58 protein-coding genes (2 of these 58 cut by a window edge) are annotated in these 55,483 nt (G+C 68.4%); 31 read left to right on the top strand and 27 right to left on the bottom strand.

Annotated features, from left to right (window positions below; all coding sequences use genetic code 11):
- A protein-coding gene (locus tag B7R22_RS10975; protein ID WP_253259018.1) for an Rv0909 family putative TA system antitoxin crosses the window boundary here: on the top strand, positions 1–208 show its 3' portion. The gene continues 2 nt to the left of window position 1, outside the view; 208 of the gene's 210 nt are visible here — the last part of the coding sequence; the start codon is cut by the window's left edge — 1 of its three bases falls inside, at position 1; the stop codon is at positions 206–208.
- Positions 209–237: 29 nt separating this feature from the next.
- Here the strand turns inward: B7R22_RS10975 and B7R22_RS10970 are convergent, their stop codons facing one another.
- A complete protein-coding gene (locus B7R22_RS10970) occupies positions 238–717 on the bottom strand; it encodes an NUDIX domain-containing protein (RefSeq protein WP_116411768.1) in 480 nt (159 codons plus the stop codon).
- A complete protein-coding gene (locus B7R22_RS10965; protein WP_116411767.1) occupies positions 714–1,730 on the bottom strand; it encodes a hypothetical protein in 1,017 nt (338 codons plus the stop codon). Before B7R22_RS10965 ends, B7R22_RS10970 begins: the two co-directional genes overlap by 4 nt.
- A gap of 95 nt (positions 1,731–1,825) precedes the next feature.
- On the opposite strand from B7R22_RS10965, the gene B7R22_RS10960 reads away from it, so the two are divergent.
- Entirely contained in the window at positions 1,826–2,734 is a 909-nt protein-coding gene (locus B7R22_RS10960; protein WP_116411766.1) for a cation diffusion facilitator family transporter, read from the top strand.
- Positions 2,735–2,815: 81 nt separating this feature from the next.
- On the opposite strand, the gene B7R22_RS10955 is transcribed toward B7R22_RS10960, so the two are convergent.
- Positions 2,816–3,841 (bottom strand): FKBP-type peptidyl-prolyl cis-trans isomerase, encoded by a 1,026-nt coding sequence (locus B7R22_RS10955; protein ID WP_253259017.1) that lies wholly within the window; start codon positions 3,839–3,841, stop codon positions 2,816–2,818.
- A gap of 227 nt (positions 3,842–4,068) precedes the next feature.
- Here B7R22_RS10955 and B7R22_RS10950 point away from each other — a divergent pair, with 227 nt between their 5' ends.
- On the top strand, positions 4,069–4,362 hold the full coding sequence (locus B7R22_RS10950; protein WP_116411765.1) for a DUF7882 family protein: 294 nt from the start codon (positions 4,069–4,071) through the stop codon (positions 4,360–4,362).
- 42 nt (positions 4,363–4,404) lie between these two features.
- On the top strand, positions 4,405–4,767 hold the full coding sequence (locus B7R22_RS10945) for a hypothetical protein (protein WP_116411764.1): 363 nt from the start codon (positions 4,405–4,407) through the stop codon (positions 4,765–4,767).
- A gap of 51 nt (positions 4,768–4,818) precedes the next feature.
- Here the strand turns inward: B7R22_RS10945 and B7R22_RS10940 are convergent, their stop codons facing one another.
- The 5 genes from B7R22_RS10940 to B7R22_RS10920 form a co-directional block, all read right to left on the bottom strand.
- Positions 4,819–5,034, bottom strand: a complete 216-nt coding sequence (locus B7R22_RS10940; protein ID WP_116411763.1) for a hypothetical protein — start codon at positions 5,032–5,034, stop codon at positions 4,819–4,821.
- 184 nt (positions 5,035–5,218) lie between these two features.
- Entirely contained in the window at positions 5,219–6,475 is a 1,257-nt protein-coding gene (locus B7R22_RS10935; protein WP_116411762.1) for a sugar ABC transporter permease, read from the bottom strand.
- Positions 6,476–6,477: 2 nt separating this feature from the next.
- Positions 6,478–7,440: an ATP-binding cassette domain-containing protein gene (locus B7R22_RS10930; protein WP_116411761.1), complete on the bottom strand. Its 963-nt coding sequence runs from the start codon at positions 7,438–7,440 to the stop codon at positions 6,478–6,480.
- A gap of 138 nt (positions 7,441–7,578) precedes the next feature.
- A complete protein-coding gene (locus B7R22_RS10925) occupies positions 7,579–8,685 on the bottom strand; it encodes an ABC transporter substrate-binding protein (protein ID WP_116411760.1) in 1,107 nt (368 codons plus the stop codon).
- An 82-nt stretch (positions 8,686–8,767) separates the two neighbouring features.
- A complete protein-coding gene (locus B7R22_RS10920) occupies positions 8,768–9,970 on the bottom strand; it encodes an ROK family transcriptional regulator (protein WP_116411759.1) in 1,203 nt (400 codons plus the stop codon).
- 55 nt (positions 9,971–10,025) lie between these two features.
- On the opposite strand from B7R22_RS10920, the gene B7R22_RS10915 reads away from it, so the two are divergent.
- Together B7R22_RS10915 and B7R22_RS10910 are read left to right on the top strand one after the other, a co-directional pair.
- Positions 10,026–10,511 (top strand): hypothetical protein, encoded by a 486-nt coding sequence (locus B7R22_RS10915; protein ID WP_116411758.1) that lies wholly within the window; start codon positions 10,026–10,028, stop codon positions 10,509–10,511.
- 14 nt (positions 10,512–10,525) lie between these two features.
- Positions 10,526–11,329, top strand: a complete 804-nt coding sequence (locus tag B7R22_RS10910; RefSeq protein ID WP_116411757.1) for an esterase/lipase family protein — start codon at positions 10,526–10,528, stop codon at positions 11,327–11,329.
- A 99-nt stretch (positions 11,330–11,428) separates the two neighbouring features.
- Here the strand turns inward: B7R22_RS10910 and B7R22_RS10905 are convergent, their stop codons facing one another.
- A complete protein-coding gene (locus tag B7R22_RS10905) occupies positions 11,429–12,748 on the bottom strand; it encodes a glycoside hydrolase family 76 protein (RefSeq protein WP_116411756.1) in 1,320 nt (439 codons plus the stop codon).
- Positions 12,748–15,033 carry a hypothetical protein gene (locus B7R22_RS10900; RefSeq protein WP_147305357.1) on the bottom strand — a complete coding sequence of 762 codons (2,286 nt, stop codon included), beginning with the start codon at positions 15,031–15,033 and terminating at the stop codon, positions 12,748–12,750. The genes B7R22_RS10905 and B7R22_RS10900 overlap by 1 nt, the downstream gene beginning before the upstream one ends.
- A gap of 197 nt (positions 15,034–15,230) precedes the next feature.
- On the opposite strand from B7R22_RS10900, the gene B7R22_RS10895 reads away from it, so the two are divergent.
- The 6 genes from B7R22_RS10895 (at position 15,231) to B7R22_RS10870 (ending at position 22,402) form a co-directional block, all read left to right on the top strand.
- Positions 15,231–16,559, top strand: a complete 1,329-nt coding sequence (locus tag B7R22_RS10895) for an MFS transporter (protein WP_116411873.1) — start codon at positions 15,231–15,233, stop codon at positions 16,557–16,559.
- Positions 16,559–17,809 (top strand): alanine racemase, encoded by a 1,251-nt coding sequence (locus tag B7R22_RS10890; RefSeq protein ID WP_116411754.1) that lies wholly within the window; start codon positions 16,559–16,561, stop codon positions 17,807–17,809. The genes B7R22_RS10895 and B7R22_RS10890 overlap by 1 nt, the downstream gene beginning before the upstream one ends.
- Before the next feature lie 119 nt (positions 17,810–17,928).
- Positions 17,929–19,284 carry a D-arabinono-1,4-lactone oxidase gene (locus B7R22_RS10885; protein WP_116411872.1) on the top strand — a complete coding sequence of 452 codons (1,356 nt, stop codon included), beginning with the start codon at positions 17,929–17,931 and terminating at the stop codon, positions 19,282–19,284.
- Positions 19,281–20,837 carry a glycoside hydrolase family 1 protein gene (locus tag B7R22_RS10880; RefSeq protein ID WP_116411753.1) on the top strand — a complete coding sequence of 519 codons (1,557 nt, stop codon included), beginning with the start codon at positions 19,281–19,283 and terminating at the stop codon, positions 20,835–20,837. Before B7R22_RS10885 ends, B7R22_RS10880 begins: the two co-directional genes overlap by 4 nt.
- An 86-nt stretch (positions 20,838–20,923) precedes the next feature.
- Positions 20,924–21,490 carry a LemA family protein gene (locus tag B7R22_RS10875; protein ID WP_116283591.1) on the top strand — a complete coding sequence of 189 codons (567 nt, stop codon included), beginning with the start codon at positions 20,924–20,926 and terminating at the stop codon, positions 21,488–21,490.
- A 36-nt stretch (positions 21,491–21,526) separates the two neighbouring features.
- A complete protein-coding gene (locus tag B7R22_RS10870; protein ID WP_116411752.1) occupies positions 21,527–22,402 on the top strand; it encodes a M48 family metalloprotease in 876 nt (291 codons plus the stop codon).
- A 377-nt stretch (positions 22,403–22,779) separates the two neighbouring features.
- Here the strand turns inward: B7R22_RS10870 and B7R22_RS10865 are convergent, their stop codons facing one another.
- Positions 22,780–24,066 carry a winged helix-turn-helix domain-containing protein gene (locus B7R22_RS10865; RefSeq protein WP_116411751.1) on the bottom strand — a complete coding sequence of 429 codons (1,287 nt, stop codon included), beginning with the start codon at positions 24,064–24,066 and terminating at the stop codon, positions 22,780–22,782.
- A gap of 138 nt (positions 24,067–24,204) precedes the next feature.
- On the opposite strand from B7R22_RS10865, the gene B7R22_RS10860 reads away from it, so the two are divergent.
- On the top strand, positions 24,205–25,428 hold the full coding sequence (locus B7R22_RS10860; RefSeq protein ID WP_116411750.1) for an AI-2E family transporter: 1,224 nt from the start codon (positions 24,205–24,207) through the stop codon (positions 25,426–25,428).
- Complete coding sequence (ilvA, locus tag B7R22_RS10855) at positions 25,421–26,683, top strand: threonine ammonia-lyase (protein ID WP_116411749.1); 1,263 nt, start codon at positions 25,421–25,423, stop codon at positions 26,681–26,683. The genes B7R22_RS10860 and ilvA overlap by 8 nt, the downstream gene beginning before the upstream one ends.
- 159 nt (positions 26,684–26,842) lie before the next feature.
- Here ilvA and greA read toward each other — a convergent pair whose 3' ends face one another.
- Together greA and B7R22_RS10845 are read right to left on the bottom strand one after the other, a co-directional pair.
- Positions 26,843–27,331, bottom strand: a complete 489-nt coding sequence (gene greA / locus B7R22_RS10850) for a transcription elongation factor GreA (RefSeq protein WP_116411748.1) — start codon at positions 27,329–27,331, stop codon at positions 26,843–26,845.
- A 28-nt stretch (positions 27,332–27,359) separates the two neighbouring features.
- A complete protein-coding gene (locus tag B7R22_RS10845; protein WP_116411747.1) occupies positions 27,360–27,836 on the bottom strand; it encodes a DUF4307 domain-containing protein in 477 nt (158 codons plus the stop codon).
- A 155-nt stretch (positions 27,837–27,991) separates the two neighbouring features.
- Here B7R22_RS10845 and mca point away from each other — a divergent pair, with 155 nt between their 5' ends.
- Positions 27,992–28,870 (top strand): mycothiol conjugate amidase Mca, encoded by an 879-nt coding sequence (mca, locus tag B7R22_RS10840; protein WP_116411746.1) that lies wholly within the window; start codon positions 27,992–27,994, stop codon positions 28,868–28,870.
- Positions 28,867–29,187, top strand: coding sequence for a hypothetical protein (locus tag B7R22_RS10835; protein WP_253259016.1), 321 nt, complete (start codon positions 28,867–28,869; stop codon positions 29,185–29,187). The genes mca and B7R22_RS10835 overlap by 4 nt, the downstream gene beginning before the upstream one ends.
- 5 nt (positions 29,188–29,192) lie before the next feature.
- On the opposite strand, the gene trhA is transcribed toward B7R22_RS10835, so the two are convergent.
- Entirely contained in the window at positions 29,193–29,969 is a 777-nt protein-coding gene (gene trhA / locus B7R22_RS10830; protein WP_116411745.1) for a PAQR family membrane homeostasis protein TrhA, read from the bottom strand.
- A gap of 70 nt (positions 29,970–30,039) precedes the next feature.
- On the opposite strand from trhA, the gene B7R22_RS10825 reads away from it, so the two are divergent.
- The 4 genes from B7R22_RS10825 to B7R22_RS10810 all read left to right on the top strand — a co-directional run bounded on the left by B7R22_RS10825 (position 30,040) and on the right by B7R22_RS10810 (position 33,627).
- A complete protein-coding gene (locus tag B7R22_RS10825; protein WP_116411744.1) occupies positions 30,040–30,825 on the top strand; it encodes an isoprenyl transferase in 786 nt (261 codons plus the stop codon).
- 111 nt (positions 30,826–30,936) lie between these two features.
- Positions 30,937–31,254 carry a YtxH domain-containing protein gene (locus B7R22_RS10820; protein ID WP_116411743.1) on the top strand — a complete coding sequence of 106 codons (318 nt, stop codon included), beginning with the start codon at positions 30,937–30,939 and terminating at the stop codon, positions 31,252–31,254.
- A gap of 225 nt (positions 31,255–31,479) precedes the next feature.
- Positions 31,480–32,817 (top strand): PhoH family protein, encoded by a 1,338-nt coding sequence (locus B7R22_RS10815; protein WP_253259015.1) that lies wholly within the window; start codon positions 31,480–31,482, stop codon positions 32,815–32,817.
- A 186-nt stretch (positions 32,818–33,003) separates the two neighbouring features.
- The gene (locus B7R22_RS10810; RefSeq protein WP_116411742.1) at positions 33,004–33,627 is read left to right on the top strand and encodes a prepilin peptidase; all 624 of its coding nucleotides are present in this window, start codon (positions 33,004–33,006) and stop codon (positions 33,625–33,627) included.
- 103 nt (positions 33,628–33,730) lie between these two features.
- On the opposite strand, the gene B7R22_RS10805 is transcribed toward B7R22_RS10810, so the two are convergent.
- The 6 genes from B7R22_RS10805 to xseA form a co-directional block, all read right to left on the bottom strand.
- Positions 33,731–35,035, bottom strand: coding sequence for an FAD-binding protein (locus tag B7R22_RS10805; RefSeq protein WP_116411741.1), 1,305 nt, complete (start codon positions 35,033–35,035; stop codon positions 33,731–33,733).
- 84 nt (positions 35,036–35,119) lie between these two features.
- Positions 35,120–36,538 (bottom strand): class II fumarate hydratase, encoded by a 1,419-nt coding sequence (locus tag B7R22_RS10800; RefSeq protein ID WP_116411740.1) that lies wholly within the window; start codon positions 36,536–36,538, stop codon positions 35,120–35,122.
- A gap of 94 nt (positions 36,539–36,632) precedes the next feature.
- A complete protein-coding gene (locus B7R22_RS10795) occupies positions 36,633–37,286 on the bottom strand; it encodes a carbonic anhydrase (protein WP_116411739.1) in 654 nt (217 codons plus the stop codon).
- Positions 37,283–37,957 carry a DUF4245 domain-containing protein gene (locus B7R22_RS10790; RefSeq protein ID WP_116411738.1) on the bottom strand — a complete coding sequence of 225 codons (675 nt, stop codon included), beginning with the start codon at positions 37,955–37,957 and terminating at the stop codon, positions 37,283–37,285. The genes B7R22_RS10795 and B7R22_RS10790 overlap by 4 nt, the downstream gene beginning before the upstream one ends.
- Before the next feature lie 3 nt (positions 37,958–37,960).
- Positions 37,961–38,245: an exodeoxyribonuclease VII small subunit gene (locus tag B7R22_RS10785; protein WP_116411737.1), complete on the bottom strand. Its 285-nt coding sequence runs from the start codon at positions 38,243–38,245 to the stop codon at positions 37,961–37,963.
- A 10-nt stretch (positions 38,246–38,255) separates the two neighbouring features.
- Entirely contained in the window at positions 38,256–39,500 is a 1,245-nt protein-coding gene (gene xseA, locus B7R22_RS10780; protein WP_367379188.1) for an exodeoxyribonuclease VII large subunit, read from the bottom strand.
- 57 nt (positions 39,501–39,557) lie between these two features.
- Between xseA and B7R22_RS10775 the strand changes: the two genes are divergently transcribed.
- The 3 genes from B7R22_RS10775 to B7R22_RS10765 are packed head-to-tail and all read left to right on the top strand — an operon-like array spanning position 39,558 to position 42,971.
- Positions 39,558–40,589 carry a 4-hydroxy-3-methylbut-2-enyl diphosphate reductase gene (locus B7R22_RS10775; RefSeq protein WP_116411869.1) on the top strand — a complete coding sequence of 344 codons (1,032 nt, stop codon included), beginning with the start codon at positions 39,558–39,560 and terminating at the stop codon, positions 40,587–40,589.
- Between the two features lie 52 nt (positions 40,590–40,641).
- Positions 40,642–41,412 carry an ABC transporter ATP-binding protein gene (locus tag B7R22_RS10770; protein WP_116411735.1) on the top strand — a complete coding sequence of 257 codons (771 nt, stop codon included), beginning with the start codon at positions 40,642–40,644 and terminating at the stop codon, positions 41,410–41,412.
- Positions 41,394–42,971 (top strand): transporter, encoded by a 1,578-nt coding sequence (locus tag B7R22_RS10765; protein WP_116411734.1) that lies wholly within the window; start codon positions 41,394–41,396, stop codon positions 42,969–42,971. Before B7R22_RS10770 ends, B7R22_RS10765 begins: the two co-directional genes overlap by 19 nt.
- Positions 42,972–43,112: 141 nt before the next feature.
- Here B7R22_RS10765 and B7R22_RS10760 read toward each other — a convergent pair whose 3' ends face one another.
- A complete protein-coding gene (locus B7R22_RS10760) occupies positions 43,113–43,733 on the bottom strand; it encodes a DUF6264 family protein (protein WP_116411733.1) in 621 nt (206 codons plus the stop codon).
- Positions 43,734–43,836: 103 nt separating this feature from the next.
- Positions 43,837–44,889 carry a class II fructose-bisphosphate aldolase gene (gene fbaA, locus B7R22_RS10755; RefSeq protein WP_116411732.1) on the bottom strand — a complete coding sequence of 351 codons (1,053 nt, stop codon included), beginning with the start codon at positions 44,887–44,889 and terminating at the stop codon, positions 43,837–43,839.
- Positions 44,890–45,062: 173 nt separating this feature from the next.
- Between fbaA and glpX the strand changes: the two genes are divergently transcribed.
- Positions 45,063–46,049, top strand: coding sequence for a class II fructose-bisphosphatase (glpX, locus tag B7R22_RS10750; protein ID WP_116411731.1), 987 nt, complete (start codon positions 45,063–45,065; stop codon positions 46,047–46,049).
- A gap of 28 nt (positions 46,050–46,077) precedes the next feature.
- Here glpX and B7R22_RS10745 read toward each other — a convergent pair whose 3' ends face one another.
- Positions 46,078–47,412 (bottom strand): DNA recombination protein RmuC, encoded by a 1,335-nt coding sequence (locus tag B7R22_RS10745; RefSeq protein WP_116411730.1) that lies wholly within the window; start codon positions 47,410–47,412, stop codon positions 46,078–46,080.
- Between the two features lie 171 nt (positions 47,413–47,583).
- Here B7R22_RS10745 and B7R22_RS10740 point away from each other — a divergent pair, with 171 nt between their 5' ends.
- The 7 genes from B7R22_RS10740 to B7R22_RS10710 all read left to right on the top strand — a co-directional run bounded on the left by B7R22_RS10740 (position 47,584) and on the right by B7R22_RS10710 (position 53,261).
- Positions 47,584–49,092: a CoA-acylating methylmalonate-semialdehyde dehydrogenase gene (locus tag B7R22_RS10740; RefSeq protein WP_116411729.1), complete on the top strand. Its 1,509-nt coding sequence runs from the start codon at positions 47,584–47,586 to the stop codon at positions 49,090–49,092.
- 216 nt (positions 49,093–49,308) lie between these two features.
- Positions 49,309–50,385, top strand: a complete 1,077-nt coding sequence (gene ychF, locus B7R22_RS10735) for a redox-regulated ATPase YchF (RefSeq protein WP_116411728.1) — start codon at positions 49,309–49,311, stop codon at positions 50,383–50,385.
- Between the two features lie 336 nt (positions 50,386–50,721).
- Entirely contained in the window at positions 50,722–50,961 is a 240-nt protein-coding gene (locus B7R22_RS10730; RefSeq protein ID WP_116411727.1) for an AbrB/MazE/SpoVT family DNA-binding domain-containing protein, read from the top strand.
- A complete protein-coding gene (locus tag B7R22_RS10725) occupies positions 50,958–51,386 on the top strand; it encodes a PIN domain-containing protein (protein WP_116411726.1) in 429 nt (142 codons plus the stop codon). Before B7R22_RS10730 ends, B7R22_RS10725 begins: the two co-directional genes overlap by 4 nt.
- A gap of 57 nt (positions 51,387–51,443) precedes the next feature.
- Positions 51,444–52,118, top strand: a complete 675-nt coding sequence (locus tag B7R22_RS10720) for an SDR family NAD(P)-dependent oxidoreductase (protein WP_116411725.1) — start codon at positions 51,444–51,446, stop codon at positions 52,116–52,118.
- 137 nt (positions 52,119–52,255) lie between these two features.
- Positions 52,256–52,717: an aromatic ring-opening dioxygenase LigA gene (locus B7R22_RS10715; protein ID WP_116411724.1), complete on the top strand. Its 462-nt coding sequence runs from the start codon at positions 52,256–52,258 to the stop codon at positions 52,715–52,717.
- Positions 52,718–52,796: 79 nt separating this feature from the next.
- Entirely contained in the window at positions 52,797–53,261 is a 465-nt protein-coding gene (locus tag B7R22_RS10710) for a phage tail protein (RefSeq protein ID WP_116411723.1), read from the top strand.
- A gap of 9 nt (positions 53,262–53,270) precedes the next feature.
- Here the strand turns inward: B7R22_RS10710 and B7R22_RS10705 are convergent, their stop codons facing one another.
- The 4 genes from B7R22_RS10705 to B7R22_RS10690 form a co-directional block, all read right to left on the bottom strand.
- Complete coding sequence (locus B7R22_RS10705; protein WP_147305356.1) at positions 53,271–53,645, bottom strand: hypothetical protein; 375 nt, start codon at positions 53,643–53,645, stop codon at positions 53,271–53,273.
- A complete protein-coding gene (locus B7R22_RS10700) occupies positions 53,642–54,091 on the bottom strand; it encodes a MarR family winged helix-turn-helix transcriptional regulator (RefSeq protein WP_116411721.1) in 450 nt (149 codons plus the stop codon). Before B7R22_RS10700 ends, B7R22_RS10705 begins: the two co-directional genes overlap by 4 nt.
- 9 nt (positions 54,092–54,100) lie before the next feature.
- Positions 54,101–54,856, bottom strand: coding sequence for an SDR family NAD(P)-dependent oxidoreductase (locus tag B7R22_RS10695; protein WP_116411720.1), 756 nt, complete (start codon positions 54,854–54,856; stop codon positions 54,101–54,103).
- A gap of 156 nt (positions 54,857–55,012) precedes the next feature.
- Positions 55,013–55,483 carry the 3' portion of a hypothetical protein gene (locus tag B7R22_RS10690; protein ID WP_116411719.1) on the bottom strand. It continues 3 nt past the right edge of the window, so only the last 471 of its 474 coding nucleotides appear in the window; its start codon lies beyond the right edge, outside the window — the gene reads right to left on this strand; its stop codon occupies positions 55,013–55,015.

Below are 55,483 nucleotides of genomic sequence, written 5' to 3'. Positions count from 1 at the left end.
GGGATTCGAAGACATCACCGCAAAGGCACAGGCTTTCCTTGCAGACACCAAGGTTCAGGATGCGCTCAAGAGCGAGAAGGCCGAAGAGGTGAGCGACAACATCCTCGATTCGGTCACCGGAGCGGTGAAGAAGGCCACGAGCGGAAAGTTCGACGGCCAGATCGACGGCGCTCGCGACGCAGCGGACAAGGCCGTCGGTACAGAGTGACCGGCTGACCGCGGGAGGGCTCGCTCCGTTCAGCGCCCGAGCCGCAGGCCGAGCGAATCCAGCAGCGGCTCCTGGCCGGCCACGACGAGGCTCCGAGCCTCACCGAGCAGCACCCACCGGGCGTCGTCGATCTCGGGGTACTCCCGCAACACACCGGAACCGCGGGGCCACTCGAGCGTAAAGGTGTTGCTGCCGACGAAGTCGACGCCGAGTTCACCTGTGACTTCGGCGGTGTAGACGCAAACGATTTTGCCGGATCGCTGCCTCGCCTCTCCGAGGAAGTCAAAGGCCAGCGCGGGCGGGGGAGCTCCGATCTCCTCGTCGAATTCGCGGAGTGCCGCTTCGAGCGTGCTTTCTCCGGGCTCGACGAGCCCCTTCGGTATCGACCACGCCCGTTCGTGCTTGCGTGCCCAGAACGGTCCGCCCATGTGCGCGATCCAGACCTCGGGCCCTGTCGGCCGCAGCCGGTACAGCAGGATGCCCGCGCTCACCGTGCCTGCCGGCGTCATCGGCTCGCCGCCCGAGCGGTGTTGGATGCCCGGCGGGCCGCCTTCTCGCGCTGGCGGTCGAGTCGTCCGAACGCGCGGTCGGTCTCGTCGAGCCGTTCTTCGAGGTCTGCACGGTCTACCTCACGGTCATGGAGCTCCGACTCGACGTCGGCCAGTCGCGCCCGCAGGCGGTCGATCTCGTCATCGACAGCGTCGGACCGTTCGCGTGCCGCGCGCCGCAGCTCCTGCAGCTCGCCGAGCTGGCTGTCGAGGGCCTCGAGTGCCGCCGCGGCGTCGGCCGCCTCGACGGCGGCTTCGGTCTTCCGCTGCGTCGCAGCCGAGCTCTGGCCCCGGGGGCTGCCGGGCGTCCCGCCAGCCTGGTCGGGCTCGGCTGGCTCGGCGCGCGCGTCACCGGCGTCGCTGTCGTCGTCCCTGTCACTGCCGCCGTCGTCGTCGTCCGACTCGGGCGGCGTGAACGGCCCGCTCACCGCGCCGCCGAGGTCGACCGACTCCACACCGGTGGCCGCCAGGGCGCGTACGAGTCGGCCGGTGCGCCCGGCGGCCGCTGCGGCGGGGTCGGCCAGAACGGCCTGGAGCGTCTGTTCCACATCGGTGGCGACAGCGGGGGAGAGCTTCGAGGGCCGAGCGCCGTCGGCGCCGCCCGGCGCATCCAGAGCCTGCTCGGCGAGTTCCAGCGCTGCTGTCGTCGCGCTCCGGAGCGTACTGCGGCGCTCGGCGGTGAGGGCCATGAGTGCAGTGGGTTCACCGCTCTCCATCGCCGCCCGCACGTTCGTGCCCAGTGCCGCAACGCTCTCGAACACCCCGGGTCGTCGGGTCGCGAGCAGGTTGACCGCCCAGGCGGCCGCAGACGGCTTCGGCAGCCGCTTGATCGCCTCTGCGAGCTCCCGACCGGCCGCCTTCCCGGCGGCGGCCCCGGCCTCCTCGCGCCCGGCCTTCGCAAGTTCTGTGCGCCGGGCCACGAACTCCGCGGGCGGCAGCACGGAGAGCTCAGCGGCGACGCTCTCGAGATCCACTCCTCCAGTATCGTCGTTCACCACGCGGCGCGGTGGCCCAGTGCATACTGGGATGGCCGGGCCGTGAGGCGCCCGTTCGTCACTGTGGGGGCCGGATGATCGTCGTCATCGCATTCATTGCGAACATCCTCGTAGCCATCGCCAAGTCGGTCGCCGCAGTGCTGACCGGTTCGGCCTCGCTGGTCGCCGAGGCATCGCACTCCTGGGCGGATGCGGGCAACGAGATCTTCCTGCTGGTCGCCGAGCGTCGTTCGGCCAAGCGGAAGGACGCCGGGCATCCGCTCGGCTTCGGGCGTGAGGCCTACGTCTGGTCGCTGCTCGCCGCGGTGGGGGTGTTCACTGTGGGCGCTGTGGTGTCGGTCATGCACGGCATTCAGGAGATGTTCGATCCCGAACCCGCCTCCGACTATCTGATCGCCTATATCGTGCTCGGCATCTCGGCTCTGCTCGAGGGGGCGTCGCTGCTGCAGTCCGTGATCCAGGTGCGCCGCACGGCCTCGAAGTATCGCCGCGACGCGTTCGACTACGTGCTGAACGGATCGGATCCGACGCTCCGGGCCGTCGTGGCGGAAGATGCGGCGGCCCTCGTGGGGTTGGCGATCGCCTTTCTCGGCATCCTGCTCCACCAGCTCACCGGCAACCCGTTCTGGGACGCGCTCGGCTCGGTTCTCATCGGCCTGCTGCTGGCGGTGGTGGCCGTGGTGCTGATCAACCAGAACAGGCGCTACCTGGTGGGGTTCAACCCGCCGGAACGGTTCCGCACCGGGGCCGCGAAGCAGTTGCTCGACCAGCCCGAAATCGCGCGGGTGACCTACCTGCACCTCGAGTTCGTCGGGCCGTCCCGGCTCTTCCTCGTCGCGGCCGTCGACCTGGCGGGCGACGACCCCGAGGAGCACGTCGCCCGGGTGCTCCGGCGCATCGAGCAGACGATCGAGCAGAATGAACTCATCGAACGGGCTGTGCTGACGCTCTCGGTGTCAGACGAACCGTCACTCGAGTTCTGAGCCGCCGCGCGGCGCCCCGGGAATCCGGAGCCCGGAGGCGGCCCCGGGCATCCAGAACCCAGGACCGCCGCCCAGGTGGTGCTACTTCGCAGCCGACGCGGTGGCGAGGATGTCGACCACGAAGACGAGGTCGTCGGTGCCGCCGATCCCGGCTGATGCCTGGCCGGTGGCGCCGTAGCCCTGGTCCGGCGGGATCACCACGATCACCTGAGAGCCGACGGTTGCGCCGACGAGTGCGGCACCGAAGCCCTTGATGACCTTGTTGGTGGCGAAGCTGGTCGGGCCGCCCTTGGTCCAGCTCTCGTCGAAGACCGCACCGGTCGTCCAATTGACGCCCTGGTACTGCACGGTGACCGTGTCGCCGTCGCCGACGACCGCGCCGGTGCCGAGCTTGAGGGTGGCCATCTGCAGGGTGGTGGGTGCGGGGGTGCTCGGGATCGTCACGGTGGGCGTTCCGTCGTCGGCCAGGGTGACCGTCGGGAAACCTGCGGGCGCGGGCTGATCGGCGCCCGTGGCACGGGTGGGCATGTTGGGGTCGGTCGTCGGGGTCGGCGCCGTGGTGGCCGCGGGGGCCTCCGTCACGTCCTTCACATCGATCACGAACACGACGGTGTCGGTGGCTGCCACGCCGAGCGTGGAGTTACCGTTGGTACTCCAGGCATCGGCCGGTGGCACCACGGCCACGATGCGCGATCCCACCGTCGAGCACTGCACGGCCTTCACGATGCCGGGAAGGAACTGCGTCTGGTCGACCGTCACCTTCTGCGAGCCGATCTCGGCGTCTGTCGTGGTGAACAGCTGCTTGCCGGAGGTGCCGTTGTAGAGCGTGAAGTCGATGGTCGCGAGTGAGCCTTCTGTGACTTCGGCGCCGGTGCCCACGGTGGTGACGGTGCGCTCGGTCGCCGTCGCTGTGAGGGGCGCGGTGAAGGTCGTCGTGGGGAGGGTGTCGAGGTCGCCGGTTGCCGTCACGGCGTCCGAAGTCGTACCGGCCGCTGTCGGTGTGCAGGCGGCGGCCGAACTGGTGGCGGTGGGAGCCGCAGAGGACGCGCATCCCGCCAGCGTGAGTGCGACGGCGGCCGCGGCCGCGATCAAGGTGAATTTACGCATGGATCCTCAGACACTTCTCATTGGTGAACAAACCCGATCAGTCTCTCCCGTCGGCCTATGAACAAGCTGTTGATGGGCTGGGAGAGCAGGGCGCCGCTCGAAGAATACCTTCTGCGGGAAAACTTCGGGAACGGGCGTGACGAATGCTCCGCGACATCCGTCACAGTAGTGGCGCTCTTTCGCCCGTACCCGCCAGGAGGCATGAACTACATGGGAACCACAACATCATGGGAACACTGACCTACGGTTCAGCGGGTACCGTCCTGCACTTCGACGACAGAATGCTGGCGCACCTGCAGACGGTGATCATGGCGAAGCTGCGGCGCGACGAGAAATTCGGCCTCACCTGCGCCCACGGCCCCACCGGCCTGACGTCGGTGTGGCTCCATCCGTCCATCCCGCTCGTCTTCACCTTCGACTCGTCCGACAGGCCACAGCTCAACCGGGCGTGGGTCGAACTTCTCATGCAGTCGGCGAACAGTGGATCGGGTCTGAGCGTCGTTCCCGAGCCGGAGGGCTGAAGACGGGAGGTCACACCGGGGCCGGGCACTATCGTGGGGAGGATGATCTCACGACGTGAGGCGGCACTCCGCCTCGACATCCCCCTCGAGATGGCGTCCCGCCACGGCCTGCCCTCGCGGATGACCGAGGAGGAGGTTGTGGCGATCGACACCGATCCACCCGCCTGGTTGCTGCAGTCTCGAGCCAACCGCACCGGCAAGAAGCCGGTCTGGGTCCAGCTCACCTGCACGATCTGCGGGTTCACGGAGGCGGCCCGGCCGAAGAAGTGGTGGCCGACGTTCACGTACCTCAGCTGTGACTTTCACGCACCCGACGAGCTGCCGCCTGTGGCATCCGGAGATTCCCGGCGGGAGTTCGACGCCATCGGCAGCAGGTTCGTCGGAGTCATCGACGAACCTGCCTGACCGGCAGCCGACGGGGCCGGCTCCCGGTCAGGCAGGGTGAGCCGGGAAGACCTACTTCTTCTCTTCGAGCTTCAGGGCGACGCCGAGCGCGAAGAACGTGGGTGCCCAGTGGCCGATGAAGATGCCCCAACGGTCTGACTGGGCCTTGGAGTCGCCCTTCTTGGCGCGGCTGATGAAGTAGGCCACGAACGACAGCGCGATGGAAGCGAAACCGCCTGCGTAGGCGTATTCGCTCTTCAGGCCGAATTCGCTGAGTTTCTCGATCATGGGATGGATCCTCCTGATTGTCTTCTACGTTCTGTAGATGCCTACAGTCTGCGTGGTCGGAGCGAAGACGCGAAGGGCCTTGACACAGGCGCTCGCCCGGACAAAAGCGTCAGGCCTGGACAAAAGCGTCAGGCCTGGACAGAAGCGTCAGGCCTGGACAGAAGCGTCAGGCCCGGACAGAAGCTCAGGCCTGGCCGTGGCTGGCCCGCGAGCGGCGGGAGAGCGAGTCGATGATGACGGCGAGCAGCAGCACCGCGCCGGTGATCATGTAACGGATCGACGAGTCGAGGTTCAGCAGCGTCAGACCGTTCGAGATCGACTGGATGACCAGGATGCCCAGCAGCGCGGAGTAGGCGCTGCCCCGACCGCCGAAGAGGCTGGTTCCGCCGATGACCGCGGCCGCGATCGCATTCAGGTTCGTGTCGCCGCCACCCGAGGAGAGGCTCGCCGAGGTGAGCCGTGCAGATGCGAGCAGGCCGCCGAGAGCCGCAAAGGTCGACGTGAGGATGAACACCGAGATGTACACCCGGTTGACCCGGATGCCGGCCCGGCGCGCTGCCTCGACGGAGCCGCCCACGGCGAACACCGACCGGCCCCACTTGGTGCGGGTCAGGAAGAAGTTCATCACCACGACCAACACCACGAACAGCAGGAACATGGCGCCGAGGCCGCGGTCGGTCGCGAGGTACGCGACGACGATCACGAGGAGCACCAGGAGGGCGATCGACTTGATCAGCGTCACCGAGATCGCGCCGGTCGACAGGCCGGCCTTCCGGCGACGCGAAGCGCGGCGGATGTCGGTGTAGAACACCGCTGCCGCGGCGAGCACGGCCAGGCCGTAGGCCGCCCACGGCGGGAGGAACGTCGCCTGGGCGAACTGCACGATCCACGAGTCGTAGGGCAGATTGATCGAGCCGTTCGGGCCGAGCACCTTCAGTTGGAGGCCGAGGAAGGCGAGGAGCCCGGCCAGAGTGATCACGAAGCTCGGCACGCCGAACCGGGTGAAGAGCAGTCCGTAGAGGAAACCGATCGCAGCCCCGACGACGAGGGCGACCACGACGGCGAGCAGCACGGGCCAGCCGAGCTGGGTGAGGCCCACGCCGAGGATGGCCGCGGCGAGACCACTCACGGAACCGACCGAGAGGTCGATCTGGCCGAGGAGTAGCACCAGCACGATACCGATCGAGATCGTCCCGACGGCGGCGCACTGCAGGGTCAGGTTGACGAGGTTGTTCGACGAGAGGAAGTTCGGGTTCAGGATCTGGAAGATCACCCAGATGACGACGAGGCCGATGATGACGGGCAGAGAACCGAGGTCGCCTCCGCGCACACGCTGCTGAAAGGCGAGCACGGCGCCCCGCACACCCTCGGTGCGGATGAGACGTTCGTCTTGCAGGTCGGCGGCGCGGTCTGCCGGCGATCCGGTGGGAGAAGTGGTCATGGTCAGCGGATCTCCTTCGAACCGTCGTCGGGGGTGTCGGCGCCTGTGGCGTTGTCGGGCAGCGGTTCATCGACGGTGGCCGTGCCGAGTGTGGGGCCCACGGCATCCGGAGTCGCCCTGCCCACAGGCGGAGCGGCCGCGTCGTGCGCATCCGCTGCCGCTGCAACCGCGTGCGCGCTGGCCCGGCGGGTGACGACGTTGTCGGTGGCGCCAGTGATGGCGGAGATGATCTCCTCGTAGCTCACGTCTGCAACGTGGAAGTCGCCATTGTTCCGACCGAGGCGGAGCACCACCACGCGGTCGGCGACGGCCTGCACATCGGCCATGTTGTGGCTGATGATCAGCACGCCGAGGCCGCGCTCGCGGAGGCGCTCAATGAGGTTCAGCACTTCGGCGGTCTGCGCGACGCCCAGCGCGGCGGTCGGTTCGTCGAGGATCACGACGCTCGGCTCGCCGATGAGCGAACGGGCGATCGCGACGGTCTGGCGCTGCCCTCCGGAGAGGGAGGCAACGGCGATCCGCACTGAGGGGATCTTCGCGGAGAGCTGCCGGAGAAGGCTCCAGGCGCGCTGCTCCATCTCCTCTTCGTCGAGGGTGCCGTGGGTGATCTCGCGGCCGAGGAAGAGGTTCGAGACGACGTCGAGGTTGTCGCAGAGCGCGAGATCCTGGAAAACGGTCGCTATTCCGAGGGCGCGCGAGGCTGTCGGGGTGGGGATCGACACCACCTGGCCGTCGAAGGTGATGGTGCCGGAATCCTGCGGGTGCACCCCGGCCAGGATCTTCACGAGGGTCGACTTGCCCGCGCCGTTGTCGCCCACAATGGCGACGACTTCGCCGGCATGGATGTCGAGGTTGATGTCGGTGAGCGCGCGCACGGCGCCGAAGCCCTTCGACACGCCCTTCAGCGACAGCACGGGTTCGCGGACCGAGCCCGCGGTTGGAGCGACGGCGGATTCCGTCGTCACGGTTCCTCCTCAGGAAATGGATGGTGCCAGGAACGACCGGCGGGGGTTGAGCGGGCAGGGGTGGTCGGCAGCAGAGACGAGAGCGAACCTGGCCGGATCGCGTGTGGGCGCGACCCGGCCGGGTTCGATCCGTGGGTGTTACTTGATGCCCGCGGTGGCGCAGGCGGCTGCGTAGTCTGCGGTGCAGATGTCCGAGGCCTTGTAGAACCCGTCGGCGACGACGGTCGACTCGATGTTGTCGACCGTCACAGCGACCGGCGTCAGCAGGAACGAGGGGATGGAGGCCCCGCCCTTCGTGGTGGTGTTCGAGGTGGGCGAGACGCTCTCACCCTTCGCGAGCGACACGGCGAGGGTCGCAGCCTGCTCGGCTTCGGGCTTGAAGGCCTTGTAGACGGTCATGAACTGGTCTCCAGCGAGGATGCGCTGGATGCCGGCGAGCTCGGCGTCCTGGCCCGTGACGGGAGGCAGCGGGCTGACGTTCGCACCCTTGAGTGCGGCGATCGCGCCACCGGCGGTGCCGTCGTTGGCCGCGTACAGCCCGACGATCTGCGAGCCGAACTGGGTGATCTGTCCGGCGACCCAGGTCTGGGCCTGTGCCGGGTCCCATCCGGGTGTGTCGTACTCGGCGAGGATCTTGTAGCCCGACTTGTCGATGACGGAGTGCGCGCCCTTCTTGAACTGGCTCGCGTTGTTGTCGGTCGGCGACCCGTTGACCATGAGGATGCCCGCGTCCGCGGCTGCGCCGCTCGCCTTCAGCTTGTCGACCAGGGCCTGGCCCTGCAGTTCGCCGACCTTCTCGTTGTCGAACGAGATGTAGTACGACAGGTCGGCGCTGTTGATCAGGCGGTCGTAGGAGATCACCGGGATTTTCTTGGCCTTGGCTTCCCCGACGATGGATGCTGCGGCCTCACCGTCGAACGGGTCGAGCACGAGCACGTTGACCCCCTGGGTCAGCATCGACTCGGCCTGCTGCTGCTGCTTGGCCGCATCGCCGTCGGCGTTGGAGTAGAGCACGGTGCAGTCGGGGCAGAGCGACTTGATCTTCGCTTCGAACAGGGGCTTGTCGGCGCTCTCGTAGCGAGCGGTGACGGAGTCGGGCAGCAACAGGCCGATCTTCGCCGTGGAGGCGTTGGCGGTGTTTGCTGCGGTACCCGATGATGAGCCGTTCGAACATGCTGTGAGCGAGCCGGCTGCGAGCAGGAGTGCGGCCGTCGCAATGACCGCTCTCGTGGTGGCGATCTTCATTGAAAAACCTCCCGTTATTGCCGCCCTCATTGGCGACGTGAGCGAGCTTGGCATCTTTGCCGCTTGTCGTCAAGACTTGAAGTCAAGCAGGAGATAACAACTTGGCAGCAGTGTTGTCGTCGGCCGTGATGTGCACGCTGTCGACGGCGTAGACCGCGGCTCCGAGCGTCGCTGCACGTGCTCCCAGCTGGCCCTGCACGATCTCGGGCATGAGCTCCGGCCCGACGATGATCGAGCGCTCGACCGCGTGCCGGAGCGGACCGAGCAGCAGTTCGCCCGCCCGCGCGAGTTCGCCGGCGATCACGATGCGTTCGGGGTCGAGCAGGTTGCAGAGATTCGCCGCGGCGACGCCGATGTGCCGCCCGGCATCCGCGACGGTACGCATCGGCAGGGACTCGCCGGCCATGGCCCGCAACACGATGTCGCCGAGTTTCATTGTGCCGAGCTCGTGCCGCAGGCTCTCCAGCAGGGCGGGCCCGCCCGCGATCGCCTCAAGGCACCCCCGGTTGCCGCACCGGCAGAGCGGACCATTTTCCAGGATGGTCGTGTGGCCGAACTCACCGGCTACGCCGTTGTGGCCGCGGAAGATCGCTCCGTTCAGGATCAGCCCGGCCCCGATACCGTCGCCGACGTCGATCGTCACCGAGTTCGCTCTGCCCCGAGCGGCTCCGAGTCGGTACTCGGCGAGGGCGGCCAGGTTCGCGGCGTTGTCCACGAAGACCGGGCGCTTGAGTCTGCGCTCCATCACCTCCGCGACCTTCACGCCGTCCCACCCGCGCATGATCCCGTTCCGAGCGGTGGTGCCGGTCTCCCGGTCCATCGGCGCAGGCACGGCGATCCCGACCGCCATTACCTCCTGCATGGTGGCGTCGACCGACTCCAGCATGTCGGCGAGCAGCAACGTCGTCTTGTCGAGCTCGTTGTCTGCGCGGTGGTCCTTCGCGAGAGGCATGTGATGCTCGGCCACCACGCGGTGGCTCGCATCCGCCAGGGCGATGCGCATGTGGCGGGTCGAGAAGTGCACTCCGACGAACAGGCCGAGCGAGTGCGCAAGGGTCACGTGCTGGGCGCGCCGGCCACTCCGCGTGCTCGGTGCGACATGCAGCAGCCCCGAGGCCGAGAGCTCTTTGACGATGTTCGACACGGTGGCCGGGGAGAGCCCCGTGGCGCCGGCGAGTTCGACCTGCGTCAGACCACCGTGCTTCTTGACGGCGTCGACGATGCGCGCTCGGTTGGCTTCACGAAGTGAAGTCTGAGAGCCAGGAGTGCGCCGTTGGTCATCCACCAGAACAACATACAGCCCATGTCAATGCCCAGCCGGAGCGACGCATAATTGCTGGATGATCTCTCCTCAGCTCTCCCACGCCCTCCGACTGGCCGGCCTCCGTTGGCGCCCGGTCTCCGGCGATCTCTTCATGATCTCCCGGGAAGGGTTCGAGGGCGACGTCTTCACGGTCAGCGACATGACGATCGAAGCGCACGAATACGACACCGGAACGGTGCTGGGATTCAACGGCACGACCGAGTGGGCGCTTGACTCCGTGGCCCTCGACGACGCGCTCTGGATGCCTGCGGAACATCAGCTCCGCGCCCTGCTCGGGGCGACGTTCCGTTCGCTCCGGAATGCGGGCAGCGGCGGTTTCGGTGGTGTCTCCGGCGCCCTCGACGAAGACGGACTGCTGGTCGAGGAGTCGTACGAGGTCGAGATCGTACTCTCGGGCCAGGCCCGGGTCTTCGTAGCGGTCGATGCTGCCGATGCCTACGCGGCCGCCCTGCTCGAACTCATCGGCGCATCGGGTGGCGGCCTCGAAGCCGACCTCGGCTGAGGGGCGCGGGGCGCATGAACCGACTGGCGATGGCGGGTTACTGGATGCTCGACTACGGCTACACCATGAGGGCGGAGGCGGCGGGCATCCTGCGTCCGCGTGGTGGCGGCGGGGTGCTTGCGGACAGTGGTGGCGCACGGGCTGGAGGCGCGGGGGCTGGCGGCGCGCGGGGTGGTGGCGCGGGGGCTGGTGGCGCGGCCGAACCGCTGCAGGTGGTGTTGCTGCCCGGCGTGTTCGAGCGCGCGCACTTCATGCTGCCGATCGCCCGGCACCTCGCCCGGCGCGGTCATCAGGGGCACCTCGTGCCGGAACTCGGCCGGAACACCCTGCCGATTGCGGAGTCGGCACGGATCGTCGCCGACAGGCTCGCCAGGGACGACCTCCGGAACGTCACGCTCGTGACGCACAGCAAGGGCGGTCTGATCGGCAAGTACCTGATGTTGCGGCTCGACCCTGACCAGCGCGTGCAGCACCTGATCGCCGTGAACACGCCGTTCTCGGGATCGGACTGGGCGCGGTACCTCCGCGTCCCGAGCATCCGGATGTTCGCCGCCGACGATCTCACCGTGACCTTCCTCGGCGCAGCCTCGCCCGCGAACGCGCGCATCACCTCCGTCTACGGGACGTTCGACCAGAACGTGCGGGCGGGCAGCGTGCTTCCGGGGGCCCGCAACATCCAGCTGCCCGTGGCGGGCCACTCCCGCATCATCGGATCCCGCGCCCTCCGCGCGTTCCTCGACGCGGAGCTCGCCCCCACTCCCACTCCCGCCCGCTTCCCCCCGCCCCACCCGCACAATGAGCCATCGAGAGGACGCTAACTGCGCTTTCGCGGCCTCATTGCAGCAGTTTGCGTCCTCTCGATGTGGTAGATGCGGGTGCGGGGCGGTCGGGATGTCGGGTGGCGGGTGCGCGGGCGGTCAGCGGGCAGCGCGGTGGCGCTCGTAGCGGGCGCGCGCCTCGATCGCCATCACGGCGGCCAGCTGCGTGCTGAGGGCGGTGGTCGGGCCGGGGGCGGCAGCCCAGTCGTCGGCGACCGGGGGATAGGCTTCCGTGGCGGGCGGCTCCGGGGCGGGTGGGCTGGCCGGCGTGCGGGTGGCGAGGGGGTCTGGATGCTCTGAGCGAGTCTCGGCGGCGGCGCGGGCAGGGCAGCGGGGGTATGCGCCAGAGGCTGGGGCATCGGGGCCGGCGAGCAGGGCGGTGTTCGCGAGGAAGAACGGTTCGAGCATCCGGAGCCCGGGGCTGCCGGGTGCCAGACGCTCCAGGAGCAGCTCGAGGTATCTCACGAAGATGCCCTTGAAGAGGCCCGCGTCGCCGCCGCCCCTCTGCTCGAGCCGCGCGGGTTCGTCGAGGAAGCGGCCCGACGGGGCGAGCCGGGCGATCGTGGCAGCTGCGGTTCGTGTGGCCCGATCGAGCAGGTGCGGGGCGGCTGACCGGTGGAACGCCTCGACGAGGGCTCCGACGTAGAGGCCCTGGTTGTAGGTGAACAGCCAGCCCGAGTCGAGTGCGCCGTCGCCGAGGCGGTTGATGCCGTCCGCGACGAGATCCGCCGGACCGGCGGGGGTGCGAGCGGGGGAATCCGCGAGTGCAGTGCTCTGTGCCCCCACGAAGGTCTCGGTGAAGAACGCCAGAGTGGCGTCGGCCGCCACCTCGTACCGGGCAGCGCCCGTGCGCGCGGCGAGCCGGGAGGAGAGGATCGCGAAGGCGCCGTTCGTCGGCGCGTTCAGGTAGTCGAGCTGCGAGTCGCGCCAGGCGATCGCGCCGGCCCGGGTGCGGCTCCCACCGCGGCTCCGGATGTGCTCCCAGAGCGCTTCGGCATCTGCGAGGTACCGGGCCGACCCGGTGAGGTCGAACAGTCGCAGCGCTGCGAGCGCCAGCCAGCCCATGTCGTCGAAGTAGTGATTGAACAGGCCGCGGTTGCGGCACAGGATGCCCGCGTAGGTGCGCTCGGCGAGCTGCACCCGTGCGTGGCCGCCGCCGTGTGCGCCGATCCCGTCGCCACGGCGTTCTGCCCCGTCGACCCGCACCCCCACGGCGTGCGCCAGCCACCAGTAGTTGAACGTGACGAGGTGCGCGAGCCGGATCGGCGCGGAGGTGTGCAGCCACCGGGCACCGAACACCCTGCTCTGGAAGTGCTGGGTGAGGCCCTGTTGCGCCCGGTCGGCGAGGCGATTCCAGTCAGCCGCACCGCCCCCGGCCGCTCCGCCCCCAGCCGCGCCGCCCCCGGACCCGTCCGGCATCACTTCAGCGACGGCGCGACGAACCGCAGCCACGCCCACACCGACAGGCTCACCGCCGCGAACCCGACCCCGACGAGCAGCAGGGCGGCGAGCGCCGGCGCCGGCTCTGCGGCGATCCCGGCGCCGGGGGTCACGGCGGGAGCGACCACCGCGGCGAGCAGGGTGAACGCTCCGAGGGCCGTGGCCAGCCACGCGGCCCGAGACCACGCGAACAGTGCCCGCCCGCTCAAGCGGCCGAACGGAAGCACCAGAATGGCCGCAGCCCCGAAGGAACCGAGCGCGAGCGAGTTGAGCATCTCGGTCGCGAAGGCTCCGAACGGCGTACCGAGGGCGGGGAGCAGGCTGATCGTCGTCCAGGCGACGCCGCCGAGCACGAGCAGGGTGAGCAGGTGGAGCATCGCGAACTGCCCACGAATGCGGTGTGAGGCCCCGTCGGCGCACCCGATGGCGAGCACCAGTCCGAAGAGCAGGGCCGGTTCGATCGTGAACACGCGGGACACAATCGTGGCGACCACCGCGAAGGCGAGGTAGCGCGGCGCGAACGTCACGGTCGACCGGATCCCGAGTATCCGGAGCCCGAGGAGCCGCGGAATCAGCACGGAGGCGGCGTTCAGAACGCCGAAGGCGATACAGATCGCTGCAAGCAGACGGAGGTAGGCCGGCTGGTTCTCGACCGGTCCCGAGAGCATGCCGATGGCGGCGGCTGCCACGACGGTCACCGAGGCGAGCACCCACGGGTTCAGGGCCAGTTCGGGCGCGCGGTCGAATTCGTTGCGGGGGCGGTTGCGCCCGGTCAGCAGGGTTCCCGTTCGCCTGATCCGCGCCCGGAAGGAGACCGAGAGAGCCCCGGCCATCAGGCGTGCGGGTGCGGCGACGAGGAGGAGTGCGGCCACGGCGACCCCGAGCGCGAACAGCCAGTTCAGTCCCGATGCCTGGCCGAAGACAGGCGTGAGCGAGAGCGAGAAGCGGGTCGAGCCGGCCCACGATCCGTCGGCGCCGTGCGATTCGGAGTGCGGCGTGCTGCCGCCAGCGCCGCCAGGGGACCCTGGTTCGCCGCCGGAAGCGCCGCCGGATCCGGCTCCCGAGCCGCCGGACGCGCCGCCGTCGCCCTGGCCGGTCGTGCCGCCCGTGCCGCCCGTGCCGTCGGTTCCTCCGGCACCGCTGCCGTCGCCGGAACCCGCGCCACCTGTGCCGTCCGGCCCCGCGGCCCCGCCGGCGCCGCCCGCACCGGGCGTCTGCGCACCGCCGGAAACCGCGCCCGGCGTGGCGGGTGCGCTCGCCGACGGGCTCGGTGTCGGCGTGCCCGCCACGAACACCACGTCGAACGCTGTGCTCTCGTTGCTGACGTTTCCCGCTGCATCCTGTTGGATCGCCGAAACGGGTGCCCGGGTGGCGGCGAGGTCACCGGCCGTGCAGCTCCATGCCCCGTTCTGCACCGTTGCCGTGCAGGCTGCGAACGAGCCGGCGAAGACGGTCACGAGCGCCTGGGGCTCGCCGGTACCGGCGAAGACGGCTCCGGATGCCCGCACCGACGTTCCCCTGGCCGGGCTCGTCACGACGGGGGGTGCCGGCGTGTCCGAGTCGATACGCAGGGTGAACGCAGCGCTGGCCGGCGACTCGCCCCCGCTCCACGTGGTGGACTGCGTCGCCTGCACCCGGAGGCTGCCGCTCGGGATGCCCGCCCCGAGGTTGCACGCCCAGCCGCCAGACCCGTCGGCGACGGCGAGGCAGTCGAACGAGCCGGCGTCACCCACGGCGGTCGCGCGCACGGTGGCCCCGCCTGCCGCCGAGCCCCGCACCGTTCCGTAGCCGCTGCTGACCCCCGACGAAGAGCCCGACTGTGCCGTCGGTGCGTTGAGGACGTTGACCGTGACCGTGTCGCTGGAGTTGTCGTGCCCGGCGACGAGCTGCACGACCCGGAGCTGCACCCCCGGAGCGTTCGGCAGTGACCCCGTGCTGCAACTGAACGTGCCGTCGGCGCCCACCGTGCTCACGCAGAGCGGATCGGAGCGCGTGCTGGCCGAGATCTGCACCGAGCTGCCCGGCTCGGCGGTTCCTGTGATGGTGAAACCGCCGCCGAGGAGCTCACCCGAGCCGGGGGAGGTGATCACCGGGCTGGCGATCGGAGGCGGGTCTGACGGGGGATCCGTCGGCGGGGGTGTGGGCGCGGGAGTCGAGGTGGGCGCGGGAACACCCGGCACGATACTCGGCGCAGGTGTCGGCGTGGGGGAGGGAGTCACTGCGGCCGTAGCGCGCTCCGAACCCGTCGCGAGCGTGAGGGCCACGGGCAGCAGCAGACCCACCAGTGAGAGCGCTATCAGGACTCGGAATCGCGAACGTAGAGCAGCCGGCCCCGCCGGCGCGCCCCTGGTCTTTCCCCATTTCACGACTGACACCTTCTTCCATTTAGCAAGGAATCTTTCCCAAAGTCAAAGCCCCATGCGGTTGTATGTAAGAAAACAAGGGGATGGACGGTAACCGGATGTCGCGTGAGACCCCTTGGCCGCACGGCGCACGCACGGCCCCCGCGGCGCCTGCGGGTGCCCCCGAAGCATTCGCCGAGCCCCGCATCCGGGTCGGCGGCGGCTGGATCGCGCTGTTCGCCGCGGCCTGGCTCGGCATCTGGATGGCCCAGCTCACCCCGATCCAACTGCTGTTGCCCCTCCAGATCGAGAGCCTGCAGAGCGGTTCTGCCTCAGCCGCGGCCGCCTCCACCGACTGGATCGCCAGCGTGCTCGCGTTCGGCGTCATCTCCGGCCTCGCGGGTGTCGCAGCGCTCATCGCGTTCCCGCTCACCGGTGCCCTCTCCGACCGCACCACCTCGCGCTTCGGTCGTCGCCGCCCCTGGATGGTCGTCGGAACCCTCGTATTCGGGTTGTCGCTGGCACTGCTCGGGGCCCAGAGCACGCTCGTCGGGGTCGGCATCTTCTGGGTTCTCGCCATCACTGGTTTCTGTGTACTCACCGCCGCGCTCACGGCCACCATCTCCGACCAGGTGCCGACGTCCCAGCGCGGAGTGGTCTCGGGTTGGCTCGCCGCCCCGCAGGCGATCGGAACGATCCTCGGCCTCATCCTGGTGACGACGCTCTTCACGGCACAATCCGCCGGGTACCTGGCCGTGGCCGTGCTGTTGGTGCTGCTCGTGCTGCCGTTCTGCCTGTGGGCTCCGGATGCGGTGCTCGAGCGTTCCGCCCGTGCACCCTTCGGCGCGCGCGCCTTCTTCAATGGGTTCTGGATCAGCCCCACGCGTCACCCCGACTTCGGGTTCACGCTGCTCGGGCGAGTGCTGGTGAACACCGGCAACGCCCTCGGAACGGCGCTTCTGCTGTACTTCCTCACGTACGGTCTGCACGATGAGTCGGCGGAGACCGACCTGATCGTTCTGACGCTCATCTACATGGTGTTCGTCATCCTCGCCTCCCTCGGGGCCGGGGCGCTCTCCGACCGGCTGGGGCGACGGCGGGCCTTCGTCTTCACGGCCTCCCTGCTGCAGGCCCTCGCGGCCCTGCTGCTGGCGTTCGTGCCGAACCTCGGAGCGGCCATGGTCGCGGCGGGGCTCCTCGGCCTCGGCTACGGCTGCTTCCTCTCCGTCGACCAGGCCCTCGCCACCCAGGTGCTGCCGGATCCGGCCGCACGGGGCAAGGACCTCGGCATCATGAATATCGCGACGGCGGTTCCGCAGGCGATGGCGCCGCTGCTCGGAGCGCTCGTCGTCGCGATGACCGGGGGATTCATGGCGCTCTTCGTGCTGGCCGCCGTGTTCGCGGCAGCCGGCTCCGTGGCGGTCGCCCGAGTGAGAGGAGTCCGCTGATGGATGACCGGCCCCCGTTCAGCCTGGCCAGGCCCCCGGCGGGCGCGGCTTCCTGGCACGATCCCGCCGAGCACTGGCCGCGGCTGACCCGGGCCACCGCCCACCTCGACCCGCCGCTTGCCGCGCTCGACCTCGGTGCTCTCGCACACAACGCCTTCGCGATGATCGACCGGGCGGCGGGCAAGCCGATCCGCGTCGCCAGCAAGTCCGTGCGGGTGCGTGCGGTGCTCGATGCTGTGCTCGCGCTCCCGGGCTACGCGGGGGTGCTGGGGTACACCCTGGCCGAGGCGCTCTGGCTTGCCGAGTCCATCGACGACGTGGTGGTGGGGTACCCGACGGCCGACCGTTCTGCGATCCGGCAGCTCGCCGCCGACGAGCGGCTCGCCTCGCGCGTCACGATCATGGTGGACTCCGTGGAGCACCTCGACCTGATCGACGCGGTTGTTCCGCCCCAGGGGAGGGCGAGCCTCCGACTCTGTGTCGAACTCGACTCGTCGTTCGTCACCCGCGCCCTCGGGCACGTCGGGGTGTGGCGCTCGCCGGTCTTCACGGCCGGCCAGGCGCGGGTGCTCGCGCAGCACATCGTCTCGCGGCCCGGCTTCGAACTCGTCGGGCTGATGGGCTACGAGGCGCAGATCGCGGGCGTCGGCAACCGCCCGCGCGGCAATCCGGCCCGCGCAGGCGTGCTCGACTGGATGCAGCACCGCTCCATCGCCGAGATCGCCGACCGCCGCGGCGCGGTCGTCGAGGCCGTGCGCGAGGTGGCCGACCTCGAATTCGTGAACGGCGGCGGCACCGGTTCGCTCGAATCGACCTCGGCCGATGCGTCGGTGACCGAGGTGGCGGCGGGCAGTGGGCTGTTCGGCGGGCATCTCTTCGACACGTATTCGCGCTTCCGCCCGGCACCGGCGGCCGCGTTCGCGCTCTCGGTGGTGCGAAAGCCCACGCCGCAGATGGCGACGCTGCTGGGCGGTGGCTGGATCGCCTCCGGCCCCGCGCAGCCCGACCGCCTCCCCGAGATCGTCTGGCCGGAGGGGCTGTCGATGCAGCCGCGCGAGATGGCGGGCGAGGTGCAGACTCCGCTCTCGGGCCGGGCTGCGGCGGCGCTCGCGGCGGGGGACCGGGTGTGGCTCCGGCACACGAAGTCGGGAGAGCTGTCGGAGCACGTGAACGAGTTCCACGTGGTGTCGGGCGACGAGGTGGTGGCGGCCGTACCGACCTACCGCGGCGAAGGCCAGGCGTTCCTGTGAGCGAGACCGACCCGAACGTCCCCGCGGCCACCAGCGCCCCGCGGGCTGCCGGCCCACGCCGCGCCAAGCGGCCGCGGGTCGGGGTCGGCGTGGGTCTCGGAGCCGACGGCGGAGCGGCCATCACGGGTGCGGTCTGGCAGAACTGGGGCCGAACGGAGGCCGTGCGTCCGGCACGCGTCGAACGGCCCGCGACCGCGGAAGCCGTGCAACGGGCCGTCGTCGCGGCCGCTCGGGCGGGCATCCGGATCAAGGCCGTCGGCGCCGGCCACAGCTTCACGGGCATCGCCGTCGCGACGGGGGTGCAGCTCGACCTCTCCGCCCTCAGTGGCGTGCTGGCCGTCGACGAAGCGCGCGGCCGTGTCACCCTCGGCGCCGGCACGCGCCTCTACGACCTTCCCCGGATGCTCCGGCCCTACGGCCTCGCCCTGGCGAACATGGGCGACATCGACAGGCAGAGCATCAGTGGAGCGATCTCCACCGGCACCCACGGCACAGGGGCGCGCTTCGGCGGCATCGCGGCCCAGGTCGTCGGAGCCGAGCTCGTGACGGGCGCCGGTGAACTCCTGCGGGTCGGCGACACGGCGAACGGCACGGCGAACGGTGCCGAGCCCGGCACAGAGCACGGCACAGAGAACCCCGAGCTGCTGCCCGCCGTCGCGCTCGGGCTCGGCGCCCTCGGCATCCTCGTCTCCGTGACGCTGCAGTGCGTGCCGGCGTTCGTTCTTCACGCAGTGGAGCGCTCAGAACCGCTGCAGGAGGTGCTGGAGACGCTCGAGGCCCGGGTGGCGACATCCGACCACTTCGAGTTCTACTGGTTCCCGCACACGCAGACGGCCCTCACGAAGACGAACACCCGCCTGCCCGGTACGGCACCGCGTGCCCCGCTGACGCTTGGGCGCCGCCTCGTCGACGACTGGCTGGTCTCGAACCAGCTCTTCCGCCTCACCTGTTCGCTCGGGCGGATCGTGCCCCCGGTCATCCCGTACATCAACAGGGTTGCCGAAAGACTCACCGGCACCCGCGAGTTCGCGGACCACTCGCCGCGGGTGTTCGCTTCGAGGCGCACGGTGCGGTTCCGCGAGATGGAGTACGCGCTGCCGGCCGAGGCGGTGCCCGCGGTGCTCCGCGAGATCGACGCGCTGATCGAGCGCCGGGGCTGGCGCGTCTCGTTCCCGGTCGAAGTGCGTTTCGCCGCCGCCGACGACCTGTGGCTGTCGACCGCGAGCGGACGCGCGACGGGATACATTGCAGTGCACCGCTTCTTCCGTGAACGTCACGAGAAGTACTTCGAGGCGGTCGAGGAGATCATGACGGCACACGCCGGCCGGCCGCACTGGGGCAAACTGCACACTCGGGGTGCCGAGCACCTGCGGGAGCTGTATCCGCGTTTCGATGACTTCGTGGCGCTCCGTGACCGGCTCGACCCGGCGCGGCTGTTCACGAATGCCTACCTCGACCGCGTGCTCGGCGCATGAGGCGCGGCAGCGGGTCGGGTGGGGGAAGCGGCGCGATCGGTTCGAGCGGGCCCCGGTCATCCAGTGCCTCACCGGGTGCGACCGGCCGTCCTGCCGCGGCGGCCAGGCGGCGGGTGGATGCCCGGGACACCGCCCAGGGCGAGGCGGAGGCCTTCGCCACCAGGCTCCCGGCGGACTTCGTGCTGGGGATCACCTCCAGTGCGTTCCAGATTGAGGGCGGCGCTCACGACGGCGGCCGGGAGCCGTCCGTCTGGGACGACTTCAGCCACCAGCGCGGCCGCATCGAGGGCGGGGCCACGGCCGACATCGCTGCCGACCACTACCACCGGGTATCCGAAGACGTCGGCCTGCTGGCAGCGCTCGGGGCGGAGTCGTACTCGTTCTCGTTTGCGTGGCCGCGCCTGCAGCCGCGGGGTTCCGGCGCGCTGAACCGCGAAGGTGTCGCGTTCTACGACCGCCTGCTCGACGAACTGCTGGCCGCCGACATCAGCCCGACGGCGACGCTCTTCCACTGGGACACCCCCTCGGCCCTCAGCGGCGGCTGGCTGAAGCGCGACACCGCCCACCGTTTCGGCGACTACGCCTACGCGGTGGGGGAGCAGTTCGGCGATCGTGTGCATCGCTGGGTGACCCTGCACGAGCCGGCCACGGTGATGCTCGAGGGGTACGGCTTCGGGCGGCACGCACCGGGATCCACCCTGCTCTTCGACGCGTTGCCGGTCGGGCACAACCTGCTTCTCGGGCACGGTATCGCCGTCGAGGCCCTCCGCGCGGCGCCCGTCACGGGTGGGATCGGCATCGTGAACTCCTACTCACCGACGTCGCCGCAGACGGGCTCCGACGACGACGCGCAGTTCGCCGCGCTCTGGAACACGGTGCAGAATCGGATGTTCGGCGACGCGGTGCTGCTCGGAGCGTACCCGTCGGTTGCCGAAGAGTTCAGGCGGCTGCTGAGGCCCCTGGTCGAGGCATCCGAGACCGACCTGGCGGTCATCCGGCAGCCCCTCGACTTCTACGGCATCAGCTACAGCGCACCGACCCGTGTTGCCGCGGGCGGTCTCGGCGTGGCTGCGGCCGACGGGGAGGCTTCGGCGCTCTCGTCGCTTCCGTTCCGCTTCGCGCCGTGGCCGGAATTCGAGCGCACGCCTTCGGGCCTGCCGAACGCGCCGGAGTTCCTCGGGGTGGCGCTCGCCCAACTCGGTGCCGAGTACGGTGATGCGCTGCCACCTGTGCACGTCAGCGGGGGCGGGTTCGGGGCTGCCGACAGGGTGGTGCTGGATGCCGCCACCGGCGACGCCCGCATCCCCGACGCCCGGCGGATCGACCACCTCACCGCCCACGTCGTCGCCGCGCTCGACGCAGTGGCGGCATCCGGGGATGCCGCGGGGGTGACTCTCGCGGGGTTCCACATCCGCTCGCTGCTCGACGGGTTCGAGTGGACGGCCGGCTACAGCCTGCGGTACGGCCTCGTGCATGTCGACCCGAACACGCAGGACCGCACCCCGAAGGAGTCGTACGGGTGGCTGCAGCGGGTGCTCGAGGCGCGTTCGTGAGGCGCTCGAGGCGCTGATCGCCCGGTCGCTGGGAGCTTGCCTCGCGCTCGCTGTGTGAGAAGCCCTCAGTCGTTATAGTGGGGGTCATGGAATGGCTCATCCCCCTGATCATCGTTGTCGTGCTCGTCGTCATCGTCGGCATCTACCTGTGGGCGACCTACAACTCGCTCGTCACGCTGAACGTGCGCGTCGACGAGGCGTGGAGCGACATCACGGTGCAGCTGAAGAGGCGGGCCGACCTGCTGCCGAACCTCATCGAGTCGGTGAAGGGCTATGCGGCGCACGAGAAGGGCGTCTTCGAGGCCGTCACCCAGGCCCGCGCCGAGACTCTCAGCGCCCAGGGGCCGGCTGAGGCATCCGCTGCTGAGAACCACATGCAGACCGCGCTCAAGAGCATCTTCGCAGTGGCTGAGGCCTACCCGCAGCTCCAGGCCTCGCAGAACTTCCTGCAGTTGCAAGCCGAACTGGTCGACACCGAAGACAAGGTGCAGGCGTCCCGCCGTTTCTACAACGGTGGTGTGCGAGAGCTCAACACGAAGGTCAAGGTCTTCCCGAACAACGTTTTCGCCAAGCGCCTCGGTTTCGGCTCGCGCGACTTCTTCGAGGTGTCCGACCTCGCGGCGATCGCCGAGCCGCCGCGCGTGCAGTTCTAGCCCCGTATTCCTAGCCCCCCCATCACCCCGGCTTCTTTGTACAAGGCGATCGCGCAGAACAAGCGCAACACAGTCATCATCCTCGTTCTGTTCATCCTCATCATCGGCGGCCTCGGCTACCTGGCGGGTTTTCTCTACAACAATCTGTCGCTGACGATCGTCATCCTGGTCTTCGCTGTCGGGTTCGCGATCGTGCAGTACTTCTTCGCGGCCTCGCAGGCCGTCATCTCGAGCGGGGCGGTCGAGATCCAGAAGGCCGACAACCCCCGGCTCTGGCGCATCATCGAGAACCTGTCGATCACGACCGGCATGGCCATGCCCCGCGTCTACATCGTCAACGACTCCGCCCCCAACGCCTTCGCGACCGGCCGGGATCCCGCCCACGCGGTGGTCGCGGTGACCACCGGGCTGCTCGACATCATGACCGACGCCGAGCTCGAAGGGGTCATGGCGCACGAGCTCGGGCACGTGAAGAACTACGACATCCGGGTGTCGCTGATCGTCTACGGGCTGGTCGTGGCGGTGGGCATCATCGCAGACTTCTTCCTCCGCATGGCCTTCTTCGGCCGGGGCAACAGCAACAACTCGAACCCCGTACTGCTGATCCTCGGGCTCGTCGCCGCCGTGATCGCACCGCTCGTCGCGACCGTCGTGCAGCTCGCGGTCTCCCGCCAGCGCGAATACCTGGCCGACGCGACGAGCGCGATGACGACCCGCCATCCCGACGCCCTCGCCAGCGCCCTCGTCAAGCTCGAGAACTACGGCCGCCCCATGGCGCGGCAGTCCACCTCGATGGCGCACATGTGGATCGCGGACCCCCTGAAGCCCGGCCTCATGAACAAGCTCTTCGCGACCCACCCGCCGATCCCCGAGCGCGTTGCCCGCCTCGAGAAGATGGGCGGCAGCTTCTGAGTTTATGGTCCGCCCTCCGGGCGGCACCGTAGGAGCTCGGGGTGTGGCCACGCGTTCTCGCGGGCGGCACCGTAGGAGCTCGGGGTGTGGCCGCGCGTTCTTGCGGGCGGCACCGTAGGAGCTCGGGGTGTGGCCGCGCGTTCTCGCGGGCGGCACCGTAGGAGCTCGGGGTGTGGCCACGCGTTCTCGCGGGCGGCACCGTCCCTTGGCGTGACGTCCCCGCCCTCCAGACTCAATCGAGTGGGCAGTTTGGGCCCCAAAGGTTGCCTTTTTGGGGCCCAAGCCGCCCACACGATCAAGAAGTCGCTTTCCGCCCCCAACTTCCAGTTTTGGGGCGGAAAACCACTTCGGGCTGAGCACGCCGACGCACGAGCGGGTCAGGCGGGGAGGGCGAGCTCCGCCGCGAGGGGGGCCGCGAAGGTGCCGGCGGGCATGACCGCGATGGCGTCGAGGCCCTGCCACGCGGCGGTGGTGCGGAGCACGGCGGCGAGGCGCGCCGCGATGGTCGGGAACGCCGTCGGCGAGACCCACGGCTCGATCCACGCGGACTGCACACGGAGGACGCCGGCCTGCCGGTCACTCTTCAGGTCGACGCGGCCGACGACCCGGTCGTCGATCAGCACGGGCAGCACGTAGTAGCCGAAGATGCGTTTGGGTTGCGGCGTGTAGATCTCGATGCGGTAATGGAAGTCGAAGAGCCGCTCGGCCCGTTCGCGGCGCCAGACGACAGGATCGAACGGCGACAGGATGGCCGCAGCATCCATCCGGCGGGGCAGCCGCGCATCACGGTGCAGCCAGGCGGGACGGTGCCAACCGTCGACGGCGACGGGCAGCAGTTCGCCCGACTCCTCGAGAGCGCGGACGGCGGGCAGCGCATCCACCGTCTTCAGCCGGAAGTAGTCGGCGATGTCACCGAGTGTCGCCACCCCCAGCGCGCGGGCCGACTGGGACACGAGTCCACGAACTGCCTCCGCTCGAGGCAGCGGGGCCTCCTGCATCGCAGAGACCACTGCCGCCGGCAACGCCTGCGACGGCAGGGCGTAGAGGCGCTCGAATCGGGTGCGCCCCGCGGAGACCACGTCACCCCAGCGGAACAGCGTCTCGAGGCCGATCTTCACATCCGACCAGCCCCACCACGGGCCGTTCCGCCTGTTGCTCTCGTGCTCGAACGCGCTGGCCGTCATCGGCCCCTTCTCGGCGAGCTCGCCCTGCAGCCACTCGATCATCTGCGGATTGGCGGCCGTCCACGTGTCCGCACCGGCGCTCGCGCGTGAACGGTAGTCGTCCATACGCCACTGCAGGAGAGGAAGTGTCGTGACCGGGATGAACGAAGCCACGTGCGCCCAGTACTCGACCATCCGCGGGCCGTAGGTCAGACGGTCGAGTTCGGCCTTGTCGTAGGCGCCGGCCCTGGCGAAAACGGGCAGGTAGTGGCTGCGCTCGAACACATTCACGGAGTCGATCTGCAGCAGCGCGAGCTTCGCCACCAGTGGCGTGAGCTGCCGGAGGCCCGGTGTGGTGGCTGCGGCCGTGGCAGGTGCGGATGTCGCGGCAGCAGGTGTGGCGGGTGCGGATGTCGCGGAGCCGACCGCGCGCGCCGCACCGAACCCCTGGGCTGCGAGGGCGACCCGCCGGGCGAGCGCTGCAGACATCGAATCAACCACCCTCCGACCCTAGCGTAGACCTCCGACACCGGAGCGGAGGACCCCTCTTCTCGTCCCCAGGGAGCAACCCCGCGACATCCATCCACAACCTGTGCCCGTACGGATACCGCTCCCGCGCCGAACTCCTAGAATGGGGAAATGTCAGGCACAGCCCCTTCCCCAGGTCGCCCCGGGCGCCGCGTCGGCTTCATCGCGAGGCGGCGCGCCGCGCTCGACGCGCGGTACGAGGTCGCAGAGTCCTCAGCGAGCGGCACCGAGGCCACCGCGACCGCTGCTGCGGCTTCCGGATCCGTGCCCCCGGGCATGCAGATCGCCGGCGCGTGGGCGTGGCGGCTCCTGGTCATCGCGGGCGCGCTGGCGGCGCTGCTGTTCGTGCTGGCGCAGTTCTCGCTGGTGATCATCCCGCTTCTCATCGCCGTCGTGCTGAGCGCGCTGCTCGTTCCGTTCAAGAACTTCCTGATCCGCCACCACTGGCCGAAGTGGCTGGCGATCGTCGTGGCGATCCTCAGCGTCTTCATCGTCATCGGCGCGCTCGGTTTCCTCGTGACCACGCAGATCTCGTCGGGCTATGCCGATCTGAAGTCTCAGAGCACCAACTCGTACAACGAGCTGCGCGACTGGTTGAAGACCGGCCCGCTGCAGCTGAGTGACGACCAGATCAGCGGATACATCGGGCAGGCGTTCCAGGCCATCCAGAACGACAGTTCGGCTCTTGTCAGCGGGGCGTTGAGCGTCGGGTCGACCCTGACCCACGTGCTGACCGGGGTGCTGCTGGTGCTCTTCTCGACACTCTTCATCCTGATCGACGGAAAGGGCATCTGGAACTGGCTGGTCCGTGTCTTCCCGAAGCGTGCACGCGCGGGCGTCGACGGGGCCGGCAAGGCCGGCTGGCACACCCTGCAGAGCTTTGTGAAGGTGCAGATCCTGGTCGCGTTCGTCGATGCGGTCGGAATCGGGCTCGGGGCGTTCCTGCTCGGAGTCCCGCTCGCCGTGCCTGTGGCCGTGCTGGTCTTCCTGGGCTCGTTCATCCCCGTCGTCGGCGCCGTGCTCACGGGCGCTGTCGCCATCTTCATCGCGCTCGTCTACAACGGTTGGGTGATCGCTCTCGTGATGCTCGGCGTCGTTCTGCTCGTGCAGCAGATCGAAGGCCACGTGCTGCAACCGCTTGTCATGGGAACGGCGGTCAAGGTGCATCCGCTGGCAGTCGTGTTGGCTGTGGCGGGGGGAAGTATCATCGCAGGTATCCCGGGTGCCTTTTTCGCTGTGCCACTCATCGCCACCCTGAACGTGATGGTGAAGTACATAGCGAGTGGAATCTGGCAGGCGAAATCCGACCCGAAAGAATTAACACCCGATGCTTGAGACCCCCGCGCCCTCGCAGACCCGTTCCGCAGTCCCGCTGCTCGCCGACATCCAGGCCGCGCGGGCCGTCGTCTCGAAGGTCGCCCAGAGTACCCCCATGGAGACGTCGCGCTACCTCGCTGAGGTGCTGGGCTCCGAGGTGCTGTTGAAGCTCGAGAACCTCCAGCGCACCGGCTCGTACAAGATCCGTGGTGCCTACTACCGGATGTCGCGGCTGACGCCAGATGAGAAGGCGCGCGGTGTCGTGGCAGCCTCGGCCGGCAATCACGCGCAGGGGGTCGCCTTCGCGGCCCGCGAACTCGGCATCAAGGCGACGATCTTCATGCCGCTCGGCGTCGCCCTCCCGAAGCTCCAGGCGACAAGGGACTACGGCGCGGATGTGCTGCTGCGCGGCCACACCGTCGAGGAACCCCTGGCGGCAGCGGCGGAGTTCGCCGCGACGACCGGTGCCGTGCTGATACCTCCCTTCGATCATCCCGACGTCATCGTCGGCCAGGGCACGCTCGGGCTCGAGATCTTCGAGCAGGCTCCGGATGCGCGCACGGTCATCGTTCCGATCGGCGGCGGCGGCCTGATTTCGGGGGTGGCGAGCGCGCTCAAGCAGCGTGCCGCGGCCGAGGGGCGGAGCATTCGGATCATCGGAGTGCAGGCTGCGAACGCCGCGGCCTACCCACCGTCGCTCGCCATGGGGGAGCCGACGCTGATCCGCACGTCGGCGACGATCGCCGACGGTATCTCGGTGGCGAAGCCCGGTGCCCTGAACTTCGAGATCATCCGTGAGCTCGTCGATGAGATCGTGACGGTCAGCGAGGCCGACATCGCCCGGGCGATCCTCGTGCTGCTCGAACGGGCGAAACTCGTGGTCGAGCCGGCCGGCGCGGTCGGCGTGGCGGCGATCCTCTCCGACCAGGTGGGGGAGGATCCGGGAACGACCGTCGTCATCCTCTCGGGCGGCAACATCGACCCCCTGCTCATGCAGCGTGTGATCAGCCACGGGCTCGCCGCCAGTGACAGGTACCTGAAGCTCAAGATCATGCTGCCCGATCGACCGGGCCAACTCGCCCGAACCGCCGAGATCGTGGCGGAGGCGAATGCGAACGTGATCGAGGTGCTGCATACGCGGCACGGCCGGGGCCTGCAGCTCAGCGAGGTCGAGCTCGAGCTGAGCGTAGAGACCCGTGGTCCCGAGCACCGTGCAGAGGTGGTGGCGAAGCTTCGCGACGCCGGCTACGACGCCCGCCTCGTTCTGGACTGACCCGCCCGCCCCGCCTCACCTCACCCATTTCCCACAGAGGGACTGAGGGCAAAAACCCCCTAAAACGGTCTTTTGCGTGCTTTTCTGCCCGCAGTCCGAAGGGAGCGGCGGGCCGAGCGGCTCAGCGGGGACGGGCGCGGGCGTACGCCCCGCAGGCGGTCAGCCGGTGTAGTTCTCGACGGCCGTCACCTTCACCGTGATGGCGCGGCCGTTGGGAGCCTCGTAGGTGGTGGTGTCGCCGACGGCGAGGCCGAGGATCGCCGTGCCGAGCGGGCTCTTCTCCGAGTACACGTCGAGGTCGCTCTCGCCCGCGATCTCGCGGCTGCCGAGCAGGAAAACGCTCTCGTCACCCGCAATGATCGCCGTGATGACCGTTCCGGGAACCACGACGCCGTGGCTCTCGGGTGCCGCGCTGACCTGAGCCGTCTTCAGCAGGTTGGTGAGGAACCGGATGCGCGCCTCGATCTTGCCCTGCTCGTCTTTGGCAGCGTGATAGCCGCTGTTCTCCTTGAGATCGCCCTCTTCACGGGCCGACTGGATCTTGTCGGTGATCTCCTGGCGCCCGGTCGTGCTGGCGTATTCGAGTTCGTTCGCCAGACGGTCGTACGCCTCCTGGGTCAGCCAGCTGACTTCTGCGTGCTCCGCCATGCGAACTCCTTAGCTCAAAGCGATGATTTTACGTGAGCCAGCAGCTGTAGATCAAACCCGTGACCGCGGGCTCGGTCGTCAGCACCGTGGTCGTGACCTCCTGGTCGCGCTGCGTGGAGGCCGGGATGTCGACGACCTTCCAGCCGACGACGGCGTGCTGCTCGTTCTGGGCCTGCACGGCGCAGGCGGTCGCGATGCCGCGGTCGACAGATACGTCGAACGTCACGTCGACGCGGGTGTTGCTGACGACGACGTGGCCCTTGTCCTGAGCATTGACTGTGGATCGCGAGCTGTCGAGCCCCGCCCAGACGACCCACGAGCCGATCACGACGACGACAGCGGCCCCGAAGGCGAGCGCGATCAGGCGGCCGCGGCCCCGGGACTTCGCCGTGTTTCCGTAGCGTTCTCCGCGAACGGTGGATGCCGGTGGCCGCGTCGATGAGGGTGCCAGTGCTTCCGAGGCGGCCGCGAACGGTCCGTCTTCGCTCCGCTCGTCCTCGCTCACGTGCCAGCTCTCCTTGGTGGGTACTCGACCGGGGGCGAGAAGCCCCGGGCCGAACGATTAGTCTGGTCGAGTCGGAATTCTCCGGCAGAATCTTCGACCCTGACTACAGGGTAGTTCGCTTAGCTGAGGAGTTGAGACAGCTGGTACTTCGTCTCATGGCCGTGCACGCCCATCCCGATGACGAATCGAGCAAGGGTGCCGCCACCTACGCCTACTACGTGGACCGCGGAGACCACGTGATGGTTGTCAGTTGCACGGGCGGCGAGCGGGGCGACATCCTGAACGAGGGGCTTGAACTTCGTGCATGGGGCGACCGCGACATGCCGGGTCTCCGCCGGGTCGAGATGGCTGCCGCCCAGGCCGCGGTCGGGTTCGAGCACCGCTGGCTGGGATACGCCGATTCCGGGCTTCCCGAGAACGGCGAAGCGTTGCCGGCGAATGCGTTCGCCGCGATCGATACCTCGCTGAGCGTGCGGCCGCTGGTGCACCTCATCCGCGAGCAGAAGCCGCAGGTGCTGCTGACGTACGATGAGAAGGGTGGCTATCCGCACCCCGACCACATCCGCTGCCACGACATCTCCGTGCTCGCCTACGAGCTCGCCGCCGATGCCTCGTACGCACCGGAGCTCGGCCCGGCCTGGCAGGTCTCGAAGCTCTACTACGACCGCATCTTCAGCTCGCAGCGCATGCGGGCCATCCGCGACCTGCTCGTCGAGACCGACCCCGAGAACTCGTTGATCGCCTCGTTCACCGAGATGAGGCGGTGGATGGACGAGACGCCCTACCTCGCGACCACGCAGGTTCCCGCGGGAGCCTTCTTCGGTGCCCGCGACAACGCCCTTCGCGCCCATGCTTCCCAGGTCGCACCCGACAGCGCGTTCTTCTTCTGGCCGAACGAACTGCAGCAGCAGGCCTGGCCGTTCGAGGACTACCAGCTCATCGACTCGAAGGTGCCGCTGCCCGAAGCCGGCGAGGGAGAGTTCGAGAGTGACCTCTTCGCAGGCATCGACGACGACGGATGGTCGGTGAAGTGAGTCTCGTCCTGGCGGCTTCTGCGGGCATCCACACCGCCGTCGGAACCGCTCTCGGCTGGCTGGCCGAGGTCACGCCCGAACCGACGCCGACGACCGATCCGGCGTTCAACCCCGACACGGTGACCCCCGGAACGATCGGGTTCATCGTGACCCTGGGCGTGATGGTGCTGGCCGTGCTGCTGATCATCGACATGACGAGGCGGGTTCGCCGCGTGAACATGCGGGCCCAGGTGGCCGAGAAGCTGGATGCCGAAGAGGCCGCGCGCGCTGCCGCCGATCGCGGGCCGGGTGCCAAGGGGCTCGACGCGAAGAAGTAGCCGGCTCAGCCGTTGAACGGCGGGTTGATCGCGATCAGAAGGATGCCCGTCCAGTGGCACGCGAACGCGACCAGCGTCAGCGCGTGGAAGATCTCGTGGAACCCGAACACACCGGGCACGGGGTTCGGTCGCTTGAGCCCGTAGGCCAGCGCCCCGAGCACGTAGGCCAGGCCGCCGACCAGCACCAGCGTCATCGTTGCGGCGTTGGCGTTGAAGATGTCCACAATGAACAGCAGCGCGGCCCCGCCCATCAGCACGTAGAGCGGGGTGTACAACCACCGCGGGGCGTCGATCCAGAACACCCGGAAGCCGATGCCGAGAACGGCAGCCGCCCAGACGGCGATGAGCACGAACGTGCCCTTGCCCGGAGGCAGGGCGAGCACGGCAAGGGGAGTGTACGTGCCCGCGATCAGCAGGAAGATGTTCGCATGGTCGATGCGTTTGAGCAGCCGCTTGACCGTCGGCTTCCAGTTGAAACGGTGGTAGAGCGCTGAGTTGCCGAACAGAAGTAGTGAAGTGAACGCGAACACAGCGCTGGACGTCTTCGCAGCTGCGCCGTCGGCCAGCACGATCAGCACGATCCCGGCGGCGATCGCGATCGGGAAGGTTCCGGCGTGGATCCAGCCCCGCCAGGTGGGCTTCACCTCGGCGGGCGGTGCGGCAACAGAGGCGACCTGCTCGGCCTCAACACCGGCCTCTCGAGCCTCCGCCTCGTCGAGAAGCGGCAGGTGGGGCAGGGGAGTACCGTCGTCGGTCAACGACGAATCGGGCTGGGCGGGCATGAATCCACCCTAGTCGGGGCGCGCCCGGCGCCCGCTGGGAGTTTGGGCGCGTGGAGGGTAGCGTTACCTCGTGCGAAACAGGCAGGACACCCCGGGGAGAGGCCTGCTCTACGGGCTCTACCAGAAGAGGCTCCGCCGGGAGCTGGATGACGGCAACCTCCCACACCACGTCGCGATGATCATCGACGGCAATCGCCGCTGGGCCAAGCAGAACCTGCTCGAGACGGCCGCGCACGGCCACCGGGCGGGGGCCGTGAAAGTGCGCGAGTTCCTCGAGTGGTGCGACGACCTCGGCATCTCCATCGTCACCCTCTACCTCCTCTCGACCGACAACCTCTCGAGCCGGAGCGAAGCCGAACTCACCGAGTTGATCGAGATCATCGCCCAACTGGCAGAAGAACTCTCGAATTACCGTGACTGGCGTATCAAGCACGTCGGCAGTAACGAGGGCCTCCCGGACCGGCTGGTGGATGCCCTGACCGACGCCGAGCAGCGCACCGCCGGGCATCCGGGGCTGCACGTCAATCTCGCCGTCGGGTATGGCGGACGAAGCGAGATCGCGGATGCCGTGCAGAGCATCATCCGAGCGCACCAGGATGCCGGTCACTCGCTCGCCGACCTCGCCGCCAACCTCGACGAAGAGCTGATCAGTGCGCACCTGTACACCGGTGGGCAACCGGATCCGGATCTCGTGATCAGAACGTCCGGCGAACAGCGTCTCAGCGATTTCATGCTCTGGCAGAGCGCGCACAGTGAGTTCTACTTCATGGAGGCGCTTGGCCCTGATATCCGGCAGGTCGACTTTCTGCGGGCGCTCCGTGACTTCTCACGGCGCAATCGGCGTTTCGGCAGCTGACCGCGTCGACCGGATGACGCAGGGCGAGGTCAAGCCCTTGAAGCGTGGCCCGAACATCCGGAAGATCGATCGTGTACACATTCGGCACGACGAAAGAAACGGTGAAATCGGATGAAGGGCAAAATCTTGCTGGTGATCGGCTTCGGAGTCGGTTACGTCGCGGGTTCAGCGGCCGGCCGCAGGCGCTACGAGCAGATCAAGTCGAAGGCCGAGGCGGCCTGGAATCAGCCGCAGGTGCAGAAGGCCGTGCACAACGCCGAGCAGTTTGTTGCCGACAAGGCGCCGATCGTGCAGGAGAAACTCACTGACGCAGCCAAGGCGGCGCCCGGTGTGATCAAGGATGCAGCGGCCAAGGTGCGCGGCACGGCCGACGACGTGGCGGACAAGGCCGAAGACGCGGCCGACGACCTCGCGAAGAAGACCTCCTGACGTCGTTCGGTTCCTCTCCCGTAACACAACGTTAATGTCTGCAGGGGTGTGTCGATTCGTTTCGGTGCACCCCTTCGGCATAGGTTGATCGCATCAGGTATGGCACCTGATCGAGGCGGCCACATAAGTACGTTTCGATACCAGCCACGGTCTTGAAAGAGGCTTGGCGGCCGCTTCGCCGGAAAGAGATCCGGGTGAGCAACGCCGCCCGGGGTTGGAGTACTTGTGCCCGATCAGAAACTCAAGAAGTCCGAGACCACCAGCCAGAAGACGGCGGAACGCACCTATGTGCTCGACACGTCTGTACTGCTGAGCGACCCGAAGGCGATCTTCCGGTTCGCCGAGCACCCTGTTGTGCTTCCGGTTGTGGTCATCTCCGAGCTCGAATCCAAACGGAACGATCCGGAGATCGGTTACTTCGCCCGCCAGGCCCTTCGGAACCTCGATGAGCTGCGCGTGCTGCACGAACGGCTCGACTTCCCGATCGCGGTCGGGGATGCCGGCGGGAGTCTCCGCGTCGAACTGAACCACTCGAACATGTCGGTGCTGCCGTCGGGCCTGCAACTGCAGGACAATGACTCGCGCATCCTCGCCGTCGCGCTGAACCTGTCGAACGACGGGCTCGACGTGACGGTCGTGTCGAAAGACCTGCCGCTCAGGGTCAAGGCGGCGTCGATCGGGCTGGCCGCCGAGGAGTATCGCGCCGAGCTCGCGGTCGACTCCGGATGGACGGGGATCGACTCGATCACGCTGAGCGCCGCCGACATGTCGAAGCTCTGGGACCAGGACGGCATGGAGACTCCGCTGGTGTCGGACATGCCGATCAACACCGGCCTGGTCATCCATTCGGACCGTGGATCGGCGTTGGGGCGTGTGAACGGCAAACGCTCGTTCCAGCTGGTGCGCGGTGACCGCGACGTGTTCGGGCTGCACGGGCGGTCGGCCGAGCAGCGCGTGGCGATCGACATGCTCCTCGACCCTGAGGTCGGAATCATCTCGCTGGGGGGTCGAGCCGGTACAGGGAAGTCTGCTCTGGCCCTCTGCGCGGGGCTCGAAGCCGTGCTCGAGAAGCAACAGCACAAGAAGATCATGGTCTTCCGGCCGCTCTACGCGGTGGGCGGCCAGGAGCTCGGCTTCCTGCCGGGCGACGCCAGCGAGAAGATGAACCCGTGGGCGCAGGCGGTCTTCGACACGCTGGGTTCGCTCGTGTCGCAGAACGTTCTCGACGAGGTGGTGGAGCGTGGCATCCTCGAGGTGCTGCCGCTCACGCACATCCGTGGCCGGTCGCTCCACGATGCGTTCGTGATCGTGGATGAGGCACAGTCGCTCGAACGCAACGTTCTGTTGACCGTGCTCTCCCGAATCGGCCAGAACTCGCGCGTCGTGCTGACGCACGATGTCGCGCAGCGCGACAACCTGCGCGTCGGCCGGCACGACGGTGTGGCTTCGGTGATCGAGACGCTGAAGGGCCACCCGCTGTTCGGGCACATCACGCTGACGCGCTCGGAGCGCTCTGCGATCGCGGCGCTGGTGACGGAGATGCTGGAGTCGAACGAGCTGTAGTGGCGGGTGGCGGGTGGCGTGTGATGGCTGGCGGCTGCCGGCCGGCGGCTTGCGGTTGGCAGCTGGCTTGCGGGCCGCGGGCTGCGGGCTGTGCGTGGCCGTCTGGATGAGGTGAGCGTGTAGTCGGGCCGGGTGGCCTGTGGATAACTTCTGCGGGCATCCGGCCCTATCGTCTACGGTCTGCGGATGCCCGTCGATCTCCTCCACGCCCCGTCACTCACCCTGCACGCTCTTCTGTCGCCCGCGCTGGCATGGCCTGCGCTCCTTACGCTCCTGCCCGTGCTGTATGTGGCCTGCGCCACTCCGTTCCTGGTGGTGATCGACGTGCGTCACCGCCGCCTGCCGAACGTCATCGTGCTGCCCGGCCTCGCGGTGGCTGCTGCCACTGCGGCCGCGGCGGCACTCTGGGCGGGTCTCGATCCGGGGGGCACCGCCCTGGTCGCGTGCGTAACCCTGACCGTCTTCGTGGTGTTCCGCGCGGCGGGCGCCATCGCGTCGGGCGATGTGAAGCTCGCAGTACTCCTCGCGGCGGCACTCGCCCCCGCCGCGGGAGCCAGCTTCGCTCTCTACGCCCTCGCTGGCAGCACCACCGCCCTGACGGCCGGCCTGGCTTCGCTGCTGCTGCTTGCCCGCACGCGGCGCCGTGCCCGCGCCAGCGCCAGCTCCCGCCCCTGCGGGCTGCCTTCCCGAGATGTCGTGGCCGCATCGCCTACGGCCGAAGGGCGGGCGCACGACATCCCGCTCGGACCGTTCCTCCTGCTCGGCTTCTGGGTGGCGGTCACGGCGGCCCTTGTGCTTCCGCTGTCGTGAGCCGACCGAGCGGGCACCTCGTCGACGAACGGACGGCCCTCCGTCGATGCGACGGCGTATTGTCGACGGATTGGACGAGGGCCGTCCGTTCGGCGATGGGGGGTCAGGCGCCGAAGACCTTTGCGCGCAGAAAGTCGTTGTGGAACTTCTCGCCGGGGTCGACCTGCTGGGCGAGCCGGATGAAGGCGGGCATCCGGTCGTACAGCGGCGCGATCTCGGCGACGCCTGCCGCGAAGACCTTGCCCCAGTGCGGGCGCGCGCCGAACGGTGCGAGGGCGGCTTCGAGGCCGGGCAGCAGGGCTTCGACCTCTGCCCCGACCGGCTTCCACGTGAAGTGCAGCGCGACCGAGTCGCGGCCCGAGGCCGTGCTGAGCCAGAAGGTGTCGGCGGCCACGGTGCGGATCTCGCTGATGAAGAGCAGCGGGGTGATCCGGTGCGCGAGCCCCCGGAGCGCTTCGAACGCGGCGACCGCGTGCTCGCGCGGGATCAGGTACTCCGACTGCAGCTCGTCGCCCTTCGAGGGGGTGAAGTCGAGCCGGAAGTGCGGCAGGCGGTCGATCCACGCGCCCGGAAGACCGAGCTGCTCGGTGCAGGCCTCCGCCGCGACATCCGGCAGCGGATGGTGGCGCTCTGTGGCCGAACGGGTTCCGAAGAACCGCTCGCCGAGCCCGGCCGCACCACCGTCTCCACCGCCGCCACCGTCACCGGCGGCACCGCGGTGCAACGCGTGCCGCCCCCGGCGCTGCTTCAGCCACACCTGATCGACCGTGTCATTGGCCCAGTTCGTGAAGAGGCTCACGCTGTACGCGGCCGACGTGATCTCGTCGAAGTGCCGAGCGAGATCGTTCCAGGCCAGGTTCTCGAACACGGAGACGGCCACGTCGAAGGTCGGTTCGATGTCGAGGGTCAGCTCGCTGATCACACCGAGGGCGCCGAGGCCGACCGCGTACCCGTCGAAATCGTCGTCGCCCCGGGTGACATCGACCAGCGAACCGTTCGCCTGCACCAGCTGCAGCGAGGCGATGGATGTCGCGAGGTTGCCGTTCCGGTCGCCGGAACCGTGCGTCGCCGTCGCCGTCGCCCCGCTGACGGAGATGTGCGGCAGCGACGCCAGGTTGGCGAGTGCAAAACCGCGCTGCTGCAGGTACTGCCCGAGAACGCCGTAGGTCACTCCCGCCGTCACGCGCACAGTCATCGACTCTGTGTCGATCTCCATCACCGGGGTGAACCGGTCGATGGAGACCAGGATGCCCGGGGTGGCGGCGATCGTGTTGAAGGAGTGCCGGGAGCCGAGCGGGCGCACCACAGCGGCGTCCGCGACGTGCTCCTGCAGCTCGCCGAGCGTGCGGGGTCGGCGGAGCTTCTTCTCCCCGTAGGAGATGTTGCCCGCCCAGTTCTTCTCGCTCACAGGCTGACAGTCCGATGGATCTTCCGGCTCGCGGGCACTTCGCCCGACGTCTTCTCGCTCACAGGCAGCTCGCCTGTTCCCGTTTCAGGCCTTGACCTGGGGCGGGCGCGTCATCGACAGCACGTCGAGCGCCGTGTCGAGCTGCTCCAGGGTGACCTCGCCGCGTTCGACGAAGCCGAGGTCGATGACGGCCTCGCGCACGGTGAGGCCCTTCGCCACGGAGTGCTTGGCGATCTTTGCGGCCGCTTCGTACCCGATGATGCGGTTCAGCGGGGTGACGATCGATGGCGATGACTCGGCCAGCGCGCGGGCGCGCTCGAGGTTCGCCTCGAGCCCCGCGACGGTCTTGTCGGCCAGAAGCACCGACGACGTCGACAGCAGGCGGATCGACTCCAGCAGGGCCGTGCCCATCACCGGGATCGCGACGTTCAGCTCGAACGAGCCCGACGCGCCCGACCAGGCGATCGACGCATCGTTGCCGATGACCCGCGAGCACACCTGCAGTACGGCCTCCGGGATGACCGGGTTGACCTTTCCGGGCATGATCGACGATCCGGGCTGGAGGTCGGGGATGTGCAGCTCTCCGAGCCCGGTGTTGGGGCCGGAGCCCATCCAGCGCAGGTCGTTGCAGATCTTGGTGAGGCTGACGGCCAGCACCCGCAGGGCGCCGGATGCCTCGACCAGCGAGTCGCGGGCGCCCTGCGCCTCGAAGTGGTCGCGGGCCTCGGTGATCGGCAGGCCGGTCTCCGAAGCGAGTAGTTGGATGACCAGCTGCGGGAACCCGGCAGGGGTGTTGATGCCCGTGCCGACCGCCGTGCCGCCGAGCGGAACTTCTGCGACGTGCCTCAGGGTGCCCTCGACGCGCTCGATTCCGAGGCGTACCTGCGAGGCGTAGCCGCCGAACTCCTGGCCGAGGGTGACCGGCGTCGCGTCCATCAGGTGGGTGCGGCCCGACTTGACGGCGGTCGCCCACAGCACCGACTTCTCTTCGAGGGCTTCGGCGAGATGAGCGAGCGACGGAACGAGATCGTTGATCAGCGCGGCGGTGACAGCAACGTGAACGGAGGTCGGGAAGACGTCGTTCGACGACTGCGAGGCGTTGACGTGGTCGTTCGGGTGCACCTTCGATCCGAGGCGTTCCGAGGCGAGGTTCGCCAGCACCTCGTTCATGTTCATGTTCGTGGAGGTGCCGCTGCCGGTCTGGTAGATGTCGATCGGGAACTGGTCGCCGTGCTCGCCCGCGACGACCTCGTCGGCGGCTGATGCGATGGCGTCGGCGATGCCGCGGTCCAGCACCCCGAGCTCGGCGTTGGCCAGGGCGGCGGCCTTCTTGATGAGGGCGAGGGCAGCGATCTGGGCCGGCTCGAGCACGTCACCGGAGACCGGGAAGTTCTCGACCGCCCGCTGCGTCTGGGCGCCGTACAGGGCGTTGGCCGGAACCCGCACCTCTCCCATCGTGTCGTGCTCGATGCGATACTCGGTGCCGGCTGCGTTCTCCACCACTTCGTGGTTCCTTTCGGTAGGTGCGCGGCCCTATCGGGACGCGCGGGTTTTCGTTATGGAAGCTTTCGGGTCACTCACCGTAGCGGGCGAAAGGTCAGATCTCGCCGATGACCACATCGGGCTCGGCGCGCCCCTCCGAGAGGCGGTAGTTCGCGCCGACAATGGCGAGCCGCCCGTCGGCGATCGCCTCGGAGATCATCTCGGAACTCTCGAGCAGCTCGGCGATGGTGTCTTCGAGGTGGTACTTGCCCACGGCGTGCGCGTCGACCGGGGCGCCTTCGGGCGCACCGGAGACGGCAGCCTCGCCGACGACCCGCCTGACCGCCGGGATGATCGGGCTGATCAGGTTCGCAATGTGGATCGGCAGGGGAACGGCATCCGGAGCCAGCGAGTCGATCGCGGCCTTCACCGCGCCGCACTCGTCATGCCCGAGCACCACGATGAGCTGCACGCCCAGCACACCGACCGCGTATTCGAGGCTGCCGACGACCGACTCGGAGATGACCTGACCGGCGTTGCGCACGACGAAGAGGTCGCCGAGGCCCTGGTCGAAGATGATCTCCGCGGCGAGCCTCGAGTCGCTGCAGCCGAAGAGCGCCGCGCGCGGGGCCTGCTGGGCGGCGAGGCTGTTGCGGCGGTCGACGTCCTGCCGCGGGTGCTGCGGCGTGCCCGTGATGAAACGCTCGTTGCCGGCGAGCATCTCCGCCCAGGTCTCGGCGGGAGTGGTGGCGTCTTCGATCGTGCTCATGACCCGGCTCCTGTGGTCGACGCGGCTCCAGCGGTCGGCTGGGCGGCGAGGTTGGATGCGAGCGCGGCGGCGACGAGCTCGAAATCGGCGTCGTCCGCCGTTCCGTAGAGCACGTAGGTGCTCCGCCCGGCGGTGGCCGTGAGGGCGTACTCGGCGTTCCCCACGTTCTGTGAGGTCGTGCGGTTGTCGTAGACGGTCCACTGGATGCCGTCGACCGTGATCGTCGACGAAGCAGCCGTATCGTGCACCTGGTCGGAGAGCCAGCTGTCGTTCGCATCGACGCCCTGCGCGAGTGCCACGAAGGTGTTGGATGGCGTCAGCAGCCCGACGTACCAGTAGGCGACGCCGTCGTTGCCCCGGCGGATCTCCGCGGCGTTCGACGACCAGCCCGCGGGCAGCTCCGGGGCGGCGACCGGCACCGGCAGTGCGGCCTGCGCGCTCGTGGCCACCGAGCGGTAGTCGATCGTCTGCCGCTGGGAGGTGTCGTCGCGCGGCACGAGCAGCACGATCACGATGACCACGGCGACGCAGACGATGAGCGAGAGCCACAGGTTGTTGATCGTCTTGTTGGCGCGGTACTTGCGCGACTGCTCGGCCTTTCGGGCGGTCGTCTCCTCGAATGTCTCGGGCCTGCCGAGTTCGGCGACGACGCGCGGAGGTTTCTGGGCCACGGGCTACTCGGCCTTCGTCGAAGCGGAGGCGCGAGCCGCGTCGAGCCGGGTCTTCGCCCCGATCAGCCATTCCTCGCACCGGGCCGCGAGGGCCTCGCCCCGTTCCCAGAGCGCCAGCGACTGCTCGAGAGTGGATGCTCCACGCTCGAGTTCGTTCACGACCCGGACCAGTTCGTCGCGCGCCTCTTCATAGCTGAGCGCACTCGTGCCGGCAGCGGCGCCAGCTCCAGCGCCGGGCTCGACCGCGCGTGAATCAACATCGCGTGAATCAATGGAGGGTGTCGGCATGGCTCCAATCCTATCCGCGACCGGCGGCCGGGGCCTCGCCCTCGGAGCGGGCTGTGAGAGTTCCGTCGGCAAGGGTGATTGTGAGCGAGGAGTCGGTGGGGGCATCCGAAGGCCGCCGCACGACGCCGCCGCTGGGGCCCTGCACGATCGCATAACCGCGGTCGAGGGTGCTCTGCGGTGAGAGCGCCCGGAGTCGCGCGCCCAGTTCGCCGGTGCTGTTGCCGGCTCGTTCGAGCACCCGGTTCAGCAGTTCCACCCCGCGCGCCACGTAGCGGGTGAGGTCTTCGGCCCGCGAATCCACGATCCAGGATGATTCGGCCAGCGCCGGCCGCGATCGCAGCTGCTCGACGCGGTCGATCTCGTGCCGCACGAACGCGCTCACCCGGAGCGAGAGTCGGGCGCGGGCCTGGTCGACACGGTCGAGCTCCTCCGAGACATCCGGAACCACCCGCTTCGCGGCGTCGGTCGGCGTGGATGCCCGGAGGTCTGCCACCTCGTCGAGCAGCGGCCGGTCGGCCTCGTGTCCGATCGCACTGACCACCGGGGTCGCGCACGCCGCCACGGCCCGCAGCACGCCCTCGTCGCTGAAGCCGAGAAGGTTCTGGAAGTCGCCGCCGCCGCGCGCGACGATGATCACGTCGACCTCCGGATCGGCGTCGAGCGTGCGGAGAGCCGCCACGACCTCACGTGGCACGCGGTCGCCCTGCACCGCCGCGTGCACGACCCGGAACGACACAGAGGGCCAGCGCAGCTGCGCGTTCCGCAGCACATCCTTCTCGGCGTCGCTGTCTTTGCCTGTGATGAGCCCGATCGTGCGGGGCAGGAACGGCAGCGCCTTCTTGCGCGACGCATCGAAGAGACCCTCGGAGGCGAGCTGGCGGCGGAGGCGCTCCAGACGCTCCAACATGTCGCCGAGGCCGACGTGTCGCATCTCGAAGACCTGCATCGAGAGCGTTCCGGCTTTCAACCAGTAGTTCGGTTTGAACAAGGCGATGACGCGGTCGCCCTGTTTGAGGTCATCCGGGAGCTTCGCCTTCACTGACGACCAGATCGTGAAGCCGATCGTGACATCTTCGGTGAGATCTCTCAGCTTGCCGTAGACATTGCCACCGCTGACGCCCCACTGGGTGATCTCGCCCTCCACCCACGCCGTGCCCAGACGGTCGAGGTAGGACTTGATCTTGCCCGAGAACACCGAGACCGGCCACGGGCTCTCAAGCGTCGGGGCACCGCTCGGATCGAACGCAACGGCCAAGCCCACACCTCCTGCACGTAGAATCATCAGGTGAGCAACGCAACCGTCAGTCTGCCGATGCCGAGAATTCCCGGCGTACGCAACAGGCTAAAGGATACCCCCGTCATCGGCGCCAAGAGGGTGCTGCTCGCTGCTCCCCGGGGCTACTGCGCCGGGGTCGATCGGGCCGTCGTCGCCGTCGAGAAGGCTCTCGAGCGCTACGGCGCACCGGTTTACGTGCGCAAGCAGATCGTGCACAACGTGCATGTCGTCTCGACCCTCGAGAAGCAGGGCGCGATCTTCGTCGAAGAAGTGGATGAGGTACCCACCGGCTCGCATGTCGTCTTCAGCGCCCATGGCGTGTCGCCTGCCGTGGTGCAGGGTGCGGCCGACCGGGGCCTCCAGGCCATCGACGCCACCTGCCCGCTTGTCACGAAAGTCCACCGCGAGGCCGTGCGTTTCGCCCGCGATGACTTCGAGATCCTGCTGATCGGCCACGAGGGCCACGAAGAGGTCGAAGGCACCGCGGGGGAGGCGCCCGAGCACACCACGCTCGTCGGCAGCCCCGACGAGGCAGACACCATCGCCGTTCGCGACCCCGACCGCGTCGTCTGGCTCTCGCAGACCACCCTCAGCGTCGACGAGACCATGGAGACCGTGCGGCGCCTGCGGGCCCGGTTCCCGAACCTGCAGGATCCGCCGAGCGACGACATCTGCTACGCCACCCAGAACCGACAGGTCGCCATCAAGAAGGTCGCCGCGGGCAGTGACCTCGTGATCGTCGTGGGTTCAGCGAACTCGTCGAACTCGGTGCGCCTCGTCGAGGTCGCGCTCGAATACGGCGCCAAGGCGGCCTACCGCGTCGACTACGCGCACGAGGTCAAGCAGGAGTGGCTCGACGGCGTCAACACGGTCGGTGTCACTTCCGGCGCATCCGTTCCCGAAGTTCTCGTGCAGGAACTGCTCGACGACCTGGCAGGTGCGGGGTACGGCGACATCGAGACGGTGCAGACGGCTGAGGAAGACCTGATCTTCTCGCTGCCGAAGGAGCTCCGCCAGAGCTCGTCGGGTGCACAGGATGCTCGGGCACTCGGCGGCCGTCGCAGCTGATGCGTGAGGCGGCCGACTCGTAAGGTTGAGGTCAACGAGAAGGGGAATCTCCATGACGTCAGTCCTCCCAGTCCCAGCGCTGGAACTCCGCGGTCTCAGCAAACGGTTCGGCGACAAGGTCGCCGTCGAGAACCTGAGCCTCACCGTTCCTACCGGATCGTTCTACGGCCTCGTCGGCCCGAACGGCGCAGGCAAGACGACGACGCTCTCGATGGCCACGGGCCTGCTGCAACCGGATGCCGGGCAGTCGATCATCCACGGTGTCGACATGTGGCAGCACCCGCTCGAGGCCAAGCAGCTCGTGGGCAACCTCTCCGACGGCGTCAAACTGTTCGACAGGCTCACCGGTGAGCAGCTCGTCACCTACAACGGCCTCCTGTTCGGGATGAGCCGCGACACGGTCGCCGAGCGGGTCGCCGACCTGCTGAAGCTGCTCGACCTCGAGAGCGCCGCGGGAACGCTCGTCGTCGACTACTCGGCCGGCATGACCAAGAAGATCGCCCTCGCCTGCGCCCTGGTGCATGCGCCGAAACTCCTCGTGCTCGACGAGCCGTTCGAGTCGGTGGATCCGGTCTCGGCCGCGAACATCCGCGACATGCTGACCGACTACGTGCGTGGCGGGGGAACGGTCATCGTTTCGAGCCACGTGATGGACCTGGTGCAGCGCATGTGCGACCACGTCGCGGTCGTCTCGGCGGGCCGCGTGCTGGCCGCCGGCACCGTCGACGAGGTGCGCGGTGAGGCGTCGCTGGAAGACCGTTTCGTGGAGCTCGTCGGTGGGCGACACCACACGGAAGGGCCTTCATGGTTGCGACACTCCTGAGGCTGCGCTTCCTCGTTCTCCGCAATTCGCTTCGCAGAAGCACTTGGCAGTTGATCGCTGTCATCATCGGCGCGGTCTACGGTCTGGGGGTGCTGGGTGTGGCCGTGCTCGGCCTCGTCGCGCTGTCGTTCGCTCCCCAGGAACTCGCCGCGACGGTCATCGTGCTCGCAGGCTCTGCTGTCGTGCTCGGGTGGATCGTCGTTCCCCTCATCGCGGCAGGGATCGACCAGACGCTCGACCCGGCGCGGCTCGCGCAGTTCCCGCTACCGATGCCGAAGCTCCTGGTCGGGCTGACGCTCGCCGGCGTCCTCGGAGTGCCCGGCGTCATCACGACGATCGCCTCGCTCGCAACCGTGGCGTCGTGGATCCGCTACCCGGCTGCCGCGGCTGCTGCGGTCGTCTGCGCAGCCCTCGCCGTGCTCACCTGCGTTGTCGGATCCCGCATGGTGGCCGCCCTCAGCGTGAGCCTGCAGTCGCAGCGGAGGTTCCGGGAGATCAGCAGCATCCTGATCTTCATCCCGCTGATCCTGCTCGGCCCGATCATCATCGGCGTCAGCCAGAGCGTGCGGAACTCGGCCGACGCCCTGCCGCAGGTGGCGCGGGCGCTCGGCTGGACTCCGCTCGGCGCCGCCTGGAGCGTGCCCGCCGACCTCGCTGCCGGAGATGTGGGCGCGGCCGCGCTCAAGTTCGTCATCGCGTTGGCGACGCTGGCGCTGCTGGTCCTCCTCTGGCGCCGCAGTCTCGCTGCAGCGCTCGTCTCACCGCACGCGGCGGCATCCAAACGGGTCGCCCGGGGCAAGATCGGCCTGTTCGGGGTCTTTCCGGCCACTCCGGCCGGCGCCGTCGCCGCGCGCTGCCTCACCTACTGGCGGCGTGACCCCCGGTATGCGCGCCAGCTCATCGTGGTTCCGCTCATCCCGGTGCTGCTCGCGTTCTACTCGAACAACATGCACTCGCTCACCCTGCTGACGCTCGCGGGGCCCCTCGTCGCGTTCCTCCTGTCGCTGGCGACGCTCGCCGACATCTCCTACGACGGCACCGCGTTCGCCGCCCACCTCGCCGACGGCGTGCGGGGGAGGGATGACCGGCTCGGCCGCGTCGTCGCTCTGGCGGTGATCGCGGTTCCTATCGTGCTGGCGCTCACCCTCATCACCGTGGCGATCGCGGGCGCGTGGCACGAGCTTCCGCTCCTTCTCGGGCTGGCGTTCGGCGCGCTGCTGTCGGGCTTTGGCCTCACCAGCGTCTCGTCGGCGCGCATCATCATCCCCGTGCCCGCCGCGGGTGACAACCCGTTCAAGTCGGCGCCCGGCGCCGGGTTCACCACGGCGCTCAGTTCGTTCGCGACCTGGGGCATCCTGATCCTGCTGGTGCTGCCCGAGATCGTGCTCACGGTGGTCGGCTTCGTCACCGGCTCCGCGCTGATCGGGTGGATCGGGTTGGCCGTGGGACTGGTCCTCGGAACGGGGATCGCGATCGCGGGCATCCGCATCGGCGGGCATCAGCTCGACTGCTCGGGCCCGCAGCTGCTCAGCCGCCTGAAGACGCTCCGCGGCGCGTAGCGGGTCGGGCCCCCGCCCCACGCCCGCCCCTCCTCACCCCGCGGCGCCATCGACGGGGGAGTTTCGGTCCCTTTGGCCGTCTCAGAGCGACCGAAACTCCCCAGCCGATTGCGCGGGAGGCGGCGACGTGACGGGCGGGCGCTACGGGGCCGTCGTGCCCGTGACCGCGGTGATCTGGTTCAGGAACGAGGGGTCGCTGAAGAACGCGAATGTGATGGCGCCGATCCAGACAGCGAAGGTGACCGCGCCGAAGATGAGCGGGATGAAGAACGCGATCCGGCGCCTCTGCACGCGCCTCACCGACAGGATGATCGAGGCGAGGTTCAGGATGACCGTGACCACGCCGGCCGCAGTCCCCACCGTCTGGGCGGCCGACGATGCGGTGAACGAACCGTAGCCCTGCATGGCCGCGGCCTGCCCGAGGACGGTGTTGAAGTCGAACAGGGCGGGCACCATGCTGGCCGACAGCAGGATGCCGAAGAACAGCAGCACTCCGGTGGCGACGACATCGGCGGTGTTCAGCCGCCGGGGCGAACCGGAAGCCGCCGCGCCGTACTTCGGGGCCGCATCCTGCCCGTTCAGCGGGCTGTAGGGGCGTGGCTGGCCCGCGGGCGGCAGTGACGAGCCACCATACGGGGAGGGGGCGGCGCTCCCGGCGGCCGGCACCGGCACGTCAGCGCTGGCGGGAGGTGCGGGCGGCTTCCACTCCCAGCCCTCAGGGGCGAGTTCGCCGTATTTGGGCTTCGGCCTGTCGTCTACCATGCCTCGACCCTATCGAGTTTCCCCGAGGCGCAGCTGAACGAAGGATCTGCTGCGCAACGGGGAAACTCGACGTGCGGTGAGCGTGCAAGGGTCGAGGAGGGGACTACTTGCCGGAGTGGCCGGCGGAGCCGAGCTGCTGCGTGGCCTCGACCACGCGGGCGGCCATCGCGGTCTCCGCGGTCTTGCCCCAGGCGCGCGGGTCGTAGACCTTCTTGTTGCCGACCTCGCCGTCGACCTTCAGCACGCTGTCGTAGTTGCTGAACATCGTGCCGGCGATGGAACGCGTGAACGCGTACTGAGTGTCGGTGTCGATGTTCATCTTGATGACACCGTTCGCCACAGCCTCGGTGATCTCGGCATCGCTCGAGCCCGACCCGCCGTGGAAGACGAGGTCGAACGGCTTGTGGTTGTCGCCGAGCGTCGCCGCGTACTGGGCGTACACGCCGTCCTGGATCTCCTTCAGCAGTTCCGGGCGGAGCTTCACGTTTCCGGGCTTGTACACGCCGTGCACGTTGCCGAAGGTGAGCGCCGCCATGTATCGCCCGTTCTCACCGAGGCCCAGCGCCTCGACGGTGGCCAGGGCATCCGAGACCGTCGTGTACAGGTGCTCGTTGATGTCGTGGCTGACGCCGTCTTCTTCGCCGCCGACGACGCCGATCTCGACCTCGAGGATGGCGTTGATCGCGCGCGTGCGCTTCAGGATGTCCTGGGCGATCTCGAGGTTCTTGTCGAGGGTGATCGCCGAGCCATCCCACATGTGCGACTGGAAGATGGGGTTCCGACCGGCCTTCACCTCGGCCTCGCTGGCCTCGATGAGCGGCAGCACGAAAGTGGGGAGGGCGTTCTCGGGGCAGTGGTCGGTGTGGAGGGCCACGGTGATGGGGTAGTTCTTCGCGACTTCGTGCGCGAACGCGGCGAAGGCGAGGGCGCCGGTTGCGCGGGCGCTGCCCGAGGCGGCCTGCGCCTTCTGGCCGGCGAAGTAGTCCGCGCCGCCGGTGGTGACCTGGATGATGCCGTCGGATCCTGCTTCGGAGAGGCCCTGCAGAACGGCGTTGAGCGTCTGCGAACTCGAGACGTTGACCGCTGGATAGGCGAACCCGGAGGTCTTCGCTTTGTCGAGCATCTCGGCATACTGATCGGGCGTTGCGATGGGCATGACTCTCCTTTGATGATGTGCGGTTCCAGCATAGCGAGAGAGCGTTCGCCCGGGCGGAGGGCCCTGCCAGCGCTACTCTGATAGCACGTGGGCGTGCCGCCGCCACCACGTGCGGCGGATCACCCGCGGCCGCCAGGCCCAGCACCCGTCACGAGCCCCGAAAAGGAACCGCCTTGACCATCACCGATTCTCCCGCGTCCCTGCAGCACCCCGACCGGAACCTCGCCCTCGAACTCGTTCGGGCGACCGAAGCCGCCGCCATCCGGGCCTGGCCGTGGATCGGCAAGGGTGACAAGCTCGCCGCCGACGGTGCGGCCGTGGATGCGATGCGGGCCCTGCTCGGAACGGTCGACTTCGACGGTGTCGTCGTCATCGGCGAGGGCGAGAAGGACAAGGCGCCGATGCTGTTCAACGGTGAGCACGTCGGCAACGGCAACGGTCCGGCCTGCGACATCGCGGTCGACCCGATCGACGGCACGTCACTGACGGCAGCCGGCCGCCCCAACGCGATCTCGGTCATGGCCGTCTCCGACCGCGGCACCATGCTCGACGCCTCGTCCGTGTTCTACATGGACAAGCTCGTCACAGGTCCCGAGGGCATTGGTGTCGTCGACATCCGGAAGCCCATCGGTGAGAACATCCGCGCGCTCGCCAAGGCGAAGGGCAAGGATGTCTCGGAGATGAAGATCGCGGTGCTCGACCGCCCGCGGCACGCGCAACTGATCGAGGAGATCCGCGCGGCGGGAGCCGGCACCCGTCTCATGCTCGACGGCGACGTGGCCGGTGGCATCAACGCGGCCCGCTACGAGACCCGCACCGACATGTGCGTGGGGATTGGCGGCAGCCCGGAGGGCATCGTCACGGCGTGCGCGATCAAGGCGCTCGGCGGCTTCATCCAGGGCATCCTCCGCCCTGGTAACGACGAGGAGCGCCAGCGCGGCATCGATGCGGGTCTCCTGATGGACCACGTGTACGAGGCCAACGACCTAGTCGCCTCCGACAACACGTTCTTCGTCGCGACGGGCGTGACGGATGGTGGGCTGGTCAACGGCGTGCGCCGCAAGGGCCCGGTCATCCGTACAGAGAGCGTCGTGCTGCGCTCCCATTCCGGCACCATCCGCCGCATCGTGGCGGACCATCTGGCTGAGAAATGGCTCTAGCCCGCTCGACCATGCAAGGTCTCCGTCCCTAAATCAGTGTGTTGGGGTCGTCGATGCTCGCCAGATCGCGGGCCAGATCGAGCTCGGCGACCAGTTCGAATGCCGTGACCTGGCGGGCGTTCTCCTCAACCGGCTCCAGCGTCTTCAGCACCACCGACTCGTCGAGCGCGTTCAGCTTTCGCGCTGTCGGGAACACCTGGCGCTCGAACGACCCCACGAACGCGTTGTAGTCCTTCACGCTCCGTTCGATCGTGCGGCCCAGCTTGTCGATGTGGGTCGACGTCGTCGCGAGGCGTGAGTACAGCTCCTTGCCGAGGTCGAACAGCGTCTTGGCCTCGTGCGTCAGCACATCCTGCTGCCAGCTGAACGCCACCGTTTTCAGCAGCGACCACAGCGTGACGGGTGACACCAGGGCGACCTTCTTCGAGAAGGCGAAGTCCATGATGCCGGGGTCGGCCTCCATCGCTGTGGAGATGAGGGACTCGCTCGGGATGAACGCCACCACCAGTTCGGGCGACGCCTCCAGCCCCGCCCAGTAGCCCTTCGACCCCAGCGTCGTGATGTGGTCGCGCACCGCCTTCACGTGCGCCCGCAGCAGCTCTTCGCGCCGGGCGCCCTCCGCGCCGGTGGCCGTCACGGCGATCGTCGACGCTTCGAGATAGGCCGTGAACGGCACCTTGGCGTCGACCGCGATGTTCTTGCCGCCCGGCAGGTGCACCACCATGTCGGGTCGCCCGGCGCCGCGGTCGCTCCGGATACTCGACTGCACCTCGAAGTCGACCCTGTCGAGCAGGCCAGCGGCCTCCACCACGTTGCGGAGCTGCGTCTCGCCCCACACCCCGCGGGTACTGTTCGACCGCAGCGCCGACGCCAGGGACTCCGCGGTCGTGCGGAGCCGCTCCTCGGACTCCGTCGCCGACCGCAACTGCTCGCTCAGCTCGCCGTGCTGCTGGCGGCGCTGCTCCTCTAGCTCGGTGACCTTCGCCTGCACGAGCCGCAGGCTCTCCTGTACCGGGCTCAGCGCGACGAGCACCCGCCCATCGGTCGCGGCCCGTGACGCGTCGGCCCGCTGCGTGTCGGCGAGCCGTTCCTGGAATTCGGCCAGTCGCCCCTCCTGCTGCGCGATCTGCTCCCGGTACTGGGCGTCCTGCGCGCGGAGCTGCTGGCGGAGCGCGGCGGCCGTCGCCTCCGCGCCGGCGCTCCGGCTCTGCAGCTCGAGCAGGGGAGCGAGCTCGCGGGAGCGCGCGGCAGCGTCGGCCGAGTGACTCGCGGCCAAGTGGTGGCCCCGCAGCATCCACCCGCCGAGCGCGCCGACCGCCAGCGCGAGGGCCAGGCAGACCAGAAAGACTCCGAGGGATTCCATGCCAGAAGTGTTGCACCGGCCACCGACACCGGCGGGATGCCACCCCGCGTCGCCCCGGCGCGCCCCGCAACCGGCTGTGGACCACCCGCCCGGGGCCGCCCGCGCCGCGCCGGGTGGCCCCTGAACCGGTCATGCTCTAACCTCAGAACACGCAACCGAAAGTGACCCGAAATGACTGACGTTCTCACCGACACCGCTGTCGTCACCCACTACATCAACGGAGCGCTGGTCGAGAGCACCAGCGGTCGCACGGCTCCCGTGTACGACCCGGCCCTCGGTGTGCAGACCAAGCAGGTCGCCCTGGCCGACGAGGCCGAGATCGCTGCGGCCATCGCCGCTGCCAAGGCCGCCTTCCCGGCCTGGCGCGATACCTCGCTCACCCGCCGGCAGCAGGTCATGTTCGCCTTCCGTGAGCTGCTGGCCGCCCGTCGCGGCGAACTCGCCGAGATCCTCACCGCCGAGCACGGCAAGGTGCTCTCCGACGCGGCCGGCGAGATCACCCGCGGCCTGGAGGTCGTGGAGTTCGTCTGCGGCTTCCCGCACCTCATCAAGGGCGACTACTCCGAGAACGTCTCGACCGGCATCGACGTGTACTCCACGCGTGGCCCGCTCGGCGTGGTCGGCATGATCAGCCCCTTCAACTTCCCGGCCATGGTGCCGCTGTGGTTCTTCCCCGTCGCCATCGCGGCCGGCAACACCGTCGTGCTGAAGCCCAGCGAAAAGGACCCGTCGGCCGCGAACTGGCTCGCCGCGCTCTTCACCGAGGCGGGCCTGCCCGACGGCGTGTTGAACGTTCTGCACGGTGACAAGGTGGCGGTGGATGGTCTCCTCAACAGCCCCGACGTCAAGGCGATCTCGTTCGTCGGTTCCACCCCCATCGCCCGCTACGTCTACGAGACCGCCACCCGGAACGGCAAGCGCGTGCAAGCCCTCGGAGGTGCCAAGAACCACATGCTGGTGCTTCCGGATGCCGACCTCGACCTCGTCGCCGACGCCGCCGTCAACGCGGGCTTCGGTTCGGCCGGCGAACGCTGCATGGCCATCTCGGTGGTCGTCGCGGTCGAGCCCGTCGCCGACGAGTTGATCGCGAAGATCCAGTCGCGCGTTGCCGGGCTGGTCGTCGGAGATGGCCGCCGCGCCTGCGACATGGGACCCCTCGTCACCGAGGTGCACCGTGACAAGGTCGCCTCCTACATCGACATCGCTGTCGCAGATGGCGCTTCCGTCGTCATCGACGGGCGCGACGTGGTCGTCGACGGTGCCCCCGACGGGTTCTGGCTCGGCCCGACCCTGATCGACAAGGTCTCGACCTCGTCGAAGGTCTACACCGACGAGATCTTCGGCCCGGTGCTGTCGATCGTGCGCGTCGCCTCCTACGAGGAGGGCGTCGACCTCATCAACGCCTCGCCGTACGGCAACGGCACGGCGATCTTCACCAACGACGGGGGCGCGGCCCGCCGCTTCCAGAGCGAGGTCGAGGTCGGAATGATCGGCATCAACGTTCCGATCCCCGTGCCCGTCTCCTACTACTCCTTCGGCGGGTTCAAGGACTCGATCTTCGGCGACTCGAAGGCCTACGGCATCGACGGCTTCCAGTTCTACACGCGCCAGAAGGCGATCACCTCCCGCTGGCTCGATCCCTCCCACGGCGGCATCAACCTCGGTTTCCCGCAGAACTAGCGCCGCCTCGCCCGACCTCCGCTAGCCGCTCGCCCCACGCCCGCCCGCCCGACGCCCGCCCCGGGCATCCACCACCATCTCGTGAGACGCCTGCGCGCATGTGAGACCCGCACGCCGGTCTCACATGCGCGCCGCCGTCTCACGAACCGTCCCTGGTGGATGCCCGGGGCCGCTGTCGGCGGATGCCCGGGGTCGGCCCCGGTACGATAGACCTCCGTGGCTCTAACTATCGCAATCGTCGGGCTGCCGAATGTCGGCAAGTCCACCCTCTTCAACGCCCTCACCAAGAACCAGGTCCTGGCGGCGAACTACCCGTTCGCCACCATCGAGCCGAACGTGGGCGTGGTGAACCTGCCCGATCCGCGCCTCGCGGCGCTCGCTGGCATCCACGGCAGTGAGAAGCTGCTGCCGGCTCCCGTTTCGTTCGTCGACATCGCCGGCATCGTCAAGGGTGCCAGCGTGGGCGAGGGTCTCGGCAACAAGTTCCTGGCGAACATCCGCGAAGCCGACGCCATCGCGCAGGTCGTGCGCGGGTTCAGCGACCCCGACGTCGTGCACGTCGACGGCAAGGTGGATGCCGCCAGCGACCTCGAGACGATCAACACGGAGTTGATCCTCGCCGACCTGCAGACCCTCGAGAAGGCCGTTGCCCGCTACGAGAAAGAGGTCAAGACCAAGCGGATCGAGCCCGCCGTGCTGGCGACCGCTCTCGAAGCGCAGAAGATCCTCGACTCGGGTGCGCCCCTGTCGAGTGCGCCGAAGTTCGACATCGAACCCATCAGGGAGCTCGGTCTGCTGACCGCCAAGCCGTTCATCTACGTCTTCAACGTGGATGAGGGCGTGCTCGGCGACTCTGCGGCCCTCGCCGCCCTGGCCGCCCTGGTCGCCCCCGCGCAGGCAATCTTCCTCGACGCGAAGCTCGAATCCGAACTCATCGACCTCGACCCCGAAGACGCCGCTGAACTCCTCGCTTCCACCGGCCAGGAAGAATCGGGTCTCGACCAACTCGCCCGCATCGGCTTCGACACCCTGGGCCTCCAGACCTACCTCACCGCTGGCCCCAAAGAGTCGCGCGCCTGGACCATCGGCAAGGGCTGGACCGCCCCGCAGGCGGCCGGCGTCATCCACACCGACTTCCAGAAGGGCTTCATCAAGGCCGAGATCGTCTCGTTCGACGACCTCATCGAGGCCGGCTCCATGGCCGAGGCCAAGGCCCGCGGCAAGGTTCGCATCGAGGGCAAGGAATACGTGATGCACGACGGCGACGTCGTGGAGTTCCGCTTCAACGTGTAAGGACGCATTCAGGAGTAAATCACCGTTCAGGCGCGCTGACGTCCTGCAAGAATGGCGAGATGGACCTTCTGACCCGAAGCAGGGATCTAGTCCGTCAGAGCGTGAGAGAGAATTCAGAGTTCATGATGTCTCTGATTGCCATCGCTCACGGGACGCCGGCTGACGGGCGTCGCAACTTTTTGTTGAGCGGAATGGACTATGCCCGAGAGCGCCTTGACACTGTAATTACCGGTCTTGGGTGGGCGTACTTATATGAGCGGAATGAAGCAGCACACAGAAGGCTTGTTTGACCGACAGTCCCGGTCGCTTATGGGATTTGGGTGGTAATGTAATCCCATGGAAGCAACCATCGATTCGGGCGGACGACTTCTTCTGCCAAAGAGTCTGCGCGACGCTCTGGGCCTCAGGCCGGGTTCGAAGGTGGACGTGTCGCCGTACGGCAGCGGGCTCCAGATCACGCCGGGCGGGCGCACTGCAAAGCTGCAACGGGATGAAGACGGTCGGCTGGTCGCCATCTCAGACACAGTCGTATCCGATGACGTCATGTTCGCGCTCATCGACGCCGGGCGACGGTGACGTCACAAAAGCGTTTCGCGCTTGACACGAGTGTCGCGGTTCCGCTGTTGCTCCACGCGCACAGCGCTCATGCCGCAGTGTCCGCGTGGGCCGCGGGCCGAATCCTCGGGCTGAGCGGGCACGCCCTCATCGAGACGTACTCGGTTCTGACGCGCCTCCCGGGAGATTCACGAGTCGGCGCAGCGGACGCGGTAACGCTCATCGATGACAACTTCCCCGAGCTGTACATGCTCTCGACCGAGGCCACGAGCAGAGCCCATCGCGAACTCGCGCTCCACGGGGTGTCGGGCGGGGCGACCTATGACGGGCTCGTCGCGCTGGCTGCCCGTGAGAACGACGCCGTACTGGTCACGCGTGACGCGCGGGCCAGGCAGACCTATGAGGCGCTGGGCGCAGCGGTCGAGATCATCATCGATTCCGTATAGGCGGGTTGAGAAGCGATCCAGACCACCTTTACACCACCCACGAACGAAAGGCCCACCATGCCAACACTCGCCATTGTCGGAGCGGGGCCGGGGCTCGGCGCGGCCGTCGCCCGCAGGTTCGCCCGTGACGGTTTCGCGATAGCTCTCATCTCACGTGACCAGTCGAAGCTCGACGCCCTGGCCACTGAGCTGGAAGCGGCCGGGGCGACAGCACGCGGGTACGCCGCCGACGTGAGGGAACCCGCGCAACTTGAGGATGCCCTGGCGCGCGCCGCGGCCGAACTCGGGCCGATCACGGCCCTGCAGTACAGCCCGCTCCCGTCGCGCAACTACCTGAAGCCGGTGCTCGACCTGACGCCGGAGCTGGCGCTCGAAGCCCTCCAGTTCTCGGCGCTCGGCTTGATCCACGCGGTGCGGGCGGTGCTGCCGGCGATGCGCGAAGCGGGGGAGGGCAGCATCATCCTCATCAACGGCGGAACCTCCGTGATGGCGCGCGCCGGCTTTGCGGGAACCTCCGTGGCGTTCCCATCGGAGAGCGCCTACGGCGAGATGCTCCACGACGCACTCGAGGGGGAGGGCATCCGGGTCAGCCAGCTCGTGATCCCGGGTGGCATCCCGAAGCTCGAGCTCCCGAACGGTATCGACGATGTCGCCGATCGCATCTGGGGGCTTCATGCGACCGCGGGTGAGTTCCGCACCATGCTGATCCCGCTGGAGGACGGCAGGGAGTAGCGGCAGCGGCCTGCGGTCGGGCCAGACCTCACGGTGGGGCAACAGAGCGTAGCGGCACCGGATGTCGCGGGTTCCCCTTAGAGTCGGAGTGCGCGACATCCCGTGCCCGGGTGTTCCGCTCCACGAAAGGATGATCGATGTCGTCTCTGCCCACAGCCTCTGCCCTTCGCCGTGTCGGAGGGCTCTCCCTCGCGGCAGGCTCGCTCTTTGCAGCTGCCGGAGCGGGTGCCTGGATGATCGTCACGAAGCAGTTGCAGGCGGAGAAGATCACCGTTCCCGGCAACGCGCCGAGATTTGCGGGCAAGCCCGTGCAGGGCCCGGCGACGGCCTATGTCGAGGCGATCGTCATCAAGGGCAACGCCGAACGCGGGGCGGGTGGGCGCACGTTCGCCGACATCAGCAACGCCCTCCGCGGTGTCGACGCATCGAGTGACGAAGCGAAGGAGCTCCGCAACCAGAGCGCCGCTCTCGCAACGGGCGCATCGCTCCGCACATCACTGATGACCTCCGTGCTCGCCTACGGGGTGAGCGCTTTCGCCGTGGGTCTCGGTGGCTTCCTCATCGTCGCGGGGTCGCAGCTGCGCCGGGCCGACAGCTGACCCCTCGTGGCGCGGGCGGGGCGCGCTAGCGTGGTGCCAGCGAAATCGCGCGAACCCGAACAGGACCAGGAGCCCCGCCATGCCGTATGAAGTCGACTTCACCACCGTCTCGACCGTCGGCCTCGAGTCGTCACCGGTAGCGGACGCGCTCGCGGGGCTCCGCGCCAACGAGGCACGGTACTTCAAAAACAAGTACGACCACGTGTTCACCGTCAGCTCGGTCGATGAGGCGCCGGAGGTGCTCGAGTGGGTCACGGGCATCCTGGAATCCGAACGCGACCTCGTGATCACGTCTCCGGCTCTCGAAGTCAGCGACTTCGTCGTCGACGGTCTGCACATGGCGTACGTGTTCTACGAGTCGGGGCTCTCGATCAACGTCATGTACGCGATTGAGGACGGCGGCAAGCGCGCGGTCGGCTTCAAGCTCTCCGACGGCATGGATGTCCCGGAGGAGCTCGAAGGCCGCTTCAAGTTCGCCCGCCAGAAGTCGAAGCTGGCCGGCACGATCCGCGGCTCGTACTTCGTGATCAAGGGTGAGCACTGACGCGAGCGCTCACCGTTCCGGGTCTGAGGCCTCGGTCGCTGCTGCTCTCCAATCGGCTTTCAGGCGCTTGCGCTCCTCGCGCTGCCGGCGCTCCTCGGCCCGGATCTTCGGACCCAGCGAACCGTGCCTCCCCGCGTTGGAGCTCGTGAACGTGACCGGCTTGCGCCGGATCACCGACACGAGACCCACCACCACGAGGGCGACCGCGGCGAGCGGCAGCAGCAGGAGTAGGAATCCTCCCGACCGGCGTTGATCGTCGACGGGAAGACCGAGCACCGCGATCAGCAGCAGGAGCAGCAGCCACACCGCCAGCAGGGCGAGGCCGACCAGCACGATCATCCATCCGGAGACCCGCCGGGGCGGCGATGCAGGGGGCGTGCTCATGAGTCCAGGTGCTCGAGCAGACGCGCGGTCGCGGCCTGGAGCACGCGCCGCGCGACGGCGAGATCTGCTTCGTCGACTCCCTCGAAGGAGGCGGCGGTCGCGAGGGCGACCGGATCCGGCAGGCCCGCCCAGAGAGTACGGCCGGCCGCGGTGACGCTCAGGATGCGCTGCCGCTGGTCCGCAGCATCCGGAATCTGAGCGACCAGCCCCTTGCGCACGAGGGTCGAGACGACACCGCTCATCGTCGCCCGTTCGATCTTCAGTGCGAGAGCGAGTTCGCGCTGCGTCGTCGGACCCTCGTTCACGAGCTGGTGGAGCACGTACCACTGGGTGGGGCCGATTCCGTGCTCGCGCAGCGTCGCCTCGATCAGGGCGCGGGAGGCGAAATAGTACTGCTTCGCCCACGCTCCGACCGAGTCGTGCTGGGGCTGCGATTCGTCAGGCACCTGACATGATTACCACGGAATCGTCTGGTTCTCCCAGCCCGTGAACGTGTTCGTGGGGCCGTCGGGGCCGAGGAGGGCCACGCGTACGACCTCGCGGGAGCCGTCTTCGACGGATTCGGTGCCGGCAAAGTTGTTCAGGGCCGTGCTCGTGAACCCCGGGGAGACCAGGTTGACCTTGATGTCGGTGTCTTCGAGCTCGATCATCATTGCGAGGACCATCGCGTTCTCGGCCGCCTTGGACGCCGGATAGACGGGGCCGTAGATCCCGCGGTACGGGAAACTCGGGTCGGCGTTGGAGCTCAGCGAGCCGACTCCGCTCGAGACGTTGACGATCCGGGCATCCGTCGACTCGCGGAGCAGCGGCAACATCGCCTGGTAGACGGCGAGCACGCCGAAGACGTTGACGTCCCACACGGCGCGGATCTCGTCGAGGGATGCGGTGCTGGCCGTCGACCGGGCGGCGTTCTGCTCGGGGGTGAGGCCCGAGCCGCCGGTGTTCGAGATGCCGGCGTTGTTGACGAGGAGGTCGAGGCGGCCGTACTGCTCTCTGATGCTCGAGGCTGCGGCGGCGAGGGATGCTGCGTCGGTCACGTCGAGCTGGATGGCGGTGGCCCCCGCACCGATCTCGGCGGCGGCTGCTTCGCCGCGGGCGAGGTCGCGGGATCCGACAAGAACGGTCACGCCGTTGGCGACGAGCTCCCGGGCGACCTGCTTACCGACACCCTGGTTGGCTCCGGTGACGAGCGCGATGCGTTCTGTGGACATTAGTGGACTCCCTGCTGGTGACTGGCACATTGTTTGCTACCTTGCGATTATTGTACGGTAGCAGACAATTAGCAAGGCGCGGCCTCCCAGCGGGTCCAGCGTTTCTACGAGTTGAGGTCAGCGTTTCTACGAGTTGAGGACGACGCGCGTCGCGAATCAGAGGATCCCGCCGCGCGAGGAATGGATGACCACCAGTCCTTCGATCGTGACCATGGGCGCTCCGTGTTCGACGGTGACGGCGACACCCGGGAAGAAGTCGACGGTCTGCGAGCCGATGCTCGACTGGCCCCGCACACTGCACCGAGCGCCTCCGAGCTCCGGCCAACCGATGAAGTCGTAGCTCACGACACCCGGGGTGCCGGACACGACGCGGTCGAACAGGTAGGGGTCGTGCCCATCGCAGGTCAGGCGCACGGACGTGGCCAACTCCGACGGTACGGTTCTCAGGTTCACCCTGACCTCCAGATGGTCGGTGCCCGACGGTACAACCGGCATCGTGAAGGTCGTCACGGAAGTCGTGGTGACCGGGGGTGCGTCGCCGAACGCCGCCGAGGGAAGGGCGAGAGCGGCGATGAGGGCCAGAGCCAGTGGAACGCTGGCTGTGAGCGCTCGGAGCGAGAACGACGT

The sequence above is a fragment of the Subtercola boreus genome (assembly GCF_003399635.1).
In the GTDB taxonomy this organism is placed as follows: domain Bacteria; phylum Actinomycetota; class Actinomycetes; order Actinomycetales; family Microbacteriaceae; genus Subtercola; species Subtercola boreus_B.
Note: the sequence above shows the minus strand (reverse complement) of the source record. Positions and strands in the feature narration are given on the sequence as shown.

Coding starts and splice junctions, on each gene's coding strand:
- B7R22_RS10820 (WP_116411743.1), top strand. CDS start 30,937: ATGAAGGGCAAAATCTTGCTGGTGATCGGCTTCGGAGTCGGTTACGTC.
- B7R22_RS10770 (WP_116411735.1), top strand. CDS start 40,642: ATGACGTCAGTCCTCCCAGTCCCAGCGCTGGAACTCCGCGGTCTCAGC.
- fbaA (WP_116411732.1), bottom strand. CDS start 44,889: ATGCCCATCGCAACGCCCGATCAGTATGCCGAGATGCTCGACAAAGCG.
- B7R22_RS10910 (WP_116411757.1), top strand. CDS start 10,526: ATGAACCGACTGGCGATGGCGGGTTACTGGATGCTCGACTACGGCTAC.
- B7R22_RS10940 (WP_116411763.1), bottom strand. CDS start 5,034: ATGATCGAGAAACTCAGCGAATTCGGCCTGAAGAGCGAATACGCCTAC.
- B7R22_RS10895 (WP_116411873.1), top strand. CDS start 15,231: ATGTCGCGTGAGACCCCTTGGCCGCACGGCGCACGCACGGCCCCCGCG.
- B7R22_RS10880 (WP_116411753.1), top strand. CDS start 19,281: ATGAGGCGCGGCAGCGGGTCGGGTGGGGGAAGCGGCGCGATCGGTTCG.
- B7R22_RS10775 (WP_116411869.1), top strand. CDS start 39,558: ATGCCGAGAATTCCCGGCGTACGCAACAGGCTAAAGGATACCCCCGTC.
- B7R22_RS10810 (WP_116411742.1), top strand. CDS start 33,004: ATGCCCGTCGATCTCCTCCACGCCCCGTCACTCACCCTGCACGCTCTT.
- B7R22_RS10970 (WP_116411768.1), bottom strand. CDS start 717: ATGACGCCGGCAGGCACGGTGAGCGCGGGCATCCTGCTGTACCGGCTG.
- B7R22_RS10915 (WP_116411758.1), top strand. CDS start 10,026: ATGATCTCTCCTCAGCTCTCCCACGCCCTCCGACTGGCCGGCCTCCGT.
- B7R22_RS10925 (WP_116411760.1), bottom strand. CDS start 8,685: ATGAAGATCGCCACCACGAGAGCGGTCATTGCGACGGCCGCACTCCTG.
- B7R22_RS10905 (WP_116411756.1), bottom strand. CDS start 12,748: ATGCCGGACGGGTCCGGGGGCGGCGCGGCTGGGGGCGGAGCGGCCGGG.
- greA (WP_116411748.1), bottom strand. CDS start 27,331: ATGGCGGAGCACGCAGAAGTCAGCTGGCTGACCCAGGAGGCGTACGAC.
- B7R22_RS10740 (WP_116411729.1), top strand. CDS start 47,584: ATGACTGACGTTCTCACCGACACCGCTGTCGTCACCCACTACATCAAC.
- B7R22_RS10715 (WP_116411724.1), top strand. CDS start 52,256: ATGTCGTCTCTGCCCACAGCCTCTGCCCTTCGCCGTGTCGGAGGGCTC.
- B7R22_RS10785 (WP_116411737.1), bottom strand. CDS start 38,245: ATGCCGACACCCTCCATTGATTCACGCGATGTTGATTCACGCGCGGTC.
- B7R22_RS10860 (WP_116411750.1), top strand. CDS start 24,205: ATGTCAGGCACAGCCCCTTCCCCAGGTCGCCCCGGGCGCCGCGTCGGC.
- B7R22_RS10935 (WP_116411762.1), bottom strand. CDS start 6,475: ATGACCACTTCTCCCACCGGATCGCCGGCAGACCGCGCCGCCGACCTG.
- B7R22_RS10720 (WP_116411725.1), top strand. CDS start 51,444: ATGCCAACACTCGCCATTGTCGGAGCGGGGCCGGGGCTCGGCGCGGCC.
- B7R22_RS10795 (WP_116411739.1), bottom strand. CDS start 37,286: ATGAGCACGATCGAAGACGCCACCACTCCCGCCGAGACCTGGGCGGAG.
- B7R22_RS10705 (WP_147305356.1), bottom strand. CDS start 53,645: ATGAGCACGCCCCCTGCATCGCCGCCCCGGCGGGTCTCCGGATGGATG.
- B7R22_RS10955 (WP_253259017.1), bottom strand. CDS start 3,841: ATGCGTAAATTCACCTTGATCGCGGCCGCGGCCGCCGTCGCACTCACG.
- B7R22_RS10760 (WP_116411733.1), bottom strand. CDS start 43,733: ATGGTAGACGACAGGCCGAAGCCCAAATACGGCGAACTCGCCCCTGAG.
- B7R22_RS10710 (WP_116411723.1), top strand. CDS start 52,797: ATGCCGTATGAAGTCGACTTCACCACCGTCTCGACCGTCGGCCTCGAG.
- B7R22_RS10960 (WP_116411766.1), top strand. CDS start 1,826: ATGATCGTCGTCATCGCATTCATTGCGAACATCCTCGTAGCCATCGCC.
- B7R22_RS10745 (WP_116411730.1), bottom strand. CDS start 47,412: ATGGAATCCCTCGGAGTCTTTCTGGTCTGCCTGGCCCTCGCGCTGGCG.
- ilvA (WP_116411749.1), top strand. CDS start 25,421: ATGCTTGAGACCCCCGCGCCCTCGCAGACCCGTTCCGCAGTCCCGCTG.
- B7R22_RS10950 (WP_116411765.1), top strand. CDS start 4,069: ATGGGAACACTGACCTACGGTTCAGCGGGTACCGTCCTGCACTTCGAC.
- trhA (WP_116411745.1), bottom strand. CDS start 29,969: ATGCCCGCCCAGCCCGATTCGTCGTTGACCGACGACGGTACTCCCCTG.
- B7R22_RS10765 (WP_116411734.1), top strand. CDS start 41,394: ATGGTTGCGACACTCCTGAGGCTGCGCTTCCTCGTTCTCCGCAATTCG.
- B7R22_RS10945 (WP_116411764.1), top strand. CDS start 4,405: ATGATCTCACGACGTGAGGCGGCACTCCGCCTCGACATCCCCCTCGAG.
- B7R22_RS10695 (WP_116411720.1), bottom strand. CDS start 54,856: ATGTCCACAGAACGCATCGCGCTCGTCACCGGAGCCAACCAGGGTGTC.
- B7R22_RS10875 (WP_116283591.1), top strand. CDS start 20,924: ATGGAATGGCTCATCCCCCTGATCATCGTTGTCGTGCTCGTCGTCATC.
- B7R22_RS10730 (WP_116411727.1), top strand. CDS start 50,722: ATGGAAGCAACCATCGATTCGGGCGGACGACTTCTTCTGCCAAAGAGT.
- mca (WP_116411746.1), top strand. CDS start 27,992: ATGGCCGTGCACGCCCATCCCGATGACGAATCGAGCAAGGGTGCCGCC.
- B7R22_RS10890 (WP_116411754.1), top strand. CDS start 16,559: ATGGATGACCGGCCCCCGTTCAGCCTGGCCAGGCCCCCGGCGGGCGCG.